The organism is Clostridium nitrophenolicum (assembly GCF_055391695.1).
The window spans coordinates 4,094,514-4,152,184 of the sequence record NZ_AP042469.1; the positions used below are offsets into that span (position 1 = coordinate 4,094,514).

The 57,671-nt window shown below is 30.9% G+C and carries 54 protein-coding genes (2 of these 54 cut by a window edge); 8 read left to right on the plus strand and 46 right to left on the minus strand.

Translation table 11 applies throughout. From position 1 onward, the window contains the following. The 3 genes in view from nuoE to ACZ5N4_RS19370 are tightly spaced (at most 33 nt apart) and all read left to right on the plus strand, a layout consistent with a single transcriptional unit that may run on beyond the window. Positions 1-21, plus strand: partial view of an NADH-quinone oxidoreductase subunit NuoE gene (gene nuoE, locus ACZ5N4_RS19360; RefSeq protein WP_464204153.1) — the 3' portion only. 459 nt of this gene lie to the left of the window's left edge; the window shows 21 of its 480 coding nt (coding positions 460-480); its start codon lies beyond the left edge, outside the window; its stop codon occupies positions 19-21. Between the two features lie 12 nt (positions 22-33). Continuing rightward, positions 34-1,929, plus strand: coding sequence for an NADH-ubiquinone oxidoreductase-F iron-sulfur binding region domain-containing protein (locus tag ACZ5N4_RS19365; RefSeq protein WP_464204154.1), 1,896 nt, complete (start codon positions 34-36; stop codon positions 1,927-1,929). A gap of 33 nt (positions 1,930-1,962) precedes the next feature. Next, a complete protein-coding gene (locus tag ACZ5N4_RS19370; RefSeq protein ID WP_464211016.1) occupies positions 1,963-3,687 on the plus strand; it encodes an NADH-dependent [FeFe] hydrogenase, group A6 in 1,725 nt (574 codons plus the stop codon). Positions 3,688-3,824: 137 nt separating this feature from the next. Here the strand turns inward: ACZ5N4_RS19370 and ACZ5N4_RS19375 are convergent, their stop codons facing one another. From ACZ5N4_RS19375 to cysS, 13 genes are all read right to left on the minus strand, one after another. Then, positions 3,825-4,997, minus strand: a complete 1,173-nt coding sequence (locus ACZ5N4_RS19375) for a PP2C family protein-serine/threonine phosphatase (RefSeq protein WP_464204155.1) — start codon at positions 4,995-4,997, stop codon at positions 3,825-3,827. A gap of 34 nt (positions 4,998-5,031) precedes the next feature. Further along, complete coding sequence (locus ACZ5N4_RS19380) at positions 5,032-6,753, minus strand: [Fe-Fe] hydrogenase large subunit C-terminal domain-containing protein (RefSeq protein WP_464204156.1); 1,722 nt, start codon at positions 6,751-6,753, stop codon at positions 5,032-5,034. Next, positions 6,753-7,004: a (2Fe-2S) ferredoxin domain-containing protein gene (locus tag ACZ5N4_RS19385; RefSeq protein ID WP_464204157.1), complete on the minus strand. Its 252-nt coding sequence runs from the start codon at positions 7,002-7,004 to the stop codon at positions 6,753-6,755. The genes ACZ5N4_RS19380 and ACZ5N4_RS19385 overlap by 1 nt, the downstream gene beginning before the upstream one ends. A gap of 208 nt (positions 7,005-7,212) precedes the next feature. Continuing rightward, complete coding sequence (locus tag ACZ5N4_RS19390; protein WP_464204158.1) at positions 7,213-7,812, minus strand: molybdenum cofactor guanylyltransferase; 600 nt, start codon at positions 7,810-7,812, stop codon at positions 7,213-7,215. Between the two features lie 232 nt (positions 7,813-8,044). Continuing rightward, positions 8,045-9,211 carry an alanyl-tRNA editing protein gene (locus tag ACZ5N4_RS19395; protein WP_464204159.1) on the minus strand — a complete coding sequence of 389 codons (1,167 nt, stop codon included), beginning with the start codon at positions 9,209-9,211 and terminating at the stop codon, positions 8,045-8,047. Between the two features lie 99 nt (positions 9,212-9,310). Then, positions 9,311-10,195, minus strand: coding sequence for a potassium channel family protein (locus ACZ5N4_RS19400; RefSeq protein ID WP_464204160.1), 885 nt, complete (start codon positions 10,193-10,195; stop codon positions 9,311-9,313). 185 nt (positions 10,196-10,380) lie between these two features. Then, the gene (locus ACZ5N4_RS19405) at positions 10,381-10,626 is read right to left on the minus strand and encodes a hypothetical protein (RefSeq protein WP_464204161.1); all 246 of its coding nucleotides are present in this window, start codon (positions 10,624-10,626) and stop codon (positions 10,381-10,383) included. A 99-nt stretch (positions 10,627-10,725) separates the two neighbouring features. Further along, complete coding sequence (locus ACZ5N4_RS19410) at positions 10,726-11,151, minus strand: MarR family winged helix-turn-helix transcriptional regulator (RefSeq protein ID WP_464204162.1); 426 nt, start codon at positions 11,149-11,151, stop codon at positions 10,726-10,728. Between the two features lie 311 nt (positions 11,152-11,462). Next, positions 11,463-12,848, minus strand: coding sequence for a dihydropyrimidinase (hydA, locus tag ACZ5N4_RS19415; RefSeq protein WP_464204163.1), 1,386 nt, complete (start codon positions 12,846-12,848; stop codon positions 11,463-11,465). A 157-nt stretch (positions 12,849-13,005) separates the two neighbouring features. Next, positions 13,006-13,509: a DUF1097 domain-containing protein gene (locus ACZ5N4_RS19420; protein WP_464204164.1), complete on the minus strand. Its 504-nt coding sequence runs from the start codon at positions 13,507-13,509 to the stop codon at positions 13,006-13,008. A gap of 46 nt (positions 13,510-13,555) precedes the next feature. Continuing rightward, the gene (gene preA, locus ACZ5N4_RS19425) at positions 13,556-14,794 is read right to left on the minus strand and encodes an NAD-dependent dihydropyrimidine dehydrogenase subunit PreA (protein ID WP_464204165.1); all 1,239 of its coding nucleotides are present in this window, start codon (positions 14,792-14,794) and stop codon (positions 13,556-13,558) included. Further along, complete coding sequence (locus ACZ5N4_RS19430; protein ID WP_464204166.1) at positions 14,794-16,050, minus strand: FAD-dependent oxidoreductase; 1,257 nt, start codon at positions 16,048-16,050, stop codon at positions 14,794-14,796. Before ACZ5N4_RS19430 ends, preA begins: the two co-directional genes overlap by 1 nt. A 554-nt stretch (positions 16,051-16,604) precedes the next feature. Continuing rightward, the gene (gene cysS, locus ACZ5N4_RS19435; protein WP_464204167.1) at positions 16,605-18,017 is read right to left on the minus strand and encodes a cysteine--tRNA ligase; all 1,413 of its coding nucleotides are present in this window, start codon (positions 18,015-18,017) and stop codon (positions 16,605-16,607) included. Positions 18,018-18,489: 472 nt separating this feature from the next. Here cysS and ACZ5N4_RS19440 point away from each other — a divergent pair, with 472 nt between their 5' ends. Continuing rightward, positions 18,490-18,600 carry an iron-sulfur cluster assembly accessory protein gene (locus tag ACZ5N4_RS19440; protein ID WP_464204168.1) on the plus strand — a complete coding sequence of 37 codons (111 nt, stop codon included), beginning with the start codon at positions 18,490-18,492 and terminating at the stop codon, positions 18,598-18,600. Positions 18,601-18,681: 81 nt separating this feature from the next. After that, entirely contained in the window at positions 18,682-18,819 is a 138-nt protein-coding gene (locus tag ACZ5N4_RS19445; protein ID WP_464204169.1) for a hypothetical protein, read from the plus strand. A gap of 227 nt (positions 18,820-19,046) precedes the next feature. On the opposite strand, the gene ACZ5N4_RS19450 is transcribed toward ACZ5N4_RS19445, so the two are convergent. The 4 genes from ACZ5N4_RS19450 to ACZ5N4_RS19465 all read right to left on the minus strand — a co-directional run bounded on the left by ACZ5N4_RS19450 (position 19,047) and on the right by ACZ5N4_RS19465 (position 22,468). Then, on the minus strand, positions 19,047-20,189 hold the full coding sequence (locus tag ACZ5N4_RS19450) for an iron-containing alcohol dehydrogenase (protein ID WP_464204170.1): 1,143 nt from the start codon (positions 20,187-20,189) through the stop codon (positions 19,047-19,049). 39 nt (positions 20,190-20,228) lie between these two features. Then, on the minus strand, positions 20,229-20,708 hold the full coding sequence (locus ACZ5N4_RS19455) for a hypothetical protein (protein ID WP_464204171.1): 480 nt from the start codon (positions 20,706-20,708) through the stop codon (positions 20,229-20,231). A gap of 72 nt (positions 20,709-20,780) precedes the next feature. Next, positions 20,781-21,458 carry an HD domain-containing protein gene (locus tag ACZ5N4_RS19460; protein WP_464204172.1) on the minus strand — a complete coding sequence of 226 codons (678 nt, stop codon included), beginning with the start codon at positions 21,456-21,458 and terminating at the stop codon, positions 20,781-20,783. Between the two features lie 92 nt (positions 21,459-21,550). After that, positions 21,551-22,468 carry a patatin-like phospholipase family protein gene (locus tag ACZ5N4_RS19465; RefSeq protein ID WP_464204173.1) on the minus strand — a complete coding sequence of 306 codons (918 nt, stop codon included), beginning with the start codon at positions 22,466-22,468 and terminating at the stop codon, positions 21,551-21,553. Positions 22,469-22,713: 245 nt separating this feature from the next. Between ACZ5N4_RS19465 and ACZ5N4_RS19470 the strand changes: the two genes are divergently transcribed. Then, positions 22,714-23,163 carry a hypothetical protein gene (locus ACZ5N4_RS19470; protein ID WP_464204174.1) on the plus strand — a complete coding sequence of 150 codons (450 nt, stop codon included), beginning with the start codon at positions 22,714-22,716 and terminating at the stop codon, positions 23,161-23,163. Positions 23,164-23,234: 71 nt separating this feature from the next. On the opposite strand, the gene ACZ5N4_RS19475 is transcribed toward ACZ5N4_RS19470, so the two are convergent. Continuing rightward, positions 23,235-23,645, minus strand: a complete 411-nt coding sequence (locus tag ACZ5N4_RS19475; protein WP_464204175.1) for a hemerythrin domain-containing protein — start codon at positions 23,643-23,645, stop codon at positions 23,235-23,237. Between the two features lie 152 nt (positions 23,646-23,797). Further along, positions 23,798-24,211, minus strand: coding sequence for an acyl-CoA thioesterase (locus ACZ5N4_RS19480; RefSeq protein WP_464204176.1), 414 nt, complete (start codon positions 24,209-24,211; stop codon positions 23,798-23,800). 177 nt (positions 24,212-24,388) lie between these two features. Here ACZ5N4_RS19480 and ACZ5N4_RS19485 point away from each other — a divergent pair, with 177 nt between their 5' ends. Next, a complete protein-coding gene (locus ACZ5N4_RS19485) occupies positions 24,389-26,782 on the plus strand; it encodes a Lon protease family protein (protein WP_464204177.1) in 2,394 nt (797 codons plus the stop codon). Positions 26,783-26,898: 116 nt separating this feature from the next. Here ACZ5N4_RS19485 and ACZ5N4_RS19490 read toward each other — a convergent pair whose 3' ends face one another. The 4 genes from ACZ5N4_RS19490 to purB form a co-directional block, all read right to left on the minus strand. Beyond that, a complete protein-coding gene (locus ACZ5N4_RS19490; protein WP_464204178.1) occupies positions 26,899-28,155 on the minus strand; it encodes a hypothetical protein in 1,257 nt (418 codons plus the stop codon). 96 nt (positions 28,156-28,251) lie between these two features. Beyond that, the gene (locus ACZ5N4_RS19495) at positions 28,252-28,785 is read right to left on the minus strand and encodes a 2'-5' RNA ligase family protein (RefSeq protein WP_464204179.1); all 534 of its coding nucleotides are present in this window, start codon (positions 28,783-28,785) and stop codon (positions 28,252-28,254) included. 265 nt (positions 28,786-29,050) lie between these two features. After that, positions 29,051-31,117, minus strand: coding sequence for a glucose-specific PTS transporter subunit IIBC (gene ptsG, locus ACZ5N4_RS19500; RefSeq protein WP_464204180.1), 2,067 nt, complete (start codon positions 31,115-31,117; stop codon positions 29,051-29,053). Between the two features lie 412 nt (positions 31,118-31,529). Beyond that, a complete protein-coding gene (purB, locus tag ACZ5N4_RS19505) occupies positions 31,530-32,960 on the minus strand; it encodes an adenylosuccinate lyase (protein ID WP_464204181.1) in 1,431 nt (476 codons plus the stop codon). 262 nt (positions 32,961-33,222) lie between these two features. On the opposite strand from purB, the gene ACZ5N4_RS19510 reads away from it, so the two are divergent. Next, positions 33,223-33,438, plus strand: a complete 216-nt coding sequence (locus ACZ5N4_RS19510; protein WP_211144344.1) for a DUF378 domain-containing protein — start codon at positions 33,223-33,225, stop codon at positions 33,436-33,438. A gap of 50 nt (positions 33,439-33,488) precedes the next feature. On the opposite strand, the gene ACZ5N4_RS19515 is transcribed toward ACZ5N4_RS19510, so the two are convergent. From ACZ5N4_RS19515 to infB, 23 genes are all read right to left on the minus strand, one after another. Continuing rightward, positions 33,489-33,749 (minus strand): HPr family phosphocarrier protein, encoded by a 261-nt coding sequence (locus tag ACZ5N4_RS19515; protein WP_464204182.1) that lies wholly within the window; start codon positions 33,747-33,749, stop codon positions 33,489-33,491. A 172-nt stretch (positions 33,750-33,921) separates the two neighbouring features. Then, the gene (locus tag ACZ5N4_RS19520; RefSeq protein ID WP_464204183.1) at positions 33,922-35,115 is read right to left on the minus strand and encodes a pyridoxal phosphate-dependent aminotransferase; all 1,194 of its coding nucleotides are present in this window, start codon (positions 35,113-35,115) and stop codon (positions 33,922-33,924) included. After that, positions 35,112-35,969, minus strand: coding sequence for a PHP domain-containing protein (locus ACZ5N4_RS19525; protein ID WP_464204184.1), 858 nt, complete (start codon positions 35,967-35,969; stop codon positions 35,112-35,114). The genes ACZ5N4_RS19520 and ACZ5N4_RS19525 overlap by 4 nt, the downstream gene beginning before the upstream one ends. Before the next feature lie 87 nt (positions 35,970-36,056). Further along, the gene (locus ACZ5N4_RS19530; protein WP_464204185.1) at positions 36,057-36,413 is read right to left on the minus strand and encodes an EamA family transporter; all 357 of its coding nucleotides are present in this window, start codon (positions 36,411-36,413) and stop codon (positions 36,057-36,059) included. Next, on the minus strand, positions 36,410-37,663 hold the full coding sequence (locus tag ACZ5N4_RS19535; RefSeq protein WP_464204186.1) for a hypothetical protein: 1,254 nt from the start codon (positions 37,661-37,663) through the stop codon (positions 36,410-36,412). Before ACZ5N4_RS19535 ends, ACZ5N4_RS19530 begins: the two co-directional genes overlap by 4 nt. A gap of 17 nt (positions 37,664-37,680) precedes the next feature. Next, positions 37,681-38,547, minus strand: coding sequence for a decaprenyl-phosphate phosphoribosyltransferase (locus ACZ5N4_RS19540; RefSeq protein ID WP_464204187.1), 867 nt, complete (start codon positions 38,545-38,547; stop codon positions 37,681-37,683). A gap of 199 nt (positions 38,548-38,746) precedes the next feature. Beyond that, the gene (locus ACZ5N4_RS19545; RefSeq protein WP_066620210.1) at positions 38,747-39,007 is read right to left on the minus strand and encodes a stage V sporulation protein S; all 261 of its coding nucleotides are present in this window, start codon (positions 39,005-39,007) and stop codon (positions 38,747-38,749) included. A gap of 145 nt (positions 39,008-39,152) precedes the next feature. Beyond that, a complete protein-coding gene (gene rny, locus ACZ5N4_RS19550; protein ID WP_464204188.1) occupies positions 39,153-40,694 on the minus strand; it encodes a ribonuclease Y in 1,542 nt (513 codons plus the stop codon). Between the two features lie 317 nt (positions 40,695-41,011). Further along, positions 41,012-42,076, minus strand: coding sequence for a recombinase RecA (recA, locus tag ACZ5N4_RS19555; RefSeq protein WP_464204189.1), 1,065 nt, complete (start codon positions 42,074-42,076; stop codon positions 41,012-41,014). 247 nt (positions 42,077-42,323) lie between these two features. Further along, entirely contained in the window at positions 42,324-42,911 is a 588-nt protein-coding gene (gene pgsA / locus ACZ5N4_RS19560; RefSeq protein ID WP_464204190.1) for a CDP-diacylglycerol--glycerol-3-phosphate 3-phosphatidyltransferase, read from the minus strand. Then, positions 42,895-44,235 carry a 30S ribosomal protein S12 methylthiotransferase RimO gene (rimO, locus tag ACZ5N4_RS19565; protein ID WP_464204191.1) on the minus strand — a complete coding sequence of 447 codons (1,341 nt, stop codon included), beginning with the start codon at positions 44,233-44,235 and terminating at the stop codon, positions 42,895-42,897. The genes pgsA and rimO overlap by 17 nt, the downstream gene beginning before the upstream one ends. A gap of 176 nt (positions 44,236-44,411) precedes the next feature. Continuing rightward, positions 44,412-46,667: an FtsK/SpoIIIE family DNA translocase gene (locus ACZ5N4_RS19570; RefSeq protein ID WP_464204192.1), complete on the minus strand. Its 2,256-nt coding sequence runs from the start codon at positions 46,665-46,667 to the stop codon at positions 44,412-44,414. 270 nt (positions 46,668-46,937) lie between these two features. Further along, complete coding sequence (locus tag ACZ5N4_RS19575; protein ID WP_464204193.1) at positions 46,938-47,663, minus strand: ClpP family protease; 726 nt, start codon at positions 47,661-47,663, stop codon at positions 46,938-46,940. Positions 47,664-47,725: 62 nt separating this feature from the next. Then, positions 47,726-48,931: an aspartate kinase gene (gene dapG / locus ACZ5N4_RS19580; RefSeq protein WP_464204194.1), complete on the minus strand. Its 1,206-nt coding sequence runs from the start codon at positions 48,929-48,931 to the stop codon at positions 47,726-47,728. A gap of 55 nt (positions 48,932-48,986) precedes the next feature. Then, positions 48,987-49,259, minus strand: coding sequence for a YlmC/YmxH family sporulation protein (locus ACZ5N4_RS19585; protein WP_464204195.1), 273 nt, complete (start codon positions 49,257-49,259; stop codon positions 48,987-48,989). Positions 49,260-49,668: 409 nt separating this feature from the next. Continuing rightward, entirely contained in the window at positions 49,669-50,967 is a 1,299-nt protein-coding gene (locus ACZ5N4_RS19590; RefSeq protein WP_464204196.1) for a M16 family metallopeptidase, read from the minus strand. A 138-nt stretch (positions 50,968-51,105) separates the two neighbouring features. Then, on the minus strand, positions 51,106-53,247 hold the full coding sequence (locus tag ACZ5N4_RS19595) for a polyribonucleotide nucleotidyltransferase (RefSeq protein ID WP_464204197.1): 2,142 nt from the start codon (positions 53,245-53,247) through the stop codon (positions 51,106-51,108). A gap of 173 nt (positions 53,248-53,420) precedes the next feature. Then, the gene (rpsO, locus tag ACZ5N4_RS19600) at positions 53,421-53,684 is read right to left on the minus strand and encodes a 30S ribosomal protein S15 (protein WP_308039296.1); all 264 of its coding nucleotides are present in this window, start codon (positions 53,682-53,684) and stop codon (positions 53,421-53,423) included. A 117-nt stretch (positions 53,685-53,801) separates the two neighbouring features. Beyond that, positions 53,802-54,740, minus strand: a complete 939-nt coding sequence (locus tag ACZ5N4_RS19605; RefSeq protein WP_464204198.1) for a bifunctional riboflavin kinase/FAD synthetase — start codon at positions 54,738-54,740, stop codon at positions 53,802-53,804. A gap of 6 nt (positions 54,741-54,746) precedes the next feature. Then, the gene (gene truB / locus ACZ5N4_RS19610; RefSeq protein ID WP_464204199.1) at positions 54,747-55,622 is read right to left on the minus strand and encodes a tRNA pseudouridine(55) synthase TruB; all 876 of its coding nucleotides are present in this window, start codon (positions 55,620-55,622) and stop codon (positions 54,747-54,749) included. Beyond that, a complete protein-coding gene (locus ACZ5N4_RS19615; RefSeq protein WP_464204200.1) occupies positions 55,623-56,585 on the minus strand; it encodes a DHH family phosphoesterase in 963 nt (320 codons plus the stop codon). Then, complete coding sequence (gene rbfA, locus ACZ5N4_RS19620) at positions 56,572-56,937, minus strand: 30S ribosome-binding factor RbfA (RefSeq protein ID WP_464204201.1); 366 nt, start codon at positions 56,935-56,937, stop codon at positions 56,572-56,574. The genes ACZ5N4_RS19615 and rbfA overlap by 14 nt, the downstream gene beginning before the upstream one ends. 69 nt (positions 56,938-57,006) lie before the next feature. Next, positions 57,007-57,671: the 3' portion of a translation initiation factor IF-2 gene (gene infB, locus ACZ5N4_RS19625; protein ID WP_464204202.1), read on the minus strand. The gene runs 1,411 nt beyond the window's last position; only the last 665 of its 2,076 coding nucleotides appear in the window; its start codon lies beyond the right edge, outside the window; the stop codon is at positions 57,007-57,009.

Consider the following 57,671-nt stretch of genomic DNA (forward strand, 5'->3'; position numbering starts at 1 on the left):
TTAGATGAGTATAATGAATAGGAGGTAGCAGCATTGAATAGAATCAATTCTTATGAAGAGCTCCAAAAAATGTCTCAAGATTTTTCAAAAAAATTAGATATGAGAGAACCTTCTCATGAAGAAGAACTTGCTGTTGAAAATAAAAGATGCGAACGTTATGTAACAGTTTGCGGTGGAACAGGATGTAAATCTGCTGAAAGTGATAAGATTATCGAAAATCTACAGGCTGAAATAGATAAAGTAGGATTATCTAAAGAAGTTACAGTAGCTGTTACTGGATGCTTTGGATTCTGTGAAAAAGGACCTATAGTTAAAATAAGTCCTGACAATGCATTCTATGTACATGTTACACCAGATGATGCCGCTGAAATAGTTACTGAACATTTATTAAAAGGTAGAATAGTTGATAGACTTCTATATGAAGAACCAACTATAAAAGAGAAAGTTAAAAGACAAGACGAAATGTCTTTCTATAAAAAGCAAGAAAGAATTGCTCTTAGAAATTGTGGTTTAATAAACCCTGAAGATATAACTGAATCAATTGGAGTAGAAGGCTATTTAGCACTTGGAAAAGTTCTAACTCAAATGACTCCAGATGATGTTATTAAAGTGATGATTGACTCTGGCTTAAGAGGTAGAGGAGGCGGCGGTTTCCCTACAGGTAAAAAATGGGCATTTGCTAAAGCATATGATGCAGATCAAAAATATATAATCTGTAATGCCGACGAAGGTGACCCAGGCGCATTCATGGATCGTTCAATACTTGAAGGAGATCCAAACAGTGTATTAGAAGCTATGGCAATAGCAGGATATGCAATTGGAGCTACTAAAGGTGTTATATACATTAGAGCTGAATATCCTCTTGCCGTTAATAGATTAATGATAGCATTAAAGCAAGCTAAAGAGCTTGGCCTTCTTGGGGAAAACATTTTAGGATCAAACTTTAGCTTTGATATAGAAATAAAATATGGTGCTGGTGCTTTCGTATGTGGTGAAGAAACTGCTTTAATTCATTCAGTAGAAGGCTGCCGTGGTGAACCTACAAACAAGCCACCATTCCCAGCAGAAAGCGGACTTTGGAATAAACCTACATGTGTAAACAATGTTGAAACTTATGCTAATATTCCAGCAATAATAAATAAAGGTGCTGACTGGTACAATTCAATCGGTACTGCTGGTTCTAAAGGAACAAAAGTTTTTGCCCTTGCAGGAAAAATTAACAACGTTGGCCTTGTTGAAGTTCCTATGGGTACTAGTTTAAGAGAAATAATCTATGATATAGGCGGCGGAATTAAAAACGGCCGTAAGTTTAAGGCAGTTCAAACTGGAGGACCTTCTGGCGGATGTATACCTGCTGAAGACTTAGATATTGCAATAGATTATGAATCATTAACTTCTATTGGATCCATGATGGGTTCAGGTGGAATGATAGTTATGGATGAAGATAACTGTATGGTTGACATAGCTAAATTCTATCTAGAGTTTACTGTGGAAGAATCCTGTGGAAAGTGTACTCCATGTAGAGTTGGAAACAAACGTTTACTTGAAATACTAACAAAAATAACAAATGGACAAGGTACTGAACAGGATTTAGAAAACTTAAAAGAATTAGCACAGACTATAAAAGATACTTCTCTTTGCGGACTTGGACAAACTGCTCCAAACCCAGTATTAAGTACTATGAAATACTTCTGGGATGAGTATGTTGCTCACGTTAAAGATAAAACTTGTCCAGCAGGTGTTTGTAAGAACCTAGTTCGCTATGAAATTACAAACAAATGTATTGGATGTACTAAATGTGCAAGAAACTGTCCTGTATCATGTATCAGTGGTAAAGTTAAAGAGCTTCACACTATTATACAAGACAAGTGTATTAAGTGCGGCGCATGCTTTACTGGATGTCCAGTTGATGCAGTAATTAAAAAGTAATGCATGAAAATTTTTAAGAAAGAGGTGGACGTTTTGAGTTTAGTTACTCTTACTATAAATAATAAACAACTACAAGTAGAACAAGGCACTACTATTCTACAAGCAGCAAAACTACTTGAAATTAATATACCAACATTGTGTCATTTAAACTTACATGATGGAGTTGAAAATAAACCTGGCTCCTGCAGAGTATGTATGGTAGAAGTCGAAGGAAGAAGAAACTTAGCTCCAGCTTGTACTACTCCTGTATTTGAAGGAATGGTTGTAAAAACAAATTCTATAAAAGCTATAAAAGCTCGTAGAACAGTTGTGGAACTTCTTTTATCTGACCATCCGCAGGATTGCTTGCTCTGCGAGAAAAATACTAACTGCGAACTTCAAACATTAGCAGCTGATATGGGTATACGTGAAATTAAATTTAAGGGTGAAATGTCTACTTACCCTAAAGATACTTCTAGCTATTCAATTGAACGTAATTTAGATAAATGTATATTATGTAGAAGATGTGAAACTGTATGCAGCGAAATTCAAACAGTATCTGTTTTATCAGCTGTTAACAGAGGTTTTGAAACTGTTATCTCCCCTGCTTTTGGCATGCCAATGGTTGATACAAATTGTACTTTCTGTGGACAATGTGTATCTGTTTGCCCAACTGGTGCTTTAACTGAAGTTAACAATACATCAAAAGTATGGGATGCATTAAATGATAAAGATAAATTTGTTGTAGTTCAGACAGCACCTGCTGTAAGAGCTGCTCTAGGTGAAGAATTCGGAATAGAAGTTGGAAAAGCAGTTACAGGTAAAATGGTAGCAGCACTTCGTTCTCTTGGATTTGACAAAGTTTTCGATACTGATTTCGCTGCTGATTTAACTATAATGGAAGAAGCAACAGAATTAATGGGAAGAATCCAAAACGGAGGAAGACTTCCAATGCTTACAAGTTGTTGTCCTGGCTGGATAAACTTCTTTGAGCATGAATTTGCAGATTTATTAGATGTCCCATCTAGCTGTAAATCACCACAACAAATGTTCGGCGCAATAGCTAAAAGTTATTATGCTGAAAAGATGAATATAGATCCAAAAAATTTAGTTGTAGTTTCAGTAATGCCTTGCTTAGCTAAAAAATACGAGGCAGCAAGAGAAGAAATGAACAACGATGTAGATGTAGTTATAAGTACTAGAGAGTTAGCTAAAATGATAAAAGAAGCTGGAATTGACTTTAATTCATTAGATAATGAAGAATTTGACAGCATTCTTGGAGAATCTACTGGTGCAGGAGTTATATTTGGTGTTACTGGTGGAGTTATGGAAGCAGCGCTACGTACAGCTTATGAATGGATAACTGGAGAGAAATTAGATGATGTAGAGTTTACAGTTATTCGTGGTTTAGATGGAATTAGAGAAGCTACAATAAAAATTAAAGATATGGAAGTAAAAGCTGCTATTGCTAGCGGACTTGGAAACGCTCGTACACTTCTTAATAAAATAAGAAATGGGGAAGCAAATTATCAAATAATTGAAATCATGGCTTGTCCTGGTGGATGTATAGACGGTGGCGGTCAGCCATATATACATGGTAACTATGATATATTATCTAAGAGAGCAAATGCATTGTATGAAGAAGATAGAAATAAGCCACTTAGAAAATCTCATGAAAATCCAGCTATAATTAAGCTTTATGAAGAGTTCTTAGGTAAACCAAATAGTGAAAAGGCTCATAAATTACTTCATACTCATTATACATGTCGTGAATGTTAGTATGTTTGCCCTAATCCCTAAAACCCTAAAAAGTATTAGGATTGTTTAAAAAAGATGGTGTCTCAATATCCCCGAGACACCATCTTTTAATTATGAAACTCCCTATCTTACCGTCGAATGAGTAAGCGATATAAGCTTTAAACATAGTTTACAATTACTTTTTTCCCCAAACTTTTCATTACCTCGCATAATTGTTCTACAAGCTTCAATTTTATGCTTAAGTCAGACGGAAAATCAGGGTTTTGGTGAGCAGGATTTACAGCCTTTCCAACCCATAAATTCAAGTGAGTACACTCCTCTATTAGCAATTTCCCTAATTTTGAAACAGCATCCTCACCATTAAAGTCGATAATCTCATTATCCTCCGAAAAGGGATTAGCATATTTTTTTACCTTTTCTAGAACTCTACTCAAGGTCAAAACTCCTTCTGTTATCAAATCTATTCCTTCCATTGTAGCTGTTGGAGGTATATTCCTATCTACAAAATTTAGGTTTACCTTAAGCTTTCTCTTAAGCTCTCTCTCAGCAATGTTAGCAGCTGTACCGCCACAAATAACCTTCTTACCTTCACTACCAATAAAGTTTTTAATAACCTGACTGTCATCATCCTTATTTTTAGGTGGTCCTGTAAATATATTTATACATGAAGGCTTCCTTATTTTTATTGCTACTACCGTCGTATCATCTCCAGGTTTTCTATAGTACAAATCCCAGCAAACCTCGAGTAAATCCTTAGCAAGACTTTGTGCATTTAAATCTTCCACTGATCTTTTTTTTAAATAATTTTGAACATCTTTCCACTGCCATCCAAGATTTAGTATGTTTCCTAAACCAGCATGAATAACTCCGTCGCTTACCACCGTTAGTACATCTCCCTCTTTTAAGGTTATATTGCTTTCTGTAATTTGTCTTCCGTTTATATGGATCTGCTTTTTAGGAATATTTATAGTAGCACCATCTCTAATCATAAATATAGGAGGATTGTCATACTCTGCAATATAAGCTTCTCCATTATGGTATATTTTAATTAATGTAAAAGTTGAGTATGCTATATTTCTGACTTTACAAACAGGCAGTGTATTAGCTATTGTATCAACAGTTTCATATATATCTGCTCCTTCTTTAAGCATGGTACCTGCGATCTTTGAGGTCAATGTAGCTAATATATTTGCTTTTACTCCACTTCCAAGTCCATCAGCTATAACAATTACAGTACAATTGTCCATTCTGATTACATTTACCATATCCCCTGCAAGTTCTTCTCCATGTTTAACTAAAGTTCCATAGGCAACATCTATGAAATAATCCATCAGATTATTAACCTCCTTTTAAAAGTAGATATGGTTATAATATACTGTCATTTTCTTCTTCAACAACTTTCTTAAGCTTTGTTAATGTTATTTTTGTTTCTGCAGTAGTTTCACCAAGTAAGCTTGCTATTTCTTGTGCTACTCTCATCTGTTTTTCAATTACCTGCTGAGCAGCATTTATAGTATTTTCCTTAAGCTCAATGAGCTTTTTCTTATTTTTTTCTTCCTTGGTAATGTCAACCATAGCCACCATAACTACATCTTGTTTTTCAATGTAAACTACCGTTTCGATAAAATCTAAATTATACTTAGGCAGCGAGACTTTTTTACTTATTATACTTTCACCAGTATCTTTTACATATTTAAAATCTGTATCGTCCATTAGCATAGTTATAGGCTTACCTTTAACATTTTGAGACTTAACCATAAAAGCAGACTCTGCTGCTGGATTAATATCCTTAATCCTCATTTCACCATCTAATAATATATTACAATTAAGTGTATTTTCAAATATGACATTTCTTATGCTTTCAGCCCTGTTTCTCATATAATGTAGGCACATATCACTTTCAGCCATACCTTCAAATATAGCTTGAGCCTTTTCCTTGCAGGTGTTATACCCGCAAACACCGCAGTTTAATTCATCCTCTAATCCGTATTTACCCATTTCTTTCATTATTTTTGCTATCTGTTCTTCACTTGCAATTTCTTTTGTAATGCTTTTATCAATGAAAGTTCTTGAGAAATCTAGTTGCTTTTTTAGTTCTATGCTTGTATCATTTTTGTCAGCTATACTTTTAATATAACTTTTAACCTTTTGAACCCTTTTGTAATATCCTTTTTCATTATTAATCATACCAGGACCGCCTATACAACTTCCTTTACATGCACTGACCTCTATAAAGGCATTGTTTACCTCGCCTTTTTCTATACTTTTAAATAACTCCATGCATTCCTCTGTACCGCTAACTGATATTACTTCTATACCTCTTTCATCCAATACTGGGCGAACACATTGTACAATCCCACCAAAAATGGGATAATTTCTATCACTACTTAAATAGCTTCTATCAAATTCACAGTCCTCTAATTCACTAATATTAATATCAAGGTTGTCCACCCAATCGTTTAGCTCATCAAAAGTTATTACTGCATCTACTATTTCTTTAGTTAAAAAACTTTCTGACTCAATTTTTTTAGCAATACACGGCCCCATGAATACAATAAGACTATCTTCTCCATATAATTCTCTCAGAATCTTACCATGAGCTATCATAGGAGACACTGTTGGTATCATGTATTGAACTAGACTAGGATAATATTTTTCAATAATATAGTTAACTGATGGGCATGCTGTGGAAATATAGTTATTTATTTCACAATTTTTTATATATTGCCTGTATATATCAGAAACTACATTTGCTCCAACTGCTGTTTCCTCTACATATGAAAATCCTAATTTTTTAAGCACTGCTACAAATTTGCCTGGACTTGCATCAAATACTCCTGCAAAGGATGGTGCTATAGTTGCTACAACTTTTTTACCAGATGATAAAGCATCTTTAACTCTCTCTAAATCACTTACTATGTGTCTTGCCTTTTGAGGACATATAGCAAGACAGTGGCTACACGCTATGCACCTATCTTCAACAATCTCCGCCTGCTCATTTTTAAATTTAATTGCTTTTACAGGGCATGAACGAAGACATTTATAACAGTTTTTACAATTTGCTCTAGAGAAGTTCATATATTTCATCAACTAATCCTCCCTAAAATCTCTTCTACAAAAAAGCTATCTACATTTACTCTGTTGACAGAGTAAATTTTATCTTCTTCATTAACAGTTACCGATACACCTTCAGTACAGTGCCCCAAACAAAAAGCTCCCTTTAACTCAACCTTATCCAAGACTTTGTACTCCTCAATTAACACCTGAATTCTATTAATTACATCATAGGAACCCTTAAGGTGACAAGCACTTCCTACACATACACTTACAGTTATCATAAATACCACTCCTATAATTGTGAGTTTACAAGCTTCTTTAATTTTTAAAACATCTATACAATAGATTTACTTTTAGTTATAGATGAAACTTATATTATTTAGGTTTCGCTTTATATAATTCTACTTAGGCATTTGTTTATTTTTTGTCATATATATTTAATTATAATATAGATAGCAAACTTTTTCATTAAAATACATAGAATTTAAATTATTTATTAAAAATGTCTTCTAATATTCCTAAATCTTTAACGTAATTTAAATTTATAAAAATATCTAGATCAGAACTATACTTTTTAGTGATTTCCTCAGGTATATATTTTATGTTAGAATTTTTAATTATGTTGTAAAGAACAAGGCTATTTTCTTCTATTCCCTTCTTAAAATCCTTAATTAAATCCTTTGAGTAAAAAGCATGAAGTGGTTCAATCCAATCATCCTTCTTACATATAAGACCGTCACATTCATCATCTTCTACAATGTTCATCAAATATTTTATATAGTCTATATTAATTTTAGGCATGTCACAAGCTAAAAAGAACACATATTTAGAAGATGCATTTTTTAATCCTGTATAAATTCCACCAGCTGGGCCATAATTTTTTTCCATATCTTCAACAACTTTATACTTTAAGTTTTCAAACTTGTCTTCTTTCTCTGCTACCAATATTATTTCATCAAAAATCTTTTCTAACTTTTCACCAATTATCTCTATAAGTAATCTACCATCTATCTTTATCTTACTTTTGTCAAATCCCATTCTGCTGCTCTTTCCACCACATAAAATTACAGCAGTACCAACTTTCTTCATATAATCACCTCATTCTAATTACTAACTTGCCAGTACTTACTTCAATAAGTTTCCCTAGCTAGTACCTTAATTTAAATATTACCATAACACCAAAATAATTCACAACTTTAAACTTTCAATATAAGGCTAAAAATAGTTATTCAGCACCGTATCTTAATCCTGTTCTAAAGGAGATACTAGCTTTAGAATATATTTTCTTAAGATAAAAAAAGCAGCATAACATGCCGCTTTTTTATATTAAAGTTGAATATACAAACTCTGAAAATTTCACCAAATCCTCTTCCTTATCAAAAGTTCCCTGTGCTCTAGATGCATTTCCTCCGCCTTTTCCATTAAATTCTTTTATGTTTTCTTTGAATATCTTTCCACAGTTAATGTCTTTATCTGTTTTATTTAAAAATAATATTTTATTGTCTCTTAAAGACGCAAGTATTATTATGTAACTTTTTATACTAAGCTCTGAAGCTATCAGTTGTATATCATCAAAATCTTTATTACTGTACTTTCTAAAAACTACCTGCGTTTTTTCATTTTCAATTATATTTTCTACTTCAACTTCTGCAAGATTTTTTTTCAACTTACTTAATTCTTTTCTTAAACTATCAATCTCTATACACTGGCTTTCAATTCTTTCAACGATATCGTCCTCTTTTGCAGAAAAACTCCTAATAAGCTTAGTCACAATATCATGTTTATTTTCAAAATCCTTTAAAGCTCTCTTTCCACATTTAAAATATATTCTTGTCATTCCTTTGTATTTTTCAGTTTTTATAATCTTGACAATACCAATCTCACCAGTTTTAAATACATGAGTTCCACAACAAGCACAGCAGTCCATGTCCTTTGCTTCTACAACTCTTATGTCCTCATCAACATTTATTTGTTTTCTTAGAGGAAACTTTTCGCATTCATCCTTTGAAACCACATATGTATTAATTGATTCATTTAAATATATGTACTGGTTAACTTCCTCTTCTATTTTGTTTATCATTTGCTCATCTATCTCATTTATATCAATGTCGACGGTTACATAATCAACACCTAGATGAAATCCTTTATTATTTCCACCATATAATTTTAAAATAGCTCCTGATAGCAAATGCTCTCCCGAATGCTGCTGCATATGGTCAAAACGTCTATCAAAATCAATTTTGCATGATACACTTTTTGCCTCTGGTGCTTTTTCTACCTCATGGTAAATAGTTCCGCCATTTTCAAATACATATGTAACTTTTACTCCATTAATTTCCCCAATATCAGAAGGCTGGCCACCTCCTTCAGGATAAAAAATTGTTTTATCTAAAATCACTAAAATTTTACTGCCTTCATTAATTATATCGACAATTTCTGCCTGACATTCCTTTAAATAAGGATCATTATAAAATAGTTTTTCTGTCAAATTAAACAACTCCCCTCTGAATTATAAACAAATTTAATGTTATTGTAGCTTTAATTTTCAAACAATATTTTTATCACCGTATTCTATTTTACCACATAATCACTTGCGATTCCAAAATAAACAAGAAGCAAACATCCCTATAATAACTACACCAAATATTGTTTCAAACATTACAAGAACACGAACCATAGTAGAATTAGGAAGAATATCACCATAACCTAGTGTAGTAATAGTTACAGCACTGAAATACAAAAAATTCCACATTGGATATTTAAAGCTTCCATTGGCTACATTTTTTAATACTAATGGGCTATCATCTATAAATGAAATAGAATTTTCCATAAGGTTTACAAAATAAAAATTTAAAGGATAAAAGCAGTCCTCTGATTTAAATAATTCCTCATGAATAGTTGGATATCCTTTTACCCAAATTGTTATTGTATCTAGTTTTTGTAAGTTTTTATTTTCTTCTTTCTCATATATTATATAGTTTTCATTGTTAGCTCTCTGAGATATTCTGTACAATGATATATTTAATTTATAGGTAGGGATTCTTCTATTTATAATTTGTTCTTCTGAACTTTCAATCTTAATATGAGTAATACCTCTTCCTTGAAGCAATAGATAATAATAGTTAGCCCAATTTTCTCCTAGAGGCTCATCAAAAGCAAAAGAATACATATTTTTTTCTTTATCAGTTTGAATCTTAACTATAGGTCTTTTATACTCTTCAGAAGCAATTAATTTACTTACAACATTATTAAAATCTCTGTTGTAAATATTTATTTTCATCTTCTTCCTAAAGGCACTTATCTTTGTATTCATATTAATATCATTTTGGAAAATAAAAAATTCTCCAGAGGACATATTAGCTATTTTCCAGTATGCTATTCCAAAAGCAATTAAAGTTAGTATGTACATTGCTCCTAATATCATTAAAAGGTTCTTTTTCCGCATTTTATATATATATGCTACTAATTTCATATACTTCCACCTTTTATCTTTACTTACTCTCTTTAATTAATTTTATTATAAGCTTAACTGTAGTATTCTTAACAAATTTATGCAATAGTTATTCAACACCTTACAAATAAAAAAACCTCATGCGTTAAAACATAAGGCTTTGAGATAAATTTTTAGTACAATTACTTCAAATTACATTGTATTTACTATAAATTATTAATAATTTTTCCTGCTATATAATCTGCATCTACTTTTTCATCAACATTAATTGCTATTATCTGACTCAACCCAGCTGCTTCACCAGTAATATATACTATTTCACCTGAATTTTCATTTACTTTTCTCACGACCATAGCCTTATCACCCTTTACAATTCTAGCCTTTTTACCTTTTTCAAGTTCAACTGTAAAGTTATTTGTAAACTCAATTTTTTGACCTATCTTATACTTCATTTAATTTCATCCCCTTTTTATAATATCCAATACATTATAATATACCTTAACTATATAGTATTAACAGTTAGCATACCAACCATTTTATACAAATGTATTCTATTCATTAATATTATCAACCATTTTCTTTAATACATTTTTAAATATCTCTATGTCCTCTTCTGATATGCCCTTAGAGACATCCTCACTCATTTTTTTTCCAACTGGAAACAACTTCTCCCTAAACTCTCTTCCCTTATCAGTAATCATTAAATTTACTGTTCTTCTATCATTAATATCTCTTTCTCTTTTTACAAATCCATCCCTTTCCATTCTATCAATTAGTATTGCTGTAGTGGATGGCTTTATATCCATTTGAGCTGCTAATTCAATTTGACTAATACTTTTATGTTTTCCCAGGTAATATAACGCTATCCATTGAACTCTTGTAATTCCTAATTCACTTAATCTATCATTAAATTCATCTGATATTTTTTTTGCTGCATTATTTGTTATAAATGCTATACATGTATCTAAATCGAACATTTTTTCCTCCTGCTTATTTATTTACTTAATATTATTTTACTTATACGCAATACCATAAGCAACCTTTTTAATAAAAACTATTTTATTCTTATAAATATCTAGGCTCGATACTTGCTTTATGTAGATGTACATATTTGCATTACTAAAGACAACTTTAAATACTTTCTTAGTAAATCTTATCAAAAAATTTTATAAGAAATAAATTTAAGAGGTTAACTCAGCGCTAACCCCTTAAATTTATTTCTTACTTTATTTCAAACTTCTCTTTGGGTAATTCAGTCAAGTTGATGAATATAGCAGCATTTACATTATTAAATTAATGTAGGTGCTTTTCTTACAACAAATTTACCTGCGCCTTCTTTACCAACAAATTGTCCATCTTTTGCAACAATGCTTCCTCTGCTTATTGTAACTACTGGAGCACCTTTCAATTTGAATCCTTCATATGGTGTATAATCTACATTTTCATGAAGCATTGATTTTGTAGCTATAATTTCAACATTTGGATCAAATACAACTATATCAGCATCGCTTCCTACTGCTATTGTACCTTTTTGTGGGTACATTCCATATACTTTTGCAGCGTTAGTTGAAGTTACTTGTACAAATCTATTTAAGTCAAATTTTCCTTCTGCTACTCCATAAGTATACATTAATGACATTCTAAGTTCTACTCCTGGAGCTCCATTTGGAATTTGAGCAAAGAATTCTTTTCCCATTTCTTTTTGTTTCATGAAGAATGGGCAGTGGTCTGTAGCCACAAATTGTACTGTATTATCTTTTAATGCCTTCCACATAGTTGGCCAATTTTTCTTATCTCTTAATGGAGGTGACATTACATATTTAGCTCCATTAAAATCTGGTTCTCTATAGTTATCTTCTGATAACAATAGGTATTGAGGACAAGTTTCTCCGATTATTGGATATCCTTCTGCTCTAGCACGTGCAATTTCAGAAACTGATGCTTCACAGCTATTGTGGACTATACAAAGAGGTGCATTTGCAATTTTTGCAAGTTTTATTGCTCTTCCAGCAGCCTCTCCTTCTGCTAGATCTGGACGGGATAATGCATGATAGATAGGTTCTCCTTTTCCTTCTTCACGGAACTTTTTAGTAAGATAATCAATAACATAGTAGTTTTCCGCATGAACGCAAGCAAGTCCACCACTTTCATTTACTTTCATTAAAGTTCTTATTATTGTTCCATCATCTACTCTTAAGCCATCATATGTCATAAACATCTTAAAGCTTGAATATCCTTGTTTTATTATTTCAGGCATTTCATTTAAAATATCATCATTTAAATCTGTAACACTTATATGAATACCATAGTCAATAACTGCTTTACCATCTGCTTTTTCACGCCAAGTATCAGTAGCATCCTTTAATGTTTTACCATTTTGTTGTATAGCAAAATCAACTATAGTAGTTGTTCCGCCGCAAGCTGCTGCAATTGTACCAGTTTTAAAGTCATCACTTGAGTAGGTTCCACCAAATGGCATATCCATATGAGTATGTGGGTCTATTCCACCTGGGAAAACATATTTACCAGAAGCATCAACTACTTCTGCTCCTTCAGTACATAAATCTATTCCAATTTCTATAACTTTCTCATTTTTGACACCTAAGTCTGCTTTAAAAGTATCAGAAGCTGTTACTACAGTTCCACCTTTTATTACTAAATCAAATTTACTCATTTATATTCCCTCCTAATATAGGATAAACATATTACATATCCAAACTTTAATAGACTTATTTATAATTTTTTATTAGAAGTTACATTTGGTAATTTATATGCTTTGAAATTCATCCATATAAGATAAACATCTTATATGGATGAATTAATTAAAGTCTCTATGCTTGTTCTTGAGCTCTATCCTCGATATCTTCTTCTTTCTTTCTAGTTGTTAGTTTTACTATCAGTTCTCCACCAGCATCTGAAAGAAGACCTACAACAGAACCCATTAAAAGTGCTGCCACTGTAGTCATGTAAGAATTATTCATAGCAAGCATACCAAAAGTTGTTGAACATCCAATAAATACACCTGGTATGAATGATAAAGGTTTCCATTTAGCTTGTGCCACTATTCCAAAGGAAATAACTCCTGTCATAATAGCAACTATATTTGGAAGGTGAAGAACCTTTGAAACTTCTACGCAAACTATAGCCCATAATACTCCAGACATGTTTGCTATTATGCCTTTTACCCATCCTTTGATAAAGCGTTCACCTGATGCATAATATGCTGTAGCTCCCATGAATCCTGCCCAAGTAGCAGCGCCTATTGCTGCACTTACATTGGCCCATATCCATGCTAATATCCCCATGCTTATGGCATTAGCTATTAAAGCGTCCATAAAATCTCCCCTTCGTGCCTCAATAATAAAGAGTTGTATATCTTTATTAAAGAGCTATTTCTCTTTCTGCTCCGAAATCTTTGAATTTTATTTCTCCTTTAGTTATGCACTTTTCTATTGGACATACTAATGAACATAAATGGCATCCTACACAATTTTCTTGTTTAAGTGATGGTCTTCTAGTTTCTGCATCCCAAACTATAGCTTGGTGAGCTCCATCATAACATGAAACATAGCATCTTCCACATCCTACACATTTATCATGGTTGAAGTTTGGATATACTATATAATCTCTATCTAAGTTTTCAGCAGGTACAATATTATCAAGTGCACAACCCACTAAGTCTTGAAGCTTTTCAACTCCTTTTTCTTCCATGTAGTATTGTATTCCGCTTATCATATCTTCAACTATTCTATATCCATACTGCATTATAGCTGTAGTAACTTGAACAGTTCCTGAGCCAAGCATTATGAATTCAAGAGCATCTTCCCAAGTTTCTACCCCACCAATACCGCTTATTGGAACATTCTTAAGTGCTGCATCTTGTTTCATTTGAGTTATAAATCTTAAAGCTATTGGTTTAACAGCTTTTCCTGAATAGCCTGATATTGATGATTTACCATTTACTATTGGAAGACCTACTTTCTTATCTAGATCAACTCCAGTTATACATTTTATTGTATTTATAGCAGCTATACCTGTAGCTCCACCTTCTATTGCAGCTCTTGCAGGCACTTCCATGTTTCCTATGTTTGGAGTCATTTTTGCAAGTACTGGAAGATGAGTTCCTTTTCTTACTGCTGCTGAATATTTCTTAACTAATTCAGGGTTTTGTCCAACGTCTGATCCCATTGCATGAGTTGTCATTTGTGGACATGAGAAGTTACATTCTATTATGTCTGCTCCTATTTCAGTAACTTGTTTAGCAAGTCTTGTCCACTCTTCTTCGCTAGCTCCCATTATTGAAGCTATTAAAACCTTATTTGGATAATTTTCTTTAAGTTTTTTCATATCTCTTAGGTTTTCTTCAAGTGAATGTTCTGAAACCTGCTCCATATTTTTAAATCCTACGAAAGGAGTTCCTTCTTTTCTTGTAGCATCAAAACGTGGTGAAACTTCTATCATTTTTTCTGAGTTTACAGTTTTAAATACTACTCCAGCCCAACCAGATTCTAAAGCTTTAGCACACATGTCATAGTTGTTTCCAACTGGTGATGATGCTAAGAAAAATGGATTTTCACATTTTACTCCACAAAATTCTATTGAAAGATCTCTTTTTTTCATTATCTTACACCCTCCTTAGCTGATGCTGCTTCGTCTAATCCTGACTTTCCTGTTAAGAAAGCTTCGATTTTTTCTGCAGCTAATTTACCTGATGCAACAGCTTGTACAACTGTTTTATCATCTTCAACTATATCTCCTGATGTAAATACATCTATTGATTTAAGATCTGCAATTCCATCAACATTCTCCGCTTCTTGTCCAACTGCAAATATAACCATATCTGTGCCTAATTCCATTTTTGAAGCATCAAACATTCCTTCAGCTTTTAAAATAGCAACTTTTCCGTCTTTTCCCATAATTTCTGCTGGTTTAAATCCTGTGAAAATTGGAATATTTAATGAGCTAACATATTCTTTTTCTTCAGAGCTAGCTGGCATTTTCTCAATTGTTCTTCTGTAAACAATCTTAACATCTTCAGCCCCAAGGAGTTTTGCTGTTGATGCACAGTCCATAGCAACGTCTCCGCCGCCGATAACGATTACATGATTTCCAACTTTAACATCACCTTTAGTAGTCTTAGCTTGTGCTAAGAAGTCTACTCCATTTACAACTCCTTCTAAATCTGAACCCTTAACATCTATAAGTTTTCCTTTTTGCATTCCACATGCAACTAAGAAAGCCTTATATCCTTCAACTCTTAAGCTATCTATACTTAAATCTTTTCCTACTTTACAACCTGTTTTAAATTCAACACCTAATTCTTTTATATAATCGATTTCATTTTCAACAATTTCTTGTGGTAATCTTTGAGGTGGTATTCCATAACTCAACCATCCACCTAAAACATCTTTTTCTTCAAAAACAGTAACTTTATATCCTTTTAGTGCTAGAGCTGCCGCTGCAGTAAGACCACTTGGTCCTGCTCCAATTACTGCTACTTTTTCTTTATCCAATTCTACTTTTTCCAAAACTTTCAAATTTATGGATTGTTCGTAGTCAGTTAAATATCTTTGAAGCTCTCCAATTCTAATAGGCTTGTCTATTCCGCATCTGCTACAAGCTCCTTCACAATATTTGTCGTAAGGGCAAACTCTTGAACATACTGCTCCAAGAGGATTATTTGTTCTTATAGTTTCAACTGCACCCTTTAAATTTCTGAAGCGAAGTGAACGTATAAATTTAGCTGGATCTGTCCCTGCTGGACATGCCTTACTACAAGGTGCATCATGGCATAATAGACATCTTGCAGCTTCTTCAATCGCTAGCAAAGGTGTAAATGGTTTTTTTGTTTCTTCTAAGTACTTTCCGTTTTCCATTTCTATATTTTCCCCTTTCAAAATTATGTGTATTTTGAATTAAAGCGAATGACTTATATCATTTTCTGCTTTATGTGAATATAATAACATCAATTTTTTAAATGTACCATACCCTTTCCATATACACATTTTTTCTTTAAACGACATTTGCTGTTTTTTCATTACGACATTTTTTTCGTTTTTGAGCATTATTTATCTTTTTATGTTTTTTAAATAAATCCAAAGAAACTTTGGCAATTTCTTAATACACATACCTTTTTATTTTAAATTTAATGTTAATATTTTATTATTTTTCAAAAAATTCTTTACAAATATTTTGTAATTATTTTTATATTATAATTAATTGAATTTAATTTTTTAAATTATTTTTTCACAAAATAATCAATATATTTTAATTTTTTTAAATTTTATTTTTATGTATAAATAATTTATATGAAAAATTATAATTCAATTGCACAATCTTTCACAATATTATGTATAACTTTATTATAATTTAAAAATATATAAAAAAAAGAAAATGTCTAAAACATGACATTTTCTTTTTAACAAATACATTATTTTTTTATTTTCCACTCAGTTCCAAGCTTTGAATCGATTAGTTCGATGTTCATGGCTTGTAATTCATCTCTAATTTCATCTGCTCTAATCCAGTTTCTATTTTTTCTAGCTTCATTTCTTTCTTTTATAAGTCTGTTTATTAAGTCTTCATTAACTTTTATGTCCTTGTCGCTATCTTTCTTTGTCAATTCGAGAGATAAAACTTTGTCGAAATCTACAATCAATGTATATTTTTCTTTATTAGTTAGTTGATTATCTTTTATAACTTTCGACAATACAGTTAAGGCATTAGGCATATTTAAATCATCGCTAATTTGTTCAGCAAATTCACTTTTGTATAAGTTGATTTTACTTTCATCTAATCTTTCCTCTTCTTGCAAAGCATCTATGATGGATAACACCTTACTCTTTAACTTTTTGTAAGAATTCTGTGCATCCCTTAATGCTTCAAAGCTAAAAACCAATTGCTTTCTGTATCTGGATTGCAAACAAAAATATCTATAATCTAAAGGATTAAATTCATTCTCTTCAACTTTTGAAAGCGTTAAAAAATCTCCTTTTGATTTCGACATTTTTCCACCGTCAAGTACTAAAAATTCTCCGTGCATCCAATAATTTATCCACTTATGACCAAGTGCCCCTTCTGACTGAGCAACCTCATTGGTATGATGGACAGGTATATGATCAACTCCACCACAATGAATATCTATTCTCTCTCCTAAATATTTAATTGACATAGCTGAGCACTCAACATGCCAACCTGGAAAACCTCTTCCCCAAGGAGAATCCCATTGCATTATTTGATTCTTAAATTTAGAATTTGTAAACCATAGAACAAAATCTAAAGGATTTTTCTTGCCTTCATCCACTTCTACTCTGCTTCCTGCTTCTAATTCTTCTATACTTAAATTTGCAAGCTTATTATAATCTTCGAATTTATCAATTTCATAATATACGTTTCCATTAGAGATATATGTATATCCTTTTTCTTCTAGCTTTTTTATTAAATCAATCATGTCTTGTATGTGTTCCGTTGCTCTACATATGACTGTTGGTCTTTCAATATTTAACTTGTCACAATCCTCAAGAAAAGCATTTTCATAAAACTTAGCAATTTCCCATACAGTTTTATTTTCACGCTTTGCTCCAAGCTCCATTTTGTCCTCGCCTGTGTCTGCATCTGACTGTAAATGTCCTACATCTGTGACATTCATAACATGCTTTACGTTATATCCTATATATCTTAAGGACTTTTTAAGGACATCTTCAAATATGTATGTTCTTAAATTTCCTATGTGCGCATAATTGTAGACAGTAGGTCCACATGTATACATGCCCACTTTTCCTTCTTGTACAGGTATAAGCTTTTCTTTGTTTCCGGACATGGTATTGTACACAAAAAAATCCATATCTATTACATCCTCCATTCTTTATATCATATATTTTAATTCTTTAATTAAAATAAAAACCACAGGATAAATATATACCTGCGGTAAGAAAAATCTATTTAACTTATATTAAATATAGAGATAGTGCGCAGGTCCTATGTGATTTAAAAGCTTTCATTAAATAATTTCTACAACAACAGCAAAACATTTCACATACCTCCTCAAACACTAATCTTATATAAATATTACCACAAATTTAAAATAATGCAACAATTTTAGTTTTTATTATTTATAAGAAATACTTAAATTTTATAGTATGTCGATTGTACTGAAATCACATAATATACTATAGAAAATTATAATAGTTGAGTTTTCTATTATTTTATATTATTATAACTAAGTAGGAGCATTTATACAATGCTTTATTAATTAATATTTGTTACTTGTTAGTAACAAGTAAAATAAAAATTTAATGTAAAGTGAGGTAATATATATGGCAGTTATTCATATGAGCGATATAGCTTATGCAGAATTTAAAGAGCTCTTAGCAAATAACAACATCGATTCCAATGTCATTAGAGTCTATTTAGCAGGCATGGGCTGAAGCGGTCCAGCATTTAATCTTGTTCTGGATGAACAAAAAGAAAACGACGCTACTGAACAAATAAAAGATTTAACTTTTATTGTGGATAAAGATCTTGTTAATCAATATGGAAGTTTCACATTAAAATCCGGAAGTGAAAATGGTCGTGGAGGTTTCTCTATAGAAAGCGAAATACAGGCAGGCGGGGAATGTGGCGGAAGCTGCTCAACTTGTGGTTAACTACATATAGGCTACTGGACGGTCAGTTACTTGTACACTAAAATGTACTTGTAATATTTAAATTTAAATTGAATACTTTTAGTTGAGGGTTGAGAGTGAAGGATTATTTTTCTACGAAAAATCTACTATAACTCTCAACTCTCCACTGTCACTTCTTAACTATTTATCTTATTTCTTCTTCTATAAAAATTATCAACTTAGATTGTTGTTTTATCTATATCTATGCTTTACTTTATTGTATAACCATAATATATGCAGTTAAGTAATTCTTTCATTTGTTCCTCTGAAATTTTAACCGGGTTAACCCTTGTTGATCCTTTTAATGAATTTTCTACTAAAATTTCAAAACCATTTTTAAAATCTTCTTCTGATATTCCTACATCTTTTAGAGATTTAGGAATGTTTAATGTATTATTAATACTCTTAACTGATTCAATAAAATCTAAACTATCTATAACCTTTGCGAGTATTTTTAGCTTTCTTGCTACTGTTTCGTTTCTTGAATTATATTTAAGCACATAGGGTAACACAATAGCATTAGCGATACCATGGCCTAGATCAAATTTTCCTCCTAATGCATGTGAAATACCGTGAGCCATGCCAAGCCCAACATTATCAAAGGCCAATCCAGCAATACACTGATAATGATGTACCTTTTCTCTAGCTTCTAAAGTTTTATCTTTGTATGAAAGCGGCAAGTATTTAAACAAGCCTTCTACTGCGCCTTTAGCGATACACTCAGTAAAATCATCTAAATTGTCGTTTATATAGCATTCTACTGCATGAGTTATAGCATCCATACCTGTTTCTGCAACTATGTTATCTGGCATAGTCATAGTCATATTAGGATCTAAAATAGCTATATCTGGAATAAATGCATTTGTTTTAATGCCTACTTTTATGTTATCCTTTTTGAAAGTTATTACCGCTGCTTTTGTAACTTCACTTCCTGTTCCAGATGTAGATGGTATTGCAATAAGCTTAACCTTATTTCTCTCCTCTGTAAGCTCTATTGAAAGTATATTATCGAAGTTTATATGTTCATTTTCATATAATAGGGTCATTACCTTTGCAGCATCCATTGATGAGCCTCCTCCAACTGCTATCACAGTGTCGGGGTTGAATGCCTTCATCTTCTCTACACCTAACATTACTTCTTCTATATCAGGGTTCTTCCTTATTCCAGATATGATACAGATTTCACAATTATTTTTCTTTAACGCTTTATCTATAGCTTCAATAGTTCCATTTTTAAACATAGATTTACCACCAGTTACGATTACTACTTTTTCATCATATATGTTATTAAGGTATTTCAAAGCTCCCTCACCTGTTATTATATTTTTTCCTCCAAAGGTTAACTTTTTCATGATATTTTATGCCTCCTATCTGATAACTAAAGTTACTCATTACAATTCGCCTATTATTTTTATTAAGTCTTCTGATGGTGATAAATTTACTATTGGATTATTTAAATACTTTTTTCCATTTCCATAATACATTAAATATTGATCATTCTTCTTATCATTTTTAACAGATAACGGGAAAAATAGTCTTGTATACTTAAACTGTTTCACCCCCTCTGCCACAACATTAAATTCCTGCTCTTGAGCATAAATAAATTCTATATCAATACCATCATCTTTTGCTTTTTGGATACATTTATCATCTACATCTATTGACTCTGTATATATATTATTAAAACGTTTGTTAGTGAGCATTATGATATTTTTAAAACTAGGATTAGATTCCTTCAATACTTGCTTTGTGCCATTTCTATAAATTATAATTTTCTCTGGATAAGATAATATGGTTGTTTCTTTTTTACATGCAGTAGAAAAAATACTTATCATAATAAAGAAAAGTATTAATAATATTTTCCGCGCCATAATACTATCCCCCTCAGAATACATTAGAAATTATGCATTTTTAGCATATTAAAATTTTTAAGAAATAACTTTTTAAAACTCACCATTCCACTCTGAATAAAACTGTTTTAAAAATTCTTCCATAAATTCATGTCTTTTAACTGCTAATTCCTTTGCTCTAGCAGTATTCATCAAATCTTTTAAAAGTAAAAGCTTTTCATAAAAGTGATTTATTGTAGTGCCTTGACTTTTTTTATATTGTTCAAAGCTTTCATGATACACCGGCTTTATATCTGGATTGTATAGCTCTCTTCCTTTATGTCCTCCATATGCAAAGGTTCTTCCTATACCTATAGCTCCAATTGCATCTAGCCTGTCCGCATCCTGCACTATCATACCTTCAATAGTGCTCATTCCGCCCTTAACCTCCGCTCCTTTAAAAGATATGCCCTTTATAATACTTGCTATATGTTCAATTCTTTTACAGTCCACCTTTTGCTTTATTAACCATTCTACAGCAATCTTAGGTCCAATTGTTTCATCTCCATTATAGAACTTCCAATCTGCTATATCATGAAGCAGCGCAGCTAGCTCTACTGTAAGCAAATCAGCATTTTCATATTTTGAGATATTCAAAGCACTTTTCCAAACTCTATAAGCGTGCCACCAATCATGTCCTGAGCCTTCCCCTTCTAGTTTTTCCCTTACAAATTCCGCTGTTTCCAAAACTATTCTTCTAAATTCTTCTTCGTTTGCTTTATAAAAGCCCATATCCATATCACCTCAGCTTAGTATATATTATCCGAACTACTCTTTTACTAATTATACCAAAATAATTGAATAATAAAATAATAAAATAATAATTAAACCCTATATTTTTTTATATATTGTTGAAAATCCCATGAATTTAAAAACTTTTCTGCACTTTTATAACCAGAATCAAACAGTTTAATTTTCATCTCCTTTGACAGATTAAATTGAGTAGTTTGCACACCTAACGTTGGAATAAATATAGTTCTAACGGCATCTTTATCCCTAATATATATATCTTCATTTTTTTCTATCATTGTATTGAATATATCAAATATAAAAGCTGAAAAATCTGTTTTTCCCTCTGCAGTATTACTGATCTTCTTGCTAACTAATTTAAATCCAAATGTAGGCCATTTTGGTACACCATATACATCAAAAATCCAAATCGGAAACTTGCTCAAAATTCCTCCATCAACTATATAGCTAACTTTGCCTTTATAATAAAGTTTTACTGGCTTAAAATAAAATGGAATGCTTATACTCATTCTTATAGCTTCTGCAATCTTAAGCTCCATAGGATCAATGCCATAACTTTTTATATCATCCGGAAGTACCAACATTTTTCTCTGTGTTATATCAGAGGCTATAACTTTAAGCCTTGATTTTCCATTCTCGCTTACATCCTTAAACTTAACCTTACCTTTTTCCGCTAACAATTCTCCAATAAACTCTTCTAAAGGGTCTCCAGAATGAATTCCTTTACTTTTAAAAAGACTTATGGACTTGCTTATTGGAGATATTATATTTATTTTATTTTTGTCAAGAAACTTTGTGCAATCAATATTCATTAATATTTTTTTTAATTCACTAGCTTTATATCCTGCCGCCAAAAGTGCTGCTACAATTGATCCTGACGAAGTACCTGCAACACAATTCCACTGGTATCCCCTGTCTTCTAAACAACATGCAGCGCCTACCAAACCTATAAACTTCATTCCGCCTCCCTCAAAAACAGCATCAATCTTCATACTTCTATCACCTCGTTATAAAATATGATTTAATATACATATAAATAACAAGAGAATAGAAGTTTTTAACTCTATCGCCTTACTATTTTTGATATATACAAATTACTCTTGCTATACTTAAAATTATTCCAATAATATTTATAAGCGATATATGCTCTTTGTATAATAACAATCCTACTAGAATAATATTTATGCCTGGCGGGAAACTATTGATAAATATGTATCTAATACAAGGAGGATTTATTATGAAAATAGAAGCTTATTTTAGAGGCATTAAAAGTGCAAATGATGCAGCTGCAAAGCTTAAGAGTAAAGGGTTTAATAATGCAGTAGTGGATATAAATGATCATTATGAAGATTTTAATAGTGGTGTTAAACCAGTATTACCTGGAACCGAAAATGCTCCAAATCTTTCGAGGATGGTTCTAAATTCAGGTTCATTCATTGAAGACCCTTCTAAAAGTCCTTTAAATGCTGCAAGCCCTATGGTAAGCGGTATGGGAGGATTTGAAGAAATTACAGATATTAATTATAAACTTACTATGGAAGTAGATGAAAATAACGAAGAACAGGTAAAGAAAATGTTAAAAGAAATGGGTGGCACCCTTAAAGATCCAAATTTAGATTTACCTCATAGATTAGAAGACATTCATCTTAATACAAGAGATTTAGATCTTAATACTATGGACACCTAAACTAAGTATTTAACTTAATATAGGGTTACAAGGCCGAAAGTCAACTTTCTGTCTTGTAACCCTATATTAAATTATTTAATTATAGGATATAATTCCCTATCTTCTTTAGAAATTCTCTTTTCTAATGAAGTAATTATCTCAACAGATTGAATTTTAAAGTCACTTAAATTATTAATTATCTTATTTTTAGTATTAAACTGATTTTTGAAAGTAGTAAAAGATTGGCATAAGTTTCCCATCTCTTTTATATAATCATTTGCCATCTTTTTTATTTTAGCATCTTTACTATTCAGTAGTTCAGGATATAAAAACTTATCTTCTGTGTCTAAGTGTATTTTTAATTTTCCAGCAAGTAAACTTATATGTTTTGCTATTTCATTTGAATCCTCTTGAAAATTTGTTTTTTTAGCTAAATTTTTAATTACTCCTATATTCTCTGAAATATCAGTATGCTGTCTTTTTAAACTTTCTATGTTAGTCATATAAATCACCCTTCTTAACTAATCTTTATTGATTTTCCCTCTATATCCAAACGATAACACCTTTTAATAAAAATTTCTGTAACATTAGTTACATAACAAAATAAAAAAGTACCAAATAATATATTTGATACCTTTGTTTAGATAACATATTTTTATTTTAATTTACAAAAATTCTCCCAAAAGTTTATATGCTTTTTCTTCAAGTTAACTATCTTAAATTCCTTGTTTACAAATGCATGAGTTGTTTTTCCTTTTGCTAGAAGTTTCTTATCTCTTTCTCTTATTACATTATAATTAAAAATAACCTTCACTGGAGAAAGTTCTTCTATAAAAGTTTGTATTATTATATCATCTTCATATTTTGCACCTTCATTATATTTACAGTAGCTTTCTACTAAAGGAAGTAATACTCCTTCTTCTTCCATCTGGCTATATGAAATTCCTGTTTCTGTGATAAAATCACTTCTGCCAACTTCAAACCATGGATAATAATTTGAATGATGAACTATCCCCATCTGATCTGTCTCCACATATCTAACTTTTAATTTACTTTCACTTATGTACATCTAATATTCCACCTTCTTCTATATATTTGTATATATTATATATTTTACTACTTTGTAATGTTTTGTCTATATAATTGATTTATTAAAAACTGTTTCCATATATACATGATCTTCATATTATAATAACAGTATATGCAAAATTAATCATCATCTATTTATCACTTTGGAGGTGTAAGCATGTCAAATCACCTAAAATTAAATAATAACGATTTACAACTGGAATTTCATGAACTCTCTCAATTTGAGACTACTAAAGACATACATCCTTACAAAAACATAATAGGCCAAAAACGGGCTGTTGAATCTATAGATTTAGGCCTTCTTATGGATAAAAAAGAATATAATCTATATATTTCTGGACCTAATAGTACCGGTAAAACTAGTTATATTATAAATAAAATAGAAGAATATGCAAGAACATTATCAGATCCCTGCGATTGGTGCTATGTTCATAATTTTAGAGATAGTAATAAACCTCTTGCACTTTCCCTACCAACTGGAACTGCACCTAAATTTAAAGAAACTCTAAATAAATTTATTAATGAACTTTTCAAAAAAGTCCCTTCATCTTTTGATAGCAGAAGCTATGAAAATGAAAAAAGAAAAATAGTTGAAAAATACGAAATACTCCTATTGGAACTTTCAAATATAATACATGAAGAATCAGCTAAAAGAAATTTCACTGTAAAACATGATGAAAACAGAAACTTTATTTTCATTCCTCTAAGCAACGGTAAAAAGATGGATATTGATTACTACAATGAATTGTCCTCACAAGACAAATCCGCAATAAATACAGCTTCCAACGAGCTAAAAATGCTTTCCTTTGAAATTTTAAAAGAAATGAGTAATTTGAATAAACAAATGTTAGAAGAACTTAAAAGTTTAGACAACAAAATATCAAAAAGTATTATATCTGAACAAATAGAAAGCCTAAAAAATATTTATGGTTCTACCCCTAAAGTTATTAACTATTTAGATATGCTAGAATTAGATATCATTCAAAACATTAATGCTTTTTTTGATGAAGCTGATGAGGAATCACTTGAAAATGAAAATAATAAAACCTCTAATAACGAAGAACCATTAAAGTTTTCAAAACACTTTTTTAAAAGATACGATGTAAAAATAATTGTTTCAAACAAAAAAGATGCAGGTGCACCTGTTGTTTATGAAGATTTGCCTTCTTATAATAGTATTTTTGGCAAAATAGAATATGAAAACATAGAAGGCAATACAATTACTGATTTTTCAATGATTCGCCCAGGTAGTCTCCATCTTGCTAATGGCGGCTTCTTATTAGTTAATGCTGAACAACTTTTAGCTAATCCTAGCTCCTGGAACACTTTAAAAAGATGTTTAAAGTTAGAAAGGATATTTATTCAAAATTCAAGAAACAACATGGAGCTTTTTCCTATAATAACCTTAGCACCTAAATCAATTCCGTTGAAAGTGAAGATTATTCTTATTGGCAGTAGCTCTACCTATTATTTATTATCACATCATGATTACGATTTTAATAAATTTTTTAAAATAAAAGCTGAGTTTGACAATCAAATTGAGAATAGTAAAACTACTATAGAAAATATTCTAGGTTTCATAAACAATTATATTAGTGAAAATAACTTAATTCATATAAGTAGAGAAGGGATAAAGGAGCTATTAAAATATTCCTGTAGATTAGCTGAAAATAAAAATTATTTTACCGCTTATATGAATAAGCTCTTAGAGGTTATTGATGTATCTAGTATCTTTGCTAAAAATAAGAAATCTAACTTTGTGGATGAAAATGATATAAAAAAATCTATCCACGAACTACATGCCATGCATGGACTAGTAAAAGAAAAAATTTTAAGAATGTACAGAGAAGGAAAATATGTAATAGACCTAGAGAATTCTAAGATCGGCGAAATTAACGGCTTATCTATTATGGACTTTGGCGATTGTACAGTTGGGCAACAGCATAAAATATCTGTCACTACTTTTGCAGGTAACAGCGGAGTTACAAATATTGAAAGAGAGGTAGAAATGAGCGGCAGTATTCATAGTAAAGGAGTTATGATTTTATCAGGATTTATAGGTGAGTTTATAGGGCAAAATACTTTCTTATCTTTTAACGCTAAAATAGTATTTGAACAGCTTTATTCTGGAATAGATGGCGACAGCGCCTCTGCTGCAGAACTATTAGCACTTATATCTAGCCTCAGTGACATTCCTATAAAGCAAAGTATATCAATAACGGGGTCAGTCAATCAGAAAGGTAAAATACAACCTATTGGTGGAGTAAATGATAAAATAGAAGGATTCTTTGATATATGCAAAATTTATGGTTTAGACGGGACTCATGGAGTAGTAATACCTAGTAAAAATATTAACAACTTGGTATTAGACCACAGAGTGTTAGATGCAGTAAATAAAGATCTCTTCCACATATATTCTGCAAGTACAATTGAAGACTGTATTGAAATACTATTTGACTTCACTGGAATAGAAATGGGGGGTACTCCTGTCATTGATTTTATAAAATATCGTATTTTAAGTAAAATTGGAAAATATAGATGTTTATTATAAGTGTGGCTACTCCCCTGGATAATGGCTTCCCCTAAAGGATAACGCCTTCTAAGTGCTAAAGACACTAAGAAGCCTGTTAATAAGCTTCAGATGGAGCTTTAAAACTCCATCTGAAATTAAGAATCCTCTTTATAACACTCAACCTCTTCTACTAAAATAATTTTACAAATAGATATTATAATACTATCTTCAATAACAACAAAGCCTTCTCCTACTGCAGTTATTTTTTTACAATTAATGTGTCTAAAGTCTGCATTCCCTTTTGTTTGTATAAAAACTCTTTTTCCTATTATAGTATAGAGATAGCTCTGTAATTCTCCTCCACCATAATGTTCTTTTTTATTAAAATAAACATTTTTAACAAAAGTAACATAGTCTTTTTCATCGCATTGTATTGCCACTATTTCTTTTATACATAATACTATTATAGTATTTGCTTCTGTCTTTAATATTACAGTATCACTTCTTACCTCTAATATAATAACGTTACATATTATACTTCTTATAGGGTCTGAAATGGCTATGTTGACCTTTCTATTAATCAATACTTTTAGTATTTTTTCAAATTGAAGTTCATCATTATATATATAACTTTCTTTTATAAACTTATCGTCAGCTTCCTTATCTGATATTTTTCCATTATTATTTAAATTAAAATCACTGCTTTTTTTATCTTCATTAAACCTGTTATATTTATGATTGTCATCTTCAGTATCTTCTTTACTAACATTTCTTTCAGTATTATTTTTACGTAACTGATGATTACCTTGAACCTTTTTTACATTACATCCCTTACAATTCTTACACTCATTATCAAACTTGTTACATTTATGATTAGCATCTTCAGTATGCCTTTCTTCAATAATCTTTCTGTCAGTATTATTTTTATGCAGCTGATGATTATCTTGAACCTTTTTTGCATTACCTTCCTTATGCTCACTTTTCACATTATGCTTATCATCATTAAAAGCAAGTGATTTAAATTTTTTAAAAAGTTCTCCTTTTATATCATCTCTAAAACCTTCTAGTTCATCATCATTATTTTTACTTACCTGAGGATCACCTTGAACCTTTTTTGCATTACCTTCCTTATGCTCACTTTTCACATTATGTTTATCATCATTAAAAGCAAGTGATTTAAATTTTTTAAAAAGTTCTCCTTTTATCTCGTCTCTAAAACCTTCTAGTTCATCATCTCTTAAAACTTCTAGTTCCTCGTCTCTTAAACCCTCTCTTTCCTCATCTCTTAAACCTTCTCTTTTCCTGTGATGTCTTTTGCTGTGATTCTGATTATTATATTCATCCATATATTCAGGAAATACATAAAAAAGAAGGTCTACTAATTTGTCTGTATTATTTCTTGACCTTGACAAAATTATACCTCCATAACTTGCTAATATATAGTATGAATACTATCCTAAGTTAGTTACGATATATAGTTTTGCATTTTAGTAGTTGTGTCATTAATTCTAAGCTTCATTGAACTTAAACTTTTTATATATTTCCCAGGTATTATTCCTCCATATATATAAAGATAGATTATCGAAGTATAAATCAAACTCACATTCGTATTGGTTTACATACTCCCAAATTTCATTAAATTTATCTTGTATTCGTCTGGAAAGTATGGTGCAATGGAATACCCTATCTTTTCCTTCATTCTTTTTAAATTCTATCCATGGAATTTGTGTGATTTCATCTATTAGCCCATCATGAAGTTGTTTTGCTTCTTCTGATACTTCTACATTCATATAAACTACGTCTTGTCTAAACTTACCAAAGCCCTGTATTTTTATAGATGTTTTAATCTTGCTACGAGAAAACTTTTCTAAAACATTTACCATGTCATCTATCTGATCTGTTTCAAAAGGTGCTTTTATTGTAAAATGTGCAGGAAGCTTTTGACGCTTTTTATTGAATTTACGACATACCTCGCTCGTAATCTTTTCATGAAACTTTAAAGCATCACCTTCAATATTACATACTAACACATATCTCTCCATAAAATATCAACCCCTTATTATCTTTTCTTCATCTTACAATAATTCCGCTATTTATCCAATAACTATCCACTATAAATAGTTTCACCAAAATACCTTTACTTATCCAATAACTGATTGACATTAACACTACTCATCTATAGGTATAGGGGTAAGTGCTCTTAACTATTTACTCAAGTGAAACCATTATGTGCTTTTTAGCTTATTGTCTCGAAATAAAACAAAAGTAGTATGCGCTTAACTTCAGCACATACTACTTTTGTTTAAATTATTTTATTGTTACAATATCTCTTTGACCTCTTTTTACTTGTTCTCCAACCTTAACTGATACTGTTTCTCCTTCAGCTAAATTTGTAAATATAATTGGAGTAATAACTGATGGAACTTTTCCTCTTACTTGAGCTAAATCAACTTTAAGAAGTTGTTGTCCAGCCTTTATTATATCTCCTTGTTTTACCAAAGCTTCTATTCCTTCTCCTTGAAGGTTTACAGTGTCTATGCCAAAATGAACTAATATTTCACGGCCATTGTCTGCAGTTATTCCTATAGCATGCTTTGTTGGGAAAAGAGTAGTTATTGTACCGTTAACTGGTGATACAACTTCTCCATTTGCTGGTTCTATTGCAAAACCATCACCCATCATTTTTTGTGAGAAAACTTCATCTGGAACCTCAGTTATAGATAATATTTTTCCGTCTATTGGTGCAACAAAAGCATTATCAGCTGATTTTGTCACAGCAGCTTCCTTTTTAACAGTTGTGTTTTCTGCAATAACAGGAGTTTTTCCAGACATAATATCTTTAATTTGTGACTTTAATTGATCTGATTTTCCACCAAATATAGCCTGAATATTATTTCCTACTTCCATAACACCTGCTGCACCTAATTTCTTAAGTTCAGCCTTATCTACATTTTTAATGTTATTTACACTTACTCTTAAACGAGTTATACATGCATCTAAGTTTGTTATATTTTCTTTTCCACCTAATGCTTTTAGTATTGCTGCTGGAAGTTCCGCATTTCCAACATTAGCTGTTGACGTTTCTTCCACATCATCTTCACGTCCTGGAGTCTTAAGATTCCATTTTCTAATTGCAAATCTAAATCCGAAGTAGTAAATTACTGCGAATACTAAACCTACTGGTATTACTAACCACCAAGCTGTTCTGTTTGGTATAACTCCAAATAGGATATAGTCTATTAAACCACCTGAGAATGTCATACCTATCTTAACATTTAATAATTGCATTGTCATAAATGATAAGCCTGCAAATATACAGTGAATTCCAAATAGTACTGGTGCAACGAATAAGAATGCAAATTCTATTGGTTCTGTTATACCAGTTAAGAATGAAGTTAAAGCTGCTGAGGCAAGTATTCCTGCTGCTAATGCCTTCTTTCCTGGTTTTGCTTCATGATACATAGCTAGTGCTGCTGCTGGTAATCCAAACATCATAAATGGGAATTTACCAGTTGTAAATGTACCAGCTGTGAAGTGTGTAGCACCATTGCTAAGAACACCAAATTGAGTGAAATCTTTTAATTGAGCCATAAATATTGTTTGGTCTCCGTTTACAACCATACCAGTTGCTTTGCTTACATATTCCCCAAATTGATACCAGAATGGATTGTAGAATATGTGGTGTAATCCAAATGGTATTAATGATCTTTCAATAACACCGAACACAAATGCTGCTAATGTTGGGTTTGCATCGATCATATTATGTGAGAATGCATTTAATCCGTATTGAATTGGCGGCCATACAAATACAAGCATAATTCCTATAGCGATAGCTGCTACTGCTGTTACAATTGGAACGAATCTCTTTCCTGCAAAGAATCCTAAATATGAAGGTAATTCTATGTTATAATATTTCTTATAAAGCTGTGCTGCTACAACACCCATTATGATACCGCCAAACACACCTGTTTGTAATGAAGGAATACCTAAAACTGATGTGTAAGCTGGATTATGAGTAGCTAATACTTCTGGAGTAACTCCTGCTACTATTCCTAAAGTTTTATTCATTATTAAGAAACCAACGATTGCTGCAAGTCCTGCAACTCCTTCGCCTTCAGCTAAACCTACTGCAACCCCTACTGCGAATAATAATGCAAGATTACCAAATACAATATCTCCTGATTGCTCCATAACTTTAGCGAAAGTTTGGAAAGCATGATTATTTAAAAATGATGCATGGCTTAAGAAAGCCGGATTTTGAAACATATTACCAAAAGCAAGTAATATACCTGCAGCCGGTAATATTGCAACTGGAAGCATTAATGCTTTTCCGATTTGCTGTAGTTTACCAAAAATACTACTCTTCTTAGACATATGATTATCTCCCTTCAATATTTTTAATTTAATTCATTACTTATGATTATTATTGTGCTCTAAAACACAAAAGGCATGAGCAAGGTAATAAGAAATCCTTAAACATCTATTTGACTAATACAAATAGATACAATACTATTTCTTATAACTACCTTTGCTCATGCCTGATCGAATCAGTAACACGCAAAACTTTTATTAAGTTTTATTTATTAGGCGTAAACTTTTACATTGCTTGTCTGCCTTAATACAAATTCATTATATCAAGATATTTTTCTTTTTTCAATATATATTTTAAAGTTTTTTTATATTATTTTTGTGGTTGTAGACAAGCTCCATATGATAACAAGAACTCTGTTTATATAAAAACTTAACTTATACACAATTGTATAAGTTAAGTCTCCTTTTAAAATACCTATACGTTAATTTCCGCTTCTTCCCCAAGTAATTCTTTGTTTTCTTCAAGTATAGGTCTTATTTGCTTTTCAATAAAGTCTTCTACTTGCCCTGGCGCTCTACCTATAAATTTCTTTGAATCAATTAATGATAGTATCTCTTCTTTTGTCATATTAAAGAAATCATCATTTATGATTCTTTCAATTAAATCATTTTCTTTTCCTTCTATTTTAACCATTTTAGCTGCTTCCATGGAATGCTGTCTTATTCTCTCATGAAGTTCCTGTCTATCTCCACCTCTTTTAACAGCTTCCATTATGATATTTTCAGTAGCCATAAATGGTAACTCACTCTTTACATGTGCTTCTATAACCTTTGGATAAACTACCATATTACTAGATACATTCATATATAAGTTAAGCACTCCATCTAGAGCTAAAAATGCTTCTGAAACTGCAATTCTCTTATTAGCAGAATCATCTAAAGTTCTTTCAAACCATTGTGTCGATGCAGTTATTGCCGGGTTTAATGAATTTACAATTATATATCTTGCAAGAGCTCCTATTCTTTCAGATCTCATAGGATTCCTTTTATAGGCCATAGCGGATGATCCAATTTGATTCTTTTCAAAAGGCTCTTCCATCTCTTTCATATTTTGAAGTATTCTCATATCATTACTAAATTTATAAGCACTTTGAGCAATTTCTGATAAAGTATTTAGTATAATTGAGTCAAGCTTTCTTGTATAAGTCTGTCCTGTTACCATGAACTCTTCTTTAAAGCCCATTCTTTCTGTTACTATTTTATCTAATTTTTTTACTTTATCTTCATCACCATTAAATAGTTCCATAAAGCTTGCTTGTGTACCAGTTGTTCCTTTTACTCCTCTAAATCTCATATGATCTATTACAAACTGTAAATTTTCAAGATCTAAAAAAAGTTCTTGGATCCAAAGCGTTGCTCTCTTTCCTACAGTCGTTAATTGAGCTGGCTGAAGATGAGTAAAACCTAATGTAGGTACATCTTTATATTGAATTGCAAATTTAGACAAAGAATTAATTACATTTATAATTTTCTTTTTTATAAGTAACAGAGCTTCTCTCATTGCTATTAAATCAGTATTATCACCTACATAACAACTGGTTGCCCCTAAGTGTATTATCCCTTTTGCCTTTGGACACTGTACACCATATGCATAAACATGGCTCATAACATCGTGACGTACTTCTTTTTCTCTCTTTTCAGCTACTTCATAATTTATATTATCTATATTATCTCTAAGCTCTTGTATTTGTTCATCTGTAATATTAAGTCCTAATTCTTTTTCACATTCTGCTAATGCCACCCATAGTTTTCTCCAAGTTTTAAACTTCATCTCATCTGAAAATAAATAGCTCATTTCCTTTGAAGAATATCTTGTATTTAACGGTGTATTATACGTATTTCTCATAATTAAAGTACCTCCAGACGTATGTAATTGTTTTTTTTTATTTTTTCATTCACATTATAGCATATATCAAACTTATTTCATATATATTTTGTTCGTATTTTTTCTTTTTCATCGCATATTTTATCTTTTCTTATTTATTACTTTTTATTAATAATTTTTTATTCTAAGAATAATATAAATTAAATTGTGTACAAACTGTTCTATTTCATCACTGAATTAATATAATTTATTAGAATAAAATTATAGGGATTTGGAGGTACTTATGTATAAGTTTAACTTATTAGATAAAATTTCTTTAATTCTAGTAATTATCGGTGCATTAAATTGGGGACTTATAGGGTTATTTAATTTTAATTTAATAGGCGCTCTCTTAGGAGAACCGGTAAATTTAATTGGAAGGATTATTTATATACTTGTTGGCGCAGCCGGTGTGGACATGCTACTACTTTTATTGAAAATGAAAAAATCCTTTAAATAATAAATAAAAGGCTCATATTAGTGAGCCTTTTATTTATATAAAAAATTATTTTATTCTTCTAATGATTCTATTAACTTAGATACTTCTTCAACCGCTAAAGCTTCATCATCTCCTGATGCAGTAACCTTTACTGTTGAATTTTTAGTTACACCTAATGATAATACTCCAATTAAGCTTTTTACATTAGCCTTTTTTCCATCAAATTCAATGCTTATATCTGATTTGAAAGAAGAAGCTTTTTTCACTAATAGGGTTGCTGGTCTTGCATGTAACCCAGTAGAACTTTTTACTGTAACTTCCTTAGATACCATCAAATTCACCTCAATCCTCTATAATATAATAATATATGACAAACTTTCCTTTTTATTATAACACTTTTTTAATAGGTTTCAACGGCTATTTTTCAATGTAAAAGATTACACAAAATAAATTTATTAAAGATTTTTAATCTATTAAAAACAAATTTTCTATTAATAAATAGTACTATTTTAGTTCACTAATAAACTTCTCCACTCTATCTAGCCCTTTTTGAATATTATCCATCGAAGTTGCATAAGAGAATCTTACATAGTTATCTACACCAAAACCTATGCCGGGTATAACAGCTACTTTGGCTTTATCAAGTAATTGTTCAGAAAAACTCATAGAATCTATAATTTCAACGCCATCAATTTTTTTACCAAAGATCTTTGATATATTCATCATTACATAAAATGCACCTTCAGGATTAACGCAGGATACACCTTCTATTGAATTTATCTTATTTACCATATAATCTCTTCTTGCTTTGAACTCTGAAACCATTTCTATCATTTGTGCATCATCACCCTTTAAAGCTTCTACAGATGCATACTGAGCTATTGAGTTAGGATTTGAAGTAGTATGGCTTTGAATATTTGACATAAGTTTAGCTATTTCTTCACTAGATGCAGAATATCCTATTCTCCAACCAGTCATAGAATATGCTTTAGATACTCCATTAATAACAATTGTTCTGTTATATGAGTCTTCACTTAGACTAGCTATACTTATGTGTTTAGTATTCCCATATATCAATTTTTCATAAATTTCATCTGATAAAATTAATATATTTTTTTCTTTAGCAAGATCTGCTATAGCCATAAGTTCTTCTTTAGTATACACTGTACCTGTTGGATTATTTGGACTGTTTAATAATATCATTTTCGTTTTTTCTGTTATAGCACTTCTTAAGGCTTCTATATCATATTTAAAACCACTTTCTTCACTTGTCTCTACAAATACAGGTACTCCATCTGCTAGCTTTATAAGTTCTGGATAGCTTACCCAGTAAGGTACTGGAACAATAACCTCATCTCCAGGATTTAATGTAGCTAAGAAAGCATTAGATAAACTTTGTTTAGCGCCTGATGAAACAATAATTTGAGTAGTTTTATAATTCAAATTGTTATCTTTACTAAACTTATCTACTATTGCCTCTTTTAACTCCATTATACCTGATGCGGGTGTATATTTAGTAAATCCTTGTCTAATTGCATTGATGGCTGCATTTTGAATATTTTCTGGTGTATTAAAGTCTGGTTCACCTGCACCAAAGCCAATAACATCGATTCCATCTGCTTTCATTTTTTTAGCTTTAGCAGTTATTGCTAGAGTTATAGATGGTTGTATTTGCTGAGCTTTTTTTGATAATATCATTTTGTTTCCTCCATATCACGAAAGTTTTTATATTTTGCTTTAAAAAATTTATAAGTTAAAGTTTCATTAATACCTATAGTTCCTAGCGTATAATCACCATTTACAATAGTGCCATGACAATCACTTCCGCCAGTAATAATTAATGAATATTTTTTAGCTAAATTATAACAATTATTTACTGTTCTAGAAGAGTGCGCTGGATGAAACACTTCTATACCTTTTAATCCGTATGACTTTAAATCTTTTATTATATTTTCTATTTCTATATTCCTATATATCTCTCCGGGATGAGCTAAAACTGGTACTCCTTTTGCATTCAATATAAGTTTCATTGCTTCTTTATAATCTATTTTGCACCGTTCCACAAATGCAGGTCTGTTTTTAATTAAATATTTTTGAAATGCTTCTTTAGTGCTTTCAGCAAATCCCTTACTAACTAGAATTTTGGCTATATGAAGCCTTCCAATAGATCTATCATAATCTTCCTTGTCTATATCTTCTATATTTATGTCTATATTCAATTCATTTAATTTGCTTATTATCTTTTGAGCCCTTTCTTGTCTACTTTGTTTAACATCAGTAAGTCTATTTTTAAGAGCCTTGTCATCTAAATCAATAAAATAAGCTAGAATATGGACTTCTATCCCCTTATATTGAGAACTAAGCTCTAACCCTGGAATGATTTTTATATTTGCTGAGTTTCTATTCTTAACTATATATTGAGAATCAATACTGTCGTGGTCTGTTATGGAAATACACTTTATATTTCTTAATTGTGACAAATCAATTATCTTTTCTGGAGAAAGCTTACCATCTGAATAGTTTGAGTGAATGTGTAAATCTGAGTACAGCATTATATCACCCGTTTTCTCAAAATATAAAAAAATTCATTTACTACAATATATCACCATTTGGCTTAATTATCAATTATATATATTTTTTTAACTTCTTGCTACTAATATAACTCCTATTATAATGAAAATTACTCCTGCTATTCTTATTAGTGAAATGTTTTCTTTAAAAATAAAGTAAGAGAAAAACATAATTAATATATATCCTATACTGACCATAGGATATGCATAACTCAATTCAACCTTACTCAAAACTTTTATCCAGACCAGAAAACTAAGTCCATAAGATATAGTTCCCAGCATCACAGGTACATTTTTTAATATACTTAATATACTTGAAAAAATGTACCTTGCCGCAAAATTCAATTCAAGATTTACAGCTCCGTACTTTACCAAAACCTGTCCTATAGCACCTAAAAAAACCGATGTTAGAATTAACCAAATCATAGAAATAACTCCTTTAACTTATATACTGCTGATTTAATAAATTGATAAAAACAATATACCATTATAAATATTTCTGGAAAAGCATATCTTCCTTGGCCTTCTGTAATAAAATATACTGAAGTAAACATAAAAAATATCACTACAATATATAATGTAAATTTATCTAATAATTGAGTTTTCCCTAAGACAATTGCTCTTAAGATTATTATACTGTAAATTAAAATATATAGTACAGCAGGTGTAAATATTATGTTTCTCATATTATTTGCTACAGAAAAAATTATCGTCTTAGTATTATCACTTAAATTGCTTCCATAAGTGCTGTACAAGATATCATCACTTACAAAGTAAGTATTATACAATCTTTTAAAACCAAGAGTTAAAAATTCTTTTGGATGACTTTTAATCCATTTTTTTGCTGCATCTCCAAGCATTTTATTTTTTTCAGTCATGTTTGCTTTTTCATATTCTGGTGTTTTTACAATTGAATTTTCAACATCGCTAGCAGCCATCCATCTACCTAAATTATTTTGAGAATTATTATTTATATATAAAACGATACCTCCATTGTTTGATACATATGTAAATTGTCCTACAAGTTTTGTATTCCTATATATCCATGGTGAAATTACTATTATACAAACTATTAAGACTATAAAAGAATTCTTTAATGCTAATGTAAATCTTTTTTCTTTCAATATTTCTACAATAAATATTGCAAAGAAAATTGCTATAAAGAATGGCTTTATCATTGTATTAAGTCCTGCAAGTATACCTATTAATATATACTTGAATCTAATTTGTCCAAAATAAATATTAGTTATAATTAGTAATATTAAAGTAAAAAGTATTTCTGTGCCAAGAATACTATTATATACAATATTATTTGGCATAAATACAAATAAGGTAAATATAATTCTTCTATCCAATTCATTTATATCTAACTTTCTAAGTATTAACAAAAGACAGAAATTAGATGCAAATGTAATAATCAAATTGAATACTTTAGCAATAATTAAACTTGAACCAAATAATTTAAAAATTCCACCAAGAACTATAGGATATCCTACAGATGTATAAGTATCTCCCCAAGGTAAACCATTTGCTATATCGACAGCAAGATTATAATAATATTGAAAGTCTGAAAATGGTTTTGTATCTACAAATACTACCCATAATGTAGAAACTAATAACCCAATAATTAATACAGCTTTATAGTATGTACCTATTTTTGAGTTTTTACTTTTCATAATGTCTAATGTCCTTTCTATAATTTTAAATATATTATGGTTAAAACTGATATCACCCATAATATTATATTTATGAAAAATGGTATATCTTTTCCAAACACGTCTTCCGGCTTTCCACCTACATTTTTCTTATCTACAAGATATTCATATCTAAAAATTCCATACAACACAAATGGAATAGTAAATATCATAGTTTTACTTTGAACAGAACTGAAGGTATAGAGACAGTATGCCATTAATATAGATGGTGTCACTATAATAAGCATCTTATCTAACATTTCAACAGAATATTCCTCTAATATCTTTCTATGTGAGCCACTTCTATCCTTTAAAGTTATAATTTCACTTCTTCTCTTATTAAGAGCTAAAAATAATGCCAATAATATAGTACATAAAAATAACCATGGAGAAACTTGAACTCCTGTTGCTAAACTTCCACTTTCAACTCTTAACACAAATCCAAAGGTTATTATCATTACATCTATTATTACTACATTTTTTAGTTTAAAGGAATAAAATATATTTATTACCATATATATTGCTAATATGCTTAGTATCTTAATACTGAGCATTTTATATGAAAAATATGTTACACATAAAACAATTATTATATCTAAAATTACAGCGGTTTTCAAAGAAACACGTCCACTTGGAAGAGGTCTTTTTTTCTTATCAGGATGACATCTATCTTTCTCAATATCTACAATGTCATTTAGAACATATATTGAAGATGATGTAAGACAAAATAAAATAAATGTTACAATATTTAAATACAATATATTTTCATTAAAAAATTTTCCTGAAAAGATTATTGCAGCAAATACAAAAAAATTCTTAATCCACTGCTTAGGCCTCATCAATTGAAATATAGCTTTTACGTCCATAGGTTTCCTCCTCAATAATTTAAACTGAAAATTGTATATCATATTTACCTACTTATCTATTAGTGAATACCTTTTTACATTTTATCATAGGTTATAATATAGTCAACATCATCTAATTTAACATATTTTCATCATAAATTAAAGGACTTGATTTAAATTCAAGCCCTTTTTAACAAATTTATTATATTTTGATTATTTTTTATCTTGGCTGCACTATTAATTTAATTGCAGTCCTTTCTTCACCATCTATTTCAATGTCAGTAAACGCTGGAATGCAAACTAAATCTATTCCACTTGGTGCAACAAACCCTCTTGCAATAGCAACTGCTTTAATTGCTTGATTTAATGCACCAGCACCTATCGCCTGAATCTCCGCTGCTCCTCTTTCTCTTAAAACTCCTGCTAGCGCTCCTGCCACTGAATTTGGACTTGATTTTGCTGAAACTTTTAATACTTCCATGGTAAACCTCCTATATACTATAATTAACTTTATTTGTTATTGTCGCTACAATATACTATTCTACAAAAAATTAAAAATTCCTTCTAAATTTTGTAAAGTTTTCATATTTTACAAAACTCAAAAGGAATATTATTGTCTTTTTTAACTATTTTGCATATTCGATTGCTCGGGTTTCTCTTATAACATTTACTTTAATTTGACCAGGATACTCTAATTCGCTTTCAATTCTCTTAGCAATATTCCTTGCCATCTCAACAGCCCCTGCATCGTCAACATCTTCTGGTTTGATCATAATTCTAAGCTCTCTACCTGCTTGAATGGCATATGACTTCTCTACGCCTTCACATGTGTTTGCTATCTCTTCCAACTTCTCTAGACGCTTAATATAAGCTTCTAGTGTTTCTCTTCTAGCACCAGGTCTTGCAGCTGAAATTGCATCTGCGGCCTGAACGAGTACAGCTTCTAAAGATTGAAACTCTACATCACCATGATGAGCACCAATAGCATTAACTATTACAGAAGACTCACGATATTTCTTCGCAACTTCTGCTCCAATAATGGCATGTGGACCTTCAACTTCATGATCTACTGCTTTACCAATATCATGAAGCAATCCTGCTCTCTTGGCTAGAGTCGGATCAATACCAAGTTCTGAAGCCATGAGACCAGCTAAATATGAAACTTCTATAGAATGCTTTAGTACATTCTGACCATAACTGGTTCTATATTTTAATCTTCCTAGTAACTTTATTAGTTCTGAGTGAAGACCATGTACTCCAGTTTCAAAAGTTGCCTGTTCTCCTTCTTCTTTGATATCATTTTCAACTTCTTTTTTAGCTTTTTCAACCATTTCTTCAATTCTTGCAGGATGAATTCTTCCATCAATTATCAGCTTTTCTAAAGCTATTCTTGCTACTTCTCTTCTTATTGGGTCAAATCCTGAAAGAATTACTGCTTCAGGTGTATCATCTATTATCAAATCTACGCCTGTTAGGGTTTCTAATGTTCTTATGTTTCTTCCTTCCCTACCAATTATTCTTCCCTTCATTTCATCATTAGGAAGAGCAACAACATGTACTGTAGTTTCAGCTACATGATCTGCTGCACATCTTTGTATTGCACAAGTTATAATCTCTCGTGCTTTCTTGTCAGCTTCTTCTTTAGCTTTTGATTCTACCTCTTTAATCATAATTGCTGCTTCATGCTTAATTTCTTTGTTAATTTCTTCTAATAATATTTCCTTAGCTTCTTCGGATGTTAATCCTGATAATCTTTGAAGTTCTTCCCTTTGTTTTTCATATAATTCTTCTATACTTGCTTGCAATTCATCAATTTCCTGCTGTTTTTTGTTTAGGCTATCTTCTCTTTTTTCAAGTGAATCACTCTTCTTATCAAGTAGTTCCTCTCTTTGAATTATTCTTCTTTCAAGCCTTTGTATTTCGTTTCTTCTTTCTCTCAATTCCCTCTCAGAGTCAGATCTCAATCTATGAACTTCTTCTTTAGCTTCAAGAATAGCTTCTTTCTTTTTGGACTCAGCCGCCCTCTCTGCTTCTTCTTTCAATCTATGAGACTCTTCAAGAGCCTGTGATTTTATAGCATCAGCTTTACTTTTTGTCATATAAAATCCAATAAATAAACCTACTGCTACGATTATACCGAAAATAATAATGTATATAATTCCACTCACATGAACACCTCCTTCGCTTATTTGTGTATCTATTATTTAGTCAAATATGCAAGCATAGAAAAGGTGTCATATTTATTCAACTGGTAATTACTAAGCAAATGATAAACCAGAATTTGTCTTAATTTTATATTATATTTTTCATATTGTCAAGTTTATAGTGTTACATTAATTATATTATAATTATCTATTGAATAATTATGTTATAATACTGTCTTTATACTATTATATTTTAACCAATACTTGATTCTCTAATCACCAATAGAAGTATAAATATATAATAAAATCGCAAGTATTGTATACTTGCGATTTTTAGGAAACTACTCTTTTTCAACAGTTTCTTTTGGTTGTTCACTATCTACTTTATTATCATTTAAAGCTTTAGCCAAAGGCAGTTCGTATTTTTCTCTAATTTTATTCTCAATTTCAAGTAGGATCTCAGGGTTTTCCTTCAAGAATTGCTTTGCATTTTCTCTTCCTTGTCCTAATCTAGTTTCTTTATAAGAGAACCAAGCACCGCTTTTTTGTACTAGTTCTTCCCTTACCCCTACATCTAGAACGTTACCTGGTCTTGATATACCTTGGTTATACATAATATCAAACTCAGCTTGTTTGAAAGGTGGCGCAACCTTATTCTTTGTTACCTTAACCTTTGTTCTATTACCTACAATATCATCGCCCTGTTTAATTGAATCTATTCTTCTAACATCCATTCTCACTGATGCATAGAACTTTAATGCTCTACCACCTGGAGTTGTTTCAGGATTTCCGAACATAACACCAACCTTTTCTCTTAACTGGTTGATAAATATAGTTACACATTTTGACTTATTTATAGAACCTGTGAGCTTTCTTAAAGCTTGAGACATAAGTCTAGCTTGTAGTCCTACATGAGAGTCACCCATTTCTCCTTCTATTTCCGCTTTAGGAACTAAAGCAGCTACAGAGTCTACAACAATTACATCTATTGCCCCAGACCTTACTAAGGCTTCAGCTATTTCTAGAGCCTGTTCTCCAGTGTCTGGTTGTGATACAATTAAATTCTCTATATCTACGCCTAAATTTTTGGCATATGCAGGATCAAGCGCATGTTCTGCATCTATAAATGCTGCTGTTCCACCTGATTTTTGTGCTTCAGCCACTATATGAAGTGCTACAGTAGTTTTACCTGAAGACTCAGGCCCAAATATCTCAACAACTCTTCCTCTAGGTACTCCACCAATGCCTAAAGCTATATCAAGGTCAAGACATCCTGTAGAAACAGCATCAACATTTAGTATACTGTGCTCTCCAAGCTTCATTATAGAACCTTTTCCAAATTGTTTTTCTATCTGCCCCATAGCTGCTTCTAAAGCTTTTAATTTATCAGTATTAATATTCCCCATAGGGTTCACTTCCTTTCGAATCGAACATTTGTTCTACTAATATTATATACTATCTTATGTATACGGTCAACTGAATGAGCAAATTTTATAATAGTTTTTCAATAGGTCTCATCTCAATGGAAAAATAAAAGTTCCTGAAAGTCAGGAACTTTCTATTTTTAATTATAGACACATCTCAAATATTTAACCAAATAATGTCAATAAATTAATTTATCATCTACAAATTTTCTTTTATACAACATTATCTTTATCGGTCAGCCCTCATTACTTCTTTATTTTTAATAAAATAATCTAACCCTGATATTATTGTAATTGCAATCGCAATTGCCATTGCAATATTAGTTGTTAAATTTAAAAACTTATGAGGATAAGTTATATACTTTTTAATTATTCCAAGAGATACATGATTGTAATTTAGGTTTATCAATGCCAAAATAATGGCAATTATTTGCGTCACTGTTTTAGCTTTACCCCAATTGCTTGCTGCAATAACTATGCCCTCTGAGGCCGCAATTGACCTTAATCCAGTTACCGCAAACTCTCTTGCTATAATTATCATAGCTGCCCAAGCAGGTACAATATGATACTCTACAAGGGAAATCAATGCTGCTGTAACTAAAAGTTTATCCGCTAATGGATCCATAAATTTACCAAACCTAGTTATTTGGTTTCTACTTCTCGCTATATATCCATCTAATTTATCTGTAATAGATGCAATTACAAATATAACTATAGCAATAGCCTTTCCGTAAGGAATATCTTTAATCGTAATAAACATTAAAAAAAATGGAACTAAAAGTATTCTAAGTAACGTAAGTTTATTTGCTAGATTCATTACATACAACTCCCATTAAATCATACTCGGAGCTATTGGTAATTTTAACCTTAACCATAGTTCCTATTTGTAAATTTTTGTCACTTTCAAAATAAATTAGACCATCTATTTCAGGAGCCATTTCACGGCTTCTGCCATACCATACTTCTTTGTCTTTTCCTTCAATGATGACCTCATAGGTTCTATTTATCTTACTATCATTAATGTCTTTTGATATTGTTTGTTGAAGCATCATTAATTCTTCTTCACGTTTTTGTTTTATATCTTCATTAACTTGCTCTTTCATTTCTGCAGCTGGTGTTCCTTCTTCTTGAGAATACTTAAATACACCTAACTTATCAAATTTTGTTTCTTTTATAAAATCCTTTAACTCATTAAAATTTTCTTCGCTTTCTCCTGGGAATCCTACAATTATAGATGTTCTTATTACTATTTCATCTACTTTTGTTCTTAATTTATTTATGTTATTTATTATTTCTTGCTTTCTTCCTCTTCTTCCCATGAGCTTTAATATGTCATCGCTTATATGTTGAACGGGAATATCTAAATACTTACATACCTTGTCATTATTAGCTATTTCATCTATTAACTCATCTGTAATCTCTTCAGGATAACAATATAGTATTCTTATCCACTGGATTCCTTCAACTTTAGATATTTCATTTATAAGTTTTGGAAGCATTTTTTGTCCATATATATCTATTCCGTATCTTGTAGTATCTTGAGCAACTACTATAAGTTCTTTTACTCCTTGAGCTGCAAGATTTTTAGCTTCTTCCAATATGCTTTCTATATTTCTGCTTCTATACTTTCCCCTAATTTTAGGAATTATGCAATAAGTACAAAAGTTATCACATCCCTCAGCAATTCTTAAGTATGCTGTAAAGGATGCAGTAGTGAGTATTCTCTTACCCTCATTTATGGTAGAGTCACTATAATTGCAGCTATAAAATTTAGAATTTTTATCTTCCATACATTTTATTATGCTTTCATTTAGCTTGTCATAATCATTTACTCCAAGCATTATATCTATTTCAGGTAAAAGCTCCATGAGCTCCTTACCGTATCTTTGAGTTAAACATCCTGTAACTACAATTAACTTGCAACTAAATCTTTCCTTATACTTTGACATTTCGAGAATGGTATCTATAGATTCTTGCTTTGCAGATTCAATAAATCCACAGGTATTTATAATTATTACATCTGCTTCCTTAGGATTATTTACAATAATGTTATCCATATTTATATGACTTAGAATAATTTCAGAATCAATCCTATTTTTATCACAGCCTAAACTTATTAGCCCAACTTTTAATTTATCCACTATTTTTCCTCCTATTAGATAAGTAATTAAATCCAAAACTTCATATTTTATTTTAAATCTACTTTTTATATTTTACAAGAAAAATTATAACAATAAAAGACTGAATTATCTTATCCTATGATTACCACACATAATAATTATAGACTTAAACAACTCTTTATTAAGTAAGCCTTTCCTTATCTGTCATAGTTTTCCCTCTTTACAAGAACCTGTCTCGGCTTACTTCCATCTCGTCCTGATATTATCCCTCTTTCTTCCATCTGATCAATTATTCTAGCAGCTCTATTATAACCTATTCTAAGCCTTCTTTGCAGAAGTGATGTAGATGCTTGTCCTATTTCTACCACTATTCTAGTAGCTTCTTCTAATAATTCATCTGCATCTGAACTTTCTCCATTGGCATTCGTGTCAATGTGATCTATTATATCATCTTCATATTGTGGTGCACCTTGTTTATCTTTAATAAAGTTAACTACCTTTTCAACTTCACTTTCAGATATAAATGCTCCTTGAATTCTTATTGGCTTTGCCTCACCTACTGGATAGAATAGCATGTCTCCTTTCCCAAGAAGCTTCTCAGCACCTGCTGTATCCAATATAGTTCTTGAGTCAATTTGAGAAGACACCGCAAAAGATATTCTTGAAGGTATATTAGCCTTTATTACCCCGGTAATAACGTCTACAGAAGGTCTCTGGGTTGCAATAACTAAATGCATTCCTGCAGCTCTAGCCATCTGAGCTAAACGACCTATGTAGTCTTCAATATCATTTGGACACACCATCATTAAGTCCGCTAATTCATCAATAATTATTACAACAAAAGGAAGCTCATTTTCTGTTATTCCTTTTTCATATAGTTCATTATAGCTTTCAATATTTCTTACACCATTGTCTGCAAAAAGTTTATATCTCCTTGTCATCTCCTGTACAGCCCAATTTAATGCTCCTGCTGCTTTTTTAGGATCTGTAACTACTGGTATTAATAAATGAGGTATTCCATTATATACACTAAGCTCAACTACTTTCGGATCTATCATCAACAGCTTGACATTGTCCGGGGAATATTTATAGAGCAAACTTATTATTAATGTGTTTATACATACACTTTTTCCTGAACCAGTAGCTCCTGCAATAAGCATATGGGGCATTTTTGTTAAGTCACAAACTACACAGTTTCCACCTATATCTTTTCCTAATGAACAGGCTAAGTTTTTGCTTGAATTAATAAACTCTGGAGATTCTATAACTTCTCTTAAATAAACAGCTGTTAGTTCTCTATTTGGTACTTCTATTCCTATAGCAGATTTTCCTGGGATAGGCGCTTCAATTCTTACTCCTGATGCTGCCAACCCCAAAGCTATATCGTCAGATAGATTTACAATTTTACTTACCTTAACCCCTGGACTAGGCTGAAGTTCAAATCTCGTTACAGAAGGTCCTTTACTTACCTGAATAACTTTAGCTTCTACTCCAAAACTGCTTAGAGTTTCCTCTAGTTTGTTAGCATTATTTATTAATTCTTTTTTATCTTCTTTATTAAGCTTTGACTGGACATTTGTTTTTAGCAACTCAACGGATGGAAAATTATATTCTTGATTAAAGCTTATATGACCACCTGTCATTTGCTTGTCCAGTTCCTCATTTATTGAATCATCTATTGCCTTATCGGAAGCACATTCAATCTCAATATTACGCTGTACATTTTTATTTTCTTTAATATCTGCATCAGGTTTTTCTTCAACATTTTTGTCTGCTGATTTCATAAAGTCCAAAATCTTTATTCTATTATTAATATTTTTTATAAAGCTTTCTTTTTCTATGCTGCCACTATGTTGAGCTTTTTCTGGTTTTTTGTCTTTTTCATTAATGATTGTGTCTTCTTCCATATAATTGCTTTCTTTTAATGCGGACTTTATTTTATGCAATATATCATAAATTGTTATCCTACTCATTAATATAAAACATATTATGTATATTGAAGAAAAAATCACGTAACATCCTACACTGCCAAACAACTTAAAAAGAGGTACATCTATTAAAAAACTTATAATTCCTCCATGTAATGGACTATCAGTTTCATATAGTATTCTTATTCCTTTTACTATATCATTACTTACATAATACTCTGACATTATTATCATTTGTATAAGCAGAAGGGTATTAATAATAAAGAGTAAAATTCCATAAAACTTTTTGCTAAAATTTATTTTATTCTTTTTACACACAAAGCAAAATCCTGTAAATATTATTAAGACTGGAAAAACAAAGGCACCTAATCCCATTACAGCTATTAATATTTTTTTAGTAAAGTTTCCAATAATTCCAGATGATGCTGATGAGAAAACACTTATTATCATCAATATTCCTAATGTAATTAGAAGAATTCCTTTTATGTCCCTATCAAATTCATATTTTTCTGTTTTTCTAGCCATATCATATCACCTCAAGACAATTGTAATAACACTTATCTATGTAGTTATTCTACATAATTAATATATTTCCTTTTAGGTATCTGAAATAAAATAACAAGTCAAGGATGCGACATATATTTTGCATCAGACAAGTAGACAGGTTCCGCTGACAGTTGTTCTATCAACGGGTTCTGTCGACACAGTATGACTCAAAATATACTATCATACTAACTAGTTATTTTTTGAAGATGCCTTAATTACTTATAAATATAAATCACCATAGGAAATATCCTATGGCTGACTTTCAGTATCCTTTTTTTTCTCTTGTATAAGCACATCTAGTTTTTTAATAGCATCACTTATACCTCCAACTTCATCGATCAATCCTTCGTCTACTGCCTGCTTTCCAATTAAAATAGTTCCCATATCATTTAACAATTCATCTGTTTGAGCCATAAGTTTACGTAATCTATCTCTATCTATCTTTGAAGTTCTCACTATAAACTCAATAATTCTCTCCTGCATTTTATTAAAATATTCAAAGGTTTGAGGCGCACCTATAACAAGGCCATTCATCCTTATTGGGTGAACTATCATAGTAGCCGAAGGTGAAATAAAGGAGTAGTCTGCAGCAGTAGCAAGAGGTACTCCAATAGAATGTCCTCCGCCAATCACTAAAGATACTGTAGGTTTACTCAAACTTCTTATCATTTCTGATATTGCCAATCCTGCTTCTACGTCACCTCCCACAGTATTTAGTACTGCAAGTACTCCTTCAACATTTGGATCATTCTCAATGGCAATTAGTAGTGGTATAACATGTTCATACCTAGTGGTTTTAGTTTGTGGTGGTAACGCCACATGCCCTTCAATTTGACCGATTATAGGTAATATTTGAATTCTATCTTTAGCTTTAGGAATATTTTGTACACCTAATTCTTTTATATTCTGCAGTTCCTTATTGCCTTTATTTTCTTCCTGCTCTTTAATTCCTTTGTTATCTTTTTCTTCTTGCATATCAATCCCTCCTTGCATAAATATATTTTGTGCATTATAAGGGACTGATATTCATTTTAATTTTATTCGCTGCCTAACTTAAATTCATTATGCAGCGTATTTATTGCTTTTTCCGAATTTTTACTTTCTACAAGACACCAAATCGTAGTATGAGAGTCAGCAGTCTGAAGGACTTCTATTTTTGCCTTAGTTAATACTCTTAATATTTTAGCCATTACACCTGGAAGGCCTCTCATTCTACTTCCGATTATTGCAATCTTACTGCATTCTTCTACATATGAATAAATTAGGCCAAGTTCTTCCATAATGATCTTAAAGCTATCTAGATCTCTTCCATCTATAGTAAATATTTTTTGTTTAGGAAACACATTTATTAAATCTATACTTATTAGATTTTGAGCTAATTCATCTAAAAGTATATCATAATTTTCATTCTCTTTATTTTCATCTAATTCTACTGTTACTTGTACTCTTTTGTCCATAGAAGTTATTCCAGTAATAATATTTTGAGTATTTCTAATTGCATTGCTATTTATTACAGTGCCTTTGCAATCACTGAGAGTATTTTTTATTACAAGTGTTACATTTGACTTCATGGCTATTTCTACAGCCCTAGGATGAATCACCTTCGCACCTTGATCTGCAAATTGAAATACTTCATTATAGCTTATTTTTTCAATTAATGATGCATCTGAAACTATTCTAGGATCTGCAGTCATGATGCCATCTACATCAGTATAAATATGAACTTCTTCTGCCTTTAGGGCAGCGCCAAGCAAGGAAGCAGTTACATCGCTACCTCCTCTTCCAAGAGTGGTTATAAATCCGTTCTCACTTATGCCTTGAAAACCAGCCACAACAGGTATTTTTCCTTCTTTTATTATATTTAACAACTTTTCTGAGTCTACTCTTGAAACAGATGCATTATTATAATTATTGTCTGTAATAATACCCGCTTGTCCTCCAGTTAATGGAACAGCCGGCAAACTATTTTTAGATAATACATCACTCATCACTACAGTGCTTATAATTTCACCACAGCTCATAAGTAAATCCATCCCTAAAGTATTAACTCTTTTGTATTCATCACTTATTAAAGAAAGAAGGGTATCTGTTGCATAAGGCTGTCCTTTCCTGCCCATAGCAGATACTACTACTACGGTCGAGAAACCTTCTTCTTTTGCCTTTAATATCTTTTGAACTACTAACTCTCTTCTGTCGTCAGTAGATACAGAAGTTCCTCCAAACTTTTGTACTAATATTTTCATTTTTACCCTCCATCGCTTTTTCTAATAATAGTATATTAGAGAGATCTCCAATATGTTAACGAGATCTCTTTAATACTTTTTCTTCTGCATCAATAATTATTGTTTTTGAACCTATTTTTTTTACATATTCCCATGGTACTTCTACAAATTCACTTTTAGAAAATAAACCAAACTTAGATTTATTGTCATTAAGAACTAATAGTTTTAGATTACCATCTTCATCAATTATTATATCATTATTACCCAAGCAGTTAAATCTATCTCCATCATTTACGTTTATAATCTCGTATCTTTCCATCTCACTATAAAACTTTACATTTTCACTCATATATATACCTCCTTAATAATTTAAAAATATTGCAAAGCAATATTTTTAATAGAGGACAATTGACAATTGACAGAGGACAGTGAAGGAGGATTTTTCTCCGCTAGACTAAGAAAAATCTTTAAATTTATAAGAAACTCCTGCTCTTTTGTTTCGCAGGAGTAAGCGACCATCTCAAAATCGCAGATTTTGGATGTCTGCTTAAGTTAGTGATGTTTTGCTTTAGCAAAACAAGCCTAAAAAAATAAATTAGTCTTCTGACGTAAGGAAGAAAACTCACCTTCTCTGTCAATTGTCCTCTATCAACTATCCTCTAAAAAATAATACAACCTATTATTTTTATATTATGAATTATACTAAGGAGTTATTACATTTATTTAAGTATCAAAAATAAATACTGAGCAAAAATATCTTATATAGAATTTATTTTTGAATTTTTAAAAGGTACTACATCTTTACTAATTACATTCTTTAAAACTTCTAGATCTATTTCTTCCCCTACAAAGGCTGCATTTGTTATACCCTTTACAAAAGTCTTTTGCATAACTTCATTTAATTTGTCTTTATTAATATTGTTTATTTTTTCTATTATATCTGTAGGTTTATTTATTCTATTCAAAAATAATGCTGATTTTCCATTGTTGAACATTCTACTGCTAGTACTTTCTAGTCCTAGAATATAACTACCTTTTAACTGTTCTTTTGCTTTAAGAAGCTTTTCATCACTTATACCATTCTTAATAAACTTATCCATTTCATCCTTTATCATGTATAATGCATCTGCCGCATACTGTGGATTTAAACTAGTATATATGCTTACAACACCGGTATTTCTAAAAGATGATATATATGAATAAATAGAATAACACAATCCCTTTTCTTCTCTTATCTTTTGGAACAATATAGAAGATGCTCCTCCTCCAAATACATTGCTCAAGAGAAGTAATGAATATAATTCATCTTTACCAGATTCAATACCTGGTATTCCTAAGCTTAAATGAAGCTGTTCTATAGTTTTCTTCCTATATAAGTGACTTGTTGAAATATTTGGTCTTGAATAATTAGTTACTTCTTTATTACTGCTGTTCCAGTTTCCAAAATATTTATCCACAAGCTTCTCTACAGCTTTTGCATCAAATTTTCCTGAAATAGATATAACAGAATTTTCAGGTATGTAGTAAGACGAAATATAATTAACTATTTGCTCTCTATCAAAAGATTTTACTGTTTCTGCTGTACCTAGTATAGGAAGCGATAAAGGATCATTGCCCCAAATTGCTGAGCTATGAAGATCCATTAGCACATCTTCTGGAGAATCTTCACTCATTTTTATTTCTTCAATTACTACACCTTTTTCTTTTTCAATATCTTCTGGTAAAAATTTACTATTAAAAAGCATATCTGATATTACATCTAAAGCAAGTTCTAGATGAGAATCTAATGCTTTAATATAAAAACAAGTAGCTTCTTTTCCTGTAAAAGCATTAATTTGTCCTCCAACATCCTCTATGCACTCTGCAATTTGCAATGCTGTTCTATTTTTTGTCCCTTTGAAAAACATATGTTCAATAAAATGAGATATCCCGTTATTATTTTTATCTTCATTTCTTGAGCCATTTTCTACCCATAAACCTACACTTACTGAATTAACATAATCAATATTTTCTAAAACTATTCTCAATCCGTTATCTAATTTAAATAAATTATACATCAGTGCCACCTCAAAAATTAATATTTGACTTCTGGAAATATAAGTAAATTCACCAATATTATACCACATGGCAGATAATTTTATAATAGAATAAAATAGTATATAAAAATAAAAAGGCACAATAATGCCCTTCTATTTTTATTCTTCTTCTGAAGCTTTTTCTTCTGAAGCTTTCTCTTCTGAATTTTTTTCTTCTGAGTCTTTTATAGCATCTTTTCTTGAAAGATTAATTCTACCTTGATTGTCAATTTCAGTTACCTTAACTAGTATCTCGTCTCCTAGAGAAACTATATCTTCCACTTTATTTACTCTCGCAAAATCAAGTTTTGATATATGAACTAAGCCTTCTTTTCCTGGAAGTATTTCAACAAATGCTCCGAAGTTAGCTATCTTAGTTACTTTACCAAGATATATTTCTCCAGCTTTAACTTCTCTAGTCAAATCATCTATTATTTTGAGAGCTCTCTTAGCACATACGCTATCATCGGACATTACAAATATTTTTCCATCTTCTTTTATATCAATTTTAACGCCTGTTTCAGCAATTATCTTATTTATAACTTTACCGCCAGCTCCTATTACATCTCTTATCTTATCAGGATCAATAGTCATAGTGTATGTTTTTGGAGCATACTTAGATAATTCTTCTCTTGGCTCTGAAATACACTCGTTCATCTTTCCTAATATGTGTAATCTAGCAACTCTTGCCTTATCTAAAGATTCTCTTATACATGTATTAGATAGACCATGAATTTTTGTATCAAATTGAATAGCAGTAATTCCAACTTCTGTTCCTGCCACTTTAAAATCCATGTCTCCAAAGAAGTCTTCTATACCTTGTATATCAGTTATAACTTCTTCTTTAGATAAGTCTTTACTAGTTATAAGTCCCATAGCTATTCCTGCTGCAGGTCTTTTTATTGGAACACCAGCATCAAGAAGCGCTAATGTACTTCCACATACGCTTGCTTGAGATGTTGATCCATTTGAACTCAACACTTCTGACACAAGTCTTATTGTGTATGGGAATTCATCTTCATTTGGAATAAGTGGTTCTAAAGCCTTTTCAGCTAATGCACCATGACCTATTTCTCTTCTTCCAGGTCCTCTTAGAGGTCTAACTTCTCCAACACTATATGATGGGAAGTTATAGTGATGCATATATCTTTTAAATTCTTCTGAACCAAGTCCATCAAGAATTTGAACATCTCCTAGTGCACCTAATGTTGCTACAGTCATTACTTGAGTCATTCCTCTTGTAAATAGTCCTGTACCATGAGTTCTTGGAAGTAATGCAACATCACAGCTTATAGGTCTTACTTCATTAAAATCTCTTCCATCAGGTCTTCTATGTTCATTTAATAACATATTTCTTACTATTTCTTTTTGCATTCCATAAATTGTATCCGCTATGTCTGAACCATTATCAGGATATTTTTCGCTAAATTGCTCATTAATCTTTACTTTTACAGCATCTATAGCTGCATTTCTTTCGTCTTTATCCATTATGTACATAGCTTCTTTTACCATATTAAAAGCAAAGTTTCTAACATCTTGTTCTATTGCTTCATCAACTTTATATAATTCAGGAATAACCTTTGTTTTTCCCATTTTCGCCATTACTTCTTCTTGGAATGCAACTATTTTTTTACATTCTTCAAATCCAAACATAATAGCATTATACATGTCATCTTCCGGTATCTCCTGACCTCCAGCTTCAACCATCATTACTCTTTCTTTAGTAGCACATACAGTTAGATTTAGAGTGCTTTTTTCTCTTTGAGCTAAAGTAGGATTTATAATAAATTCACCATCTACTAAACCTACAGATACCGTTGCTACTGGAGTAGTGAACGGAATACTTGAAATACATAAGGCTATTGATGCACCATTGACAGCTAGTATTTCCGGTAAGTTATCTTGTTCTACAGAAACTACAGTACATACTACTTGAACATCGTTTCTGTATCCTTTAGGAAATAACGGTCTTAAAGGTCTATCTATAGCTCTACCATGTAATATTGCTTTTTCAGAAGGTTTACCTTCTCTCTTTATAAAACCTCCTGGAATTTTACCTACAGCATATAGTCTCTCTTCATATTCTATACTTAAAGGGAAAAAGTCTATTCCTTCCCTTGGTTTATCTGAAGCATTGGCATTAATTAATACTACTGTATCTCCATAACTTACAAGTACAGCAGCATTTGATAGCATACCTACTTTACCGTATTCAACTTTTAACGTTCTTCCAGCAACAGTAGTCTCCATTATTTGACTCATAAATTAACCTCCCTTCACAGGTTTCAATATTATTATTATCATTATTTATCAACATTATTATACAACTTTAGTTATTAATTTTTAACATAAATAATTATTATGGTAACCCAATTTTACATTTTAATTCCATGTAAAATTTTTAAAATAATAGAGCGGTATTAGCCGCTCTAGAATTACTTTCTTAACTTTAACACTGCTATGATAGCACGGTATCTTTCAATATCTTGCTTCATTAAATAATTAAGAAGACCTCTTCTTTTACCAACCATCATTAAAAGACCTCTTCTTGAGTGATGGTCTTTCTTGTGTGTCTTTAAGTGATCATTTAGGTGATTTATTCTCTCAGTAAGTAGTGCTATTTGCACTTCTGGAGAACCAGTATCTCCTTCATGTCTTGCATGTTTTTGCATTATTTCTTCTTTAACTGCCTTATTCATGTGTATGCACCTCCAAAATTTAAAATCCCCTATAGTCCAAGAAAGCCGTCGGCAAGTCGAATTTCTTAGAATAAGGTTCACGAATGTTATTATAGCAAATAAAAATAATGTTGTAAATTAATTTTTAAAATTAATTTCTAATTTTTGCTTTCTTGCAAAAACCTTGTCTTTTTTTAATTGATCGATTAATTCCTGTAGGGAATTAAACTTTTTTTCATCTCTTATTCTATCGATATAGTATATTTTTATATTCTTATTATATATATCCTCATTAAAGTCCAATATATGGGTTTCAATGCTCAATTTATTATTATTTACTGTTGGGTTATAACCGATATTTGTAATTCCTCTAAATAAGTTCCTATTATACTCAACTATGGTATAATAGACTCCCCCTCTAGGGATTACAAATCTTTTATCATAATCTAGGTTACTAGTTGGAAAGCCCAGCTTTCTTCCTAATTGTTTTCCTTTTATAACAGCCCCTTGCATCATAAAAGGTCTTGTGAGCATTTTATTAACCTTCTTTATATCTCCTTCGTCACATATAATGCTTCTTATAATTGAACTGCTTACTATTTGGCTTTTAAATTTAACAGGTTCAACTATATTTAAGGAAAATCCAAGGATTTTGCTCATCTTCTTTAGTAACTCTACATCACCAAGATTTTTATATCCAAATCTATAATTAAAGCCAACAATTAAACCTTTAAGTCTATAGTGACTTACTAAGTTTATAATAAAATCCTCTGGATTTAACTTCATAAATTCTATGTTAAATCCTACCATATTTATTATATCCAAACCTTTACTTTCTAATACTTTTAATTTAGTATTATTATCCATAATAAGCTTTGGTGCTAATTCTGCATTAATAGTTGCTAATGGATGATCTTTAAAAGTAAAAACCATACTTTTAGCATTATTTTTTTTTGCTAACCTAATGGTTTTATCAATTAAACTCATATGTCCTATATGAAGTCCATCAAAGCTTCCTAGTGCAATATAAGTATCTTGTTGTAAATACTCTTTAAAATTATCTTCCATTACAATCATACTGTATTACCTCTGAACAAGTAGTTTAGCAATTTTAAATCCCATACTATTTTTTACACCTATTCCAATAAACTCATTATTTTTTAAATATACTCTATATAATCTATCATTTTCTATATCATTTAGTAGCGATTTGTCTTTTATAGTCACTCCATTAAATACAAGTTTTTCGTATTTTTCATCTAAATGTATCTCTGGATATTCACTAAGAGCTTTGTCCATTGGAATTAAATACTCTAATATATTATCACTATTTAAGTGTTCCAGTTCTACGGAGTCTAAGATATTAAAGGCTCCTGTTTGAACTCTTTGAAGATTCCACATGGCTCCACCGCATTTTAGCTTTTCACCAATATCATAGCAAAGACTTCTAATATAAGTGCCTTTAGAGCATTTTACATTAAATGTTACAGTAGGAACTTTTATATCTAGTATATCTATATTATATATATTGATTCTCCTTGCTTTTCTTTCAACTTCAATACCCTGTCTTGCAAGGGAATATAATCTCTGTCCATTTACCTTTAAAGCAGAATACATAGGAGGAATCTGGTCTATTTCTCCTATGAAACTTTTTATTGCCTCTTCAACTTCTTCTTTAGATAAGGTAACATCTTCGTTTTTTAAAACTTTACCTTCTCTATCATAAGTATCTGTTACAACACCAAGTCTTAACTCTACTTTATATATTTTATAATCATTCATTATATAATCAACAAGCTTTGTGGCACGACCTATGCATATTGGTAATACCCCTGAAGCCTCAGGATCTAATGTTCCTGTATGGCCTACTTTCTTGGTCTTAGCTATTGCCTTTACCTTTCTTACTACATCAAATGAGGTCATGCCTGTAGGTTTATTTATATTTAATATTCCATCCATTTATATCAACTCTTTTTCTAGTTCCTTAATTATTATTGCCTTAGCTTCTTCTACCGTTTTATTTTCCATAGAAAGACCTGAAGCCTTTATATGGCCGCCTCCACCAAACTTTTCTGCAATTTTTCGCACATCAACAGCATTCTTCGATCTTAAGCTCATCTTTACACCGACCTTTGTTTCTTTTATCAACACAGCAACTTCAACAGAGTCTACCTGCATGCCGAAGGTTATAATATCAGACGTATCTGTGTTATTATCAATACCTAGTTCTAACAGCATATCATTAGTTAATGACATAACACATATTTTACTTCCTATAAGCTCCATTTTATCAATAGCTTTTCCATACAGTTTTATTCTTTCAAATTTTTTATTGTCAAAAATAATTCTATGAATTTCGCTAAAATCGATTCCAGTGTTAATAAGATCACCTGCTATTGTATGGGTTACAGATGTAGTCCCGGAGTACTTAAATGACCCTGTATCCGTAATTAATGACGTATAAAGACACTTAGCCATATCTTGGTCTATGTCTATTCCCATAATACGAAGCATTTGATATATTATTTCAGACATAGCTGATGCATTAGTATCTACATAGTTTAAATCACCATAAAGTTCATTTGACATATGGTGATCTATGTTTATCAAAGTATAATTTCTATCTTCAAAGTTTATATGAGCATTAATTCTTTTTACATCGCCGCAATCTAAAACTATGACACATTCAGTGCCAGGAACTACCTCATACCTTTTTCCATCAACAGCCTCTGAACAAGGTAAAAAACTAAAATCTTTAGGTATATCTTCTTTGGAAAGTATATATACCTCTTTGCCTATTTTACGCAGTCCCTGCATCAAAGCTAATGACGTTCCTAAAGAATCGCCATCAGGAGAAATGTGGAAAGTAATAGCTATTCTATTACTTTCCTTTATCTTTTCCAGGATTTTATTCATTATCATGATGCTCTTTCTCCTTTATTTTCTCTAATAAAGCATCAATATGCATACCTTGTTCTATAGTGTTATCTAATTCAATAATTATTTCTGGTGTATATCTTAAGTTTATTCTATGACCTATTTCTCTTCTAATAAAACCTGAGGAACTTTTCAATGCTTCTAAAGTGCTTTTTTTAGAATCATCATTACCAAATAAACTAACATAAACCTTAGCATATCTTAAGTCTTTTGTTACATCAACCTTTGTTACACTTATCATTGCAGTAAGTCTTGGATCTTTTATGTCATTTTGAATTATACTACTTATTTCTTTTTTCATTTCCTCATTTATTCTATTGCCTCTATATTTAGCCATACAATTCACCTCATTTTTGTGCAGCTACTAACAGTCAAGTTATAGCTTAATTCTCAATTACAATTAAAATTATAGTTCTTTCTTTTTAATTTCTTCCATAGTATAAGCTTCTATTATATCTCCATCTTTTATATCATTGAATTTTTCAACAGAAAGACCACATTCATAACCTGCTGCAACTTCTTTTGCGTCATCTTTAAATCTCTTTAAAGATGCAAGTTGTGATTCAAATATAACTATACTATCTCTTATAACTCTTATACTGCTATTTCTTGTTAATTTTCCATCAAGTACATAACATCCTGCTATAGTTCCAACATTGGATATTTTGTATGTCTGTCTTATCTCCGCTTTACCAAGAATTACTTCTTTATAATCTGGTTCAAGCATTCCCACCATAGCAGCCTTAATATCATCTATTGCATTATATATAACTCTATAACTCTTCACATCAACAGATTCTTTTTCTGCTACTACAACAGCATTATCATTTGGTCTTACATTAAATCCTATAATTATAGCATTAGATGCAGATGCAAGAGTAACGTCTGCTTCTGTTATAGCTCCAACAGCTCCATGTATAACTCTAACCTTAACCTCATCAGTAGATAACTTTTGAAGTGATTGTCTTACAGCTTCTACAGAACCTTGAACATCCGCTTTAACAATTATATTTAACTCTTTTACTTTTCCCTCTTTAATTTGGCTATATAAGTCTTCAAGAGAAACTTTAT

Bases quoted from the DNA above. Each gene is read 5' to 3' on its own strand.
- purB (WP_464204181.1), bottom strand. From the start codon at position 32,960: ATGAGAAATACGTATAATACACCGTTAAATACAAGATATTCTTCAAAG.
- ACZ5N4_RS19595 (WP_464204197.1), bottom strand. From the start codon at position 53,247: ATGAGTCAAATAATGGAGACTACTGTTGCTGGAAGAACGTTAAAAGTT.
- ACZ5N4_RS19430 (WP_464204166.1), bottom strand. From the start codon at position 16,050: ATGGAAAACGGAAAGTACTTAGAAGAAACAAAAAAACCATTTACACCT.
- ACZ5N4_RS19455 (WP_464204171.1), bottom strand. From the start codon at position 20,708: ATGGCGCGGAAAATATTATTAATACTTTTCTTTATTATGATAAGTATT.
- recA (WP_464204189.1), bottom strand. From the start codon at position 42,076: ATGGGGAATATTAATACTGATAAATTAAAAGCTTTAGAAGCAGCTATG.
- ACZ5N4_RS19530 (WP_464204185.1), bottom strand. From the start codon at position 36,413: ATGATTTGGTTAATTCTAACATCGGTTTTTTTAGGTGCTATAGGACAG.
- ACZ5N4_RS19465 (WP_464204173.1), bottom strand. From the start codon at position 22,468: ATGAAGATTGATGCTGTTTTTGAGGGAGGCGGAATGAAGTTTATAGGT.
- ACZ5N4_RS19390 (WP_464204158.1), bottom strand. From the start codon at position 7,812: ATGAAGAAAGTTGGTACTGCTGTAATTTTATGTGGTGGAAAGAGCAGC.
- ACZ5N4_RS19540 (WP_464204187.1), bottom strand. From the start codon at position 38,547: ATGGACGTAAAAGCTATATTTCAATTGATGAGGCCTAAGCAGTGGATT.
- ACZ5N4_RS19400 (WP_464204160.1), bottom strand. From the start codon at position 10,195: ATGAAATTAGTAGCATATATATATAAAATGCGGAAAAAGAACCTTTTA.
- ACZ5N4_RS19440 (WP_464204168.1), top strand. From the start codon at position 18,490: ATGGCAGTTATTCATATGAGCGATATAGCTTATGCAGAATTTAAAGAG.
- ACZ5N4_RS19605 (WP_464204198.1), bottom strand. From the start codon at position 54,740: ATGATTGTAATGGAAGATAATTTTAAAGAGTATTTACAACAAGATACT.
- cysS (WP_464204167.1), bottom strand. From the start codon at position 18,017: ATGGATTTTTTTGTGTACAATACCATGTCCGGAAACAAAGAAAAGCTT.
- ACZ5N4_RS19585 (WP_464204195.1), bottom strand. From the start codon at position 49,259: ATGAGTGAAAATGTAAAGTTTTATAGTGAGATGGAAAGATACGAGATT.
- truB (WP_464204199.1), bottom strand. From the start codon at position 55,622: ATGGATGGAATATTAAATATAAATAAACCTACAGGCATGACCTCATTT.
- ACZ5N4_RS19375 (WP_464204155.1), bottom strand. From the start codon at position 4,997: ATGGATTATTTCATAGATGTTGCCTATGGAACTTTAGTTAAACATGGA.
- ACZ5N4_RS19535 (WP_464204186.1), bottom strand. From the start codon at position 37,663: ATGAAAAGTAAAAACTCAAAAATAGGTACATACTATAAAGCTGTATTA.
- ACZ5N4_RS19570 (WP_464204192.1), bottom strand. From the start codon at position 46,667: ATGGCTAGAAAAACAGAAAAATATGAATTTGATAGGGACATAAAAGGA.
- ACZ5N4_RS19480 (WP_464204176.1), bottom strand. From the start codon at position 24,211: ATGTACATAAGTGAAAGTAAATTAAAAGTTAGATATGTGGAGACAGAT.
- ACZ5N4_RS19590 (WP_464204196.1), bottom strand. From the start codon at position 50,967: ATGTATAATTTATTTAAATTAGATAACGGATTGAGAATAGTTTTAGAA.
- ACZ5N4_RS19460 (WP_464204172.1), bottom strand. From the start codon at position 21,458: ATGGGCTTTTATAAAGCAAACGAAGAAGAATTTAGAAGAATAGTTTTG.
- ACZ5N4_RS19405 (WP_464204161.1), bottom strand. From the start codon at position 10,626: ATGAAGTATAAGATAGGTCAAAAAATTGAGTTTACAAATAACTTTACA.
- ACZ5N4_RS19545 (WP_066620210.1), bottom strand. From the start codon at position 39,007: ATGGAAGTATTAAAAGTTTCAGCAAAATCAAGTCCAAATTCAGTGGCA.
- dapG (WP_464204194.1), bottom strand. From the start codon at position 48,931: ATGAAAATATTAGTACAAAAGTTTGGAGGAACTTCTGTATCTACTGAC.
- ACZ5N4_RS19520 (WP_464204183.1), bottom strand. From the start codon at position 35,115: ATGATATTATCAAAAAAAGCTCAGCAAATACAACCATCTATAACTCTA.
- ACZ5N4_RS19380 (WP_464204156.1), bottom strand. From the start codon at position 6,753: ATGAAATATATGAACTTCTCTAGAGCAAATTGTAAAAACTGTTATAAA.
- ptsG (WP_464204180.1), bottom strand. From the start codon at position 31,117: ATGTCTAAGAAGAGTAGTATTTTTGGTAAACTACAGCAAATCGGAAAA.
- rpsO (WP_308039296.1), bottom strand. From the start codon at position 53,684: ATGAATAAGGCAGTTAAAGAAGAAATAATGCAAAAACATGCAAGACAT.
- ACZ5N4_RS19410 (WP_464204162.1), bottom strand. From the start codon at position 11,151: ATGTTCGATTTAGATACATGTATAGCATTTATAACAAATAATGCAGCA.
- ACZ5N4_RS19475 (WP_464204175.1), bottom strand. From the start codon at position 23,645: ATGACTAACATAGAAAGTTTAAAAAGACAGCATACTGATATTTCAGAG.
- ACZ5N4_RS19575 (WP_464204193.1), bottom strand. From the start codon at position 47,663: ATGCAAGAAGAAAAAGATAACAAAGGAATTAAAGAGCAGGAAGAAAAT.
- ACZ5N4_RS19420 (WP_464204164.1), bottom strand. From the start codon at position 13,509: ATGGACGCTTTAATAGCTAATGCCATAAGCATGGGGATATTAGCATGG.
- ACZ5N4_RS19485 (WP_464204177.1), top strand. From the start codon at position 24,389: ATGTCAAATCACCTAAAATTAAATAATAACGATTTACAACTGGAATTT.
- ACZ5N4_RS19495 (WP_464204179.1), bottom strand. From the start codon at position 28,785: ATGGAGAGATATGTGTTAGTATGTAATATTGAAGGTGATGCTTTAAAG.
- ACZ5N4_RS19470 (WP_464204174.1), top strand. From the start codon at position 22,714: ATGAAAATAGAAGCTTATTTTAGAGGCATTAAAAGTGCAAATGATGCA.
- ACZ5N4_RS19615 (WP_464204200.1), bottom strand. From the start codon at position 56,585: ATGATAATGAATAAAATCCTGGAAAAGATAAAGGAAAGTAATAGAATA.
- rbfA (WP_464204201.1), bottom strand. From the start codon at position 56,937: ATGGCTAAATATAGAGGCAATAGAATAAATGAGGAAATGAAAAAAGAA.
- preA (WP_464204165.1), bottom strand. From the start codon at position 14,794: ATGAAAAAAAGAGATCTTTCAATAGAATTTTGTGGAGTAAAATGTGAA.
- ACZ5N4_RS19525 (WP_464204184.1), bottom strand. From the start codon at position 35,969: ATGCTGTACTCAGATTTACACATTCACTCAAACTATTCAGATGGTAAG.
- ACZ5N4_RS19450 (WP_464204170.1), bottom strand. From the start codon at position 20,189: ATGAAAAAGTTAACCTTTGGAGGAAAAAATATAATAACAGGTGAGGGA.
- ACZ5N4_RS19515 (WP_464204182.1), bottom strand. From the start codon at position 33,749: ATGGTATCTAAGGAAGTTACAGTAAAAAGTTCTACTGGGTTACATGCA.
- hydA (WP_464204163.1), bottom strand. From the start codon at position 12,848: ATGAGTAAATTTGATTTAGTAATAAAAGGTGGAACTGTAGTAACAGCT.
- ACZ5N4_RS19385 (WP_464204157.1), bottom strand. From the start codon at position 7,004: ATGATAACTGTAAGTGTATGTGTAGGAAGTGCTTGTCACCTTAAGGGT.
- ACZ5N4_RS19510 (WP_211144344.1), top strand. From the start codon at position 33,223: ATGTATAAGTTTAACTTATTAGATAAAATTTCTTTAATTCTAGTAATT.
- pgsA (WP_464204190.1), bottom strand. From the start codon at position 42,911: ATGAATCTAGCAAATAAACTTACGTTACTTAGAATACTTTTAGTTCCA.